This window comes from Tissierella creatinophila DSM 6911 (assembly GCF_001940565.1).
Lineage (GTDB): Bacteria > Bacillota > Clostridia > Tissierellales > Tissierellaceae > Tissierella_A > Tissierella_A creatinophila.
This window is the reverse complement of record NZ_LTDM01000009.1, coordinates 1-50,113: the sequence shown is the minus strand read 5'-3', so window position 1 is coordinate 50,113 and position 50,113 is coordinate 1. Positions and strand designations below refer to the sequence as shown.

Below are 50,113 nucleotides of genomic sequence, written 5' to 3'. Positions count from 1 at the left end.
TTTTCTATGCCCTTTTTCTGTGTATAACTAGATTCTCCAAAATTAACGAGCATATTTATTTATTGAATTAAATTTCCCTTTGTGGATAACCTTAGATAATTTCAAAACTCTATTCTGCAACTATCTAGTTACTTTAGTGAAAAAATAGTGCCTGTTACTAATAGAAAAGATTGCAAAATTGTATTATGGTCCCAAAGGAAAGAGAATAATGACTGGAATAATCCTGGGATAGAAAAAATATCTAATACTATTTTATCTCAAGCCGAAAATGGCGACATTATATTGCTCCATGATAATGTTTATCATAATGAAAGCCATACTATAGAAGCTTTAAAAACCATATTACCCGAACTTAAAAAAAGAGGGTATAAATTCGTTACTGTATCTGAACTAGCAAGGTTGTCTAAATAAAAAAACTTGCAAATGTTCGATCTACTATATTTACTATTACTAGAGCTATTAAAATAATAGTAATATAATTTTAAGTGGTTGTGATATAATATAGTTAGTTGGGGGATTTCTCCCCCGGTGTGTGACTTACTTCTTTTTTAGTTCCTTTTAACAATTTGCCGATTGTTAATATTAGGACTATTATTTGAAGTAAGTCTTTTATTATTTCAACTACTCTTTGACCTCCTTAGTTTTCAGCATAATAAAAGCACTTTTGGTGTGATTAGGTTTATTCACATGTTTAATGTGGTATAATTAAACTGAAGAGATAGGAAGAATTGATATGAACAGAAGAACTACCAGATGAAGACAAGGTTCAATTTGCTAAAGAGTTGTTGGAGCATTTGAAGTTACTTAGTTATAAATATAAGAAAGATTAATATATAAACAATTATAAAATACATAGGAGATGTTATACATGAACGATAGAGAATTATTAGAATTAATTGCAACACAAGTAGGTACTCTTACAAGTGATATGAAAGAAGTAAAGGGAGATATGAAAGAAGTAAAAGAAAGAGTAGTAGTTTTAGAAAGTAGAATGATAAAAATGGAAGATGATAATCATAAAAACTTTACAGCACTATTTGACGGTTACAAACAAAATTCAGAACAGCTAAATAGGATTGAAAAAGAAGTATCTAAACATGAAGAGATAATCCTAAGAAGAATAAAATAATTTTAAATATAAAGGAGCGACTATAAATGAATAATGAAGAAAAGATATTTAATTTACTAGAAAAGATATATGTGGAGTTACAGGATACTAAAGCAGAATTAAAAAGTACTAAGACAGAGCTAAAAGATACCAAAACTGAATTAAAAACTGAAATTCAACAAAATGGAACCTCTATTAAGAATATAGAATCTGAATTAAAGGACTTTAGAGCAGAAACTAGTACTAACTTTAATAACCTAGAAGATAAACTTAATGATTTAGAAGGTACTAATGCTGCTAATCATGTTTCTATAAATTCAAGATTAAACAAAGTATCTGATGATCTGGACTTCCTTACTCATAAAGAGTTCCAAACTGAAAAGGAAATATTTAATCTTAGAAAAAGACTTCCTAAGCAAAAGAGAAATCTTAAATAGTAAATTATTATAAAATAATACGATAAAAACAAAGATTAATAAAATAATTTAATATTTACATCTAATATATTCTCAGGTATTTTATTAAATGGCTCCGAAAGTGGCTCCGATGATAAGAAAATAAGAATAATAAAGTGAATAAAAACATAAAAATAAGGCTACAGATAAACTCTGTAGCCTTTGGTATTACTTAATGGCGGGAGTACGTGGGAATCGAACCCACCTAAGACGCTCTTAACGCCTCACGCTGGTTTTGAAGACCAGAGAGCCCACCAGAACTCATCTACCCCCTTAGGGACTAACAAAATATATTATATAATATAATAAGTATAATTGCAAGATATACTTATTATATTATATAAGAATTATTAAAGTAGTATTCTTCTAAACATGGTATCTGTTCTTGTCTTAAGTTTCACGATATTAAAAAGAGTTACTAAATAATAATGTGCCACAAGTATAGTTTTAGAAATAGTTCCCCTCATAAACAAATTTAATCAATCTTATATAGTATCCTTTTATCTTCATTTCTTAGAGTTATCTTCAGTTGATCAGCATATTCTAATAATAAAAGAGATGTTTTTCTATTGCTGTTTAATACATCCCTAAATTCAGCTATTGAAATCGAATTATTTTTCTTTATAAAATCTATTAATTTATCTATTGCCAAATTTAAATCTTCTATATATAAATAAATATCTTCGTTTAATTTAATAATTTCTTCTATATTTACTAAATAATTAAACACCTCATAAAAATCATCTTTTTTAATATCTAGCTCAACAATCATTTCTTCTCTTTTTAAAGGATTGTAGTTGTTTTTCTTCATTAGATTTATTATTTGTGTTTGTATATTTTTTTGATTTTCGTTTAATTTTATATTAAAATCTTTTAATCTAATATATTCTTTATCTTGTTTTAGATAGTCAAGTTTTATAAGCCTATCTATTATCCCTTCTCCAAGTTTTGGAGGCGCATATTTTAAAAATTTGCTTCTTATCTCTTCTTTTGACATTCCAGTTTTTAAAGGATATTTAGAATGGAATTTTTTTAATTCTTCTTCTATATTTTCTTTTAAATTTTCAAAATAATCTAGATGAAGAATGTAGATATCTTTAGTAAGAGTAAATTTCATTATCTTTTCTTTAGATATTAATTCATCTATCTTTTCTTTTAATACATCTTCAACTATAGCTGTATATGAAACTAATTCTTTTAAAGATGGAAATTCAGGGCTTTTATCTAAAATCACCTGTTCCAATACCTCTTCTTGACTACCTTGAGATTTTACCTCCAATTCACTTACAAGTGATTTATCAAACCTCTTATGCTTACTCGGATTGGTTTCAACTACTTCACCTCCACCTATAGTAAACATTGGAGAATAAAATCTTATTATAAATCGGTCTTTTCTTTTAGCTACTATCTCTTCTTCAAGTCTAAGTTGAGCAAATGTTTCATCCCCTGGATTTAGCTCATCTCTATCTAATAAAATTAATCTACAAAGAATTTCTTTTGTTCCTATATAAAGTCTCACTCTAGTTCTATTTGCTATACTTCTATCTAAAGACTTTAACAGTTTTATCTTTACATCTAACATCATAGTCTTTTTAAGTGTGCCTATAGGAGCTATAACGCTACCACGAGAGGCTTCTTCCTTTTTAACACCCGCTATATTCATAGCCACCCTTTGACCTGCATATGCATCATTCTGGTCTTTGTCATGTACCTGGAGAGTTCTTACTCTTCCTACTATTTCTTCGGGGAATATTTCTATCTCATCGCCTACACTAATTTTCCCAGAAAGGAGTGTTCCCGTAACAACTGTTCCAAATCCAGGCATCACAAATGACCTATCTATAGGAAAATAAGCAAGATCTGTATCCTTTTTCTCTTCTATTTCATTTGAATACTCCATTACTTTTTCTATTACTTCTTCTATTCCTTCTCCTTTAGTAGAAGATACCTTGATAAAAGAGGCATCTTCTAGAAATGTTCCTTCTACTTTTTCTCTTATTTCTTCTTCTACAAGTTCTAGCCAATCTTCATCTACTAAATCAGTTTTAGTTATAACTATAAACCCTTTTTTTATTCCAAGTAAATCAAGTATTGCTAAATGTTCTAGAGTCTGGGGCATAGGCCCTTCATCAGCAGCTACAACGAGCATAACTATATCTATTCCTATTACTCCTGCAAGCATGTTTTTTATAAACTTTTCATGACCAGGGACATCTATTATTCCTGCTCTTTCTCCATTTGGTAGATCAAAATAGGTAAATCCAAGTTCTATAGATATACCTCTCTTTTGTTCTTCTTTAAGCCTATCTGTGTTTCTCCCAGTAATAGCTCTTATTAAAGTTGTCTTTCCATGGTCTATATGACCTGCTGTTCCTATTATTATATGCTTCATCTATATACGCTCCTTAAGAGTTTTGCACATATTGTTTATTGTTTCCACTATAACTTTATATTCATCTTCTCTTATAGTTCTAAGATCAAAGTATAATTTATCTTTGTATACACGAGTAATGATAGGTATATTAGACTTCCTTAAAAATACTTCCATCTTTTGAGTACTAAATTTAGTGGAATTTATAGATATAGCTTTTGTTGGAAGTTCTACCAATGGAAGAGATCCCCCACCTACTTCTGACATGCTATCTTCAATCACTATGTTTAAACTACTACTTACTTCTAAGAGTTTTATCTCTCTTTCTAAATCTACCGCCTTTTTATTTAACTCGGCTAAAGAAATAGTTAACATTCTAAGTGTTGGAATCTTTTTAATAGCATCCTCTTCATCTATATAATAGCTTAGGATAGTTTCAAGCGCTGCTATAACTAATTTATCTACTCTAAACGCTCTAGTTAGTGGATTTTTCTTCATCTTTTCTATATATTCTTTTTTACCTACAATAATCCCTACCTGTGGCCCACCTAATAATTTGTCTCCACTAAATGTAACTATATCTACTCCTTTTCCTAAAGAATCTTGTACTGTAGGTTCATGTTCCATACCATATTTTTCAAGGTCTATAAGAACCCCACTACCCAAGTCTTCTATTAAGGGAAGATTATATTTTTCTTTTAATCCATTCAATTCTTTAGAATCTACACTGGATGTAAATCCCATTATACGATAATTAGATGTATGCACCTTCAATAAAGCTGCCGTATTTTCTCCTATTGCAGCTTCATAATCATCTAAATGGGTTTTATTTGTTGCACCAACATCTACAAGCTTTGCTCCACTTCGTTCCATAACATCTGGAATCCTGAAAGAACCTCCTATTTCTATAAGTTCTCCACGAGATACTATTACTTCTTTATCCTTTGCCATAGTGCTAAGTACAAGCATAACAGCTGCAGCATTATTATTTACTATTAAGGAGCCCTCTGCTCCAGTTATTTTTTTAATTATATCTTCGATATGAGCATACCTCGATCCCCTAGTACCAGAATCTATATCAAATTCTAAATTAGAATAGTTTATAGAAGTATTTTTTATATTCTCAAGCACTTCTTCATTTAAAAGAGATCTGCCAAGATTAGTATGAAGAACAACTCCAGTAGCATTTATAACTCTCTTTAAATTGTATGAATTTTTCTCCATTGAATTTTTATAAATCTTTTCTGACAATAGATTTATCACTTTTTCAAAACTCTGTTCATCTAACTCCCCCTTCTTTATACTTTCACGAATATCATCTAACTCTTCTCTTATAGTTTCTAGGACTGTATTTCTAGGGGTCTTTTCTAAAAGTTCTTTTATAATTTCCATTTCTAATAATTCATCTACTTTTGGAATAGATTTAAAAAGTTTCGTATTTATAAGATCACTTCCTATTTATATTATTTAACATTTATAAAGTTCTTTTCGTATTTTTGCACCTCTCCAATTATACCATAGGGAAGTCTTGAACTTTTGAGCCTTTCTAGCACTTGTTTTGAGTCTTCTTTTGATACAGATATCATTAGTCCTCCTGATGTTTGAGGATCATATAGAACATCTTTTATATCCTCTGGCACATTCTCTTCAAATAAAACTTTATCTCCTATATGAGTTTTATTTGCGTAAGTACCGGCAGGTACTAATCCCATTCGTGCATATTCTAATGAGTTTTTAATTAAAGGTATTGATTTATAGTTTATATTTATCGTTACATCACTTCCCTCAGCCATTTCAAGAGCATGTCCTAAAAGACCAAAGCCTGTAATGTCTGTCACACTATTTACTCCAACTATTCCTTCAATAGCTTCTTTTCCAAATTTATTCAATGTAGTCATAACTTCTACTGCGATTTTATAAGTCTCCGCATCTGCTATTTCACCTTTTATAGCAGTATTTATAATTCCAAGTCCCAATGGCTTTGTAATTATAAGCACATCTCCTACTTTAGCATTACTATTAGTAAGTACTTTTTTAGGATTTACAAAACCTGTAATAGATAGTCCATATTTTGGCTCATCATCTGATACAGAGTGACCTCCTACTAACAATGCACCTGATTCTTTTACCTTATCAAAACCACCCTTTAAGATTTCAGTTAAAATTTCAGGATTTAAACAATCAGGAAAACAAACTATATTCATACAAAGTTTAGGCTCTCCGCCCATAGCATATATATCACTTAGTGAATTCGCAGCGGCTATTTGCCCAAATGTATATGGATCATCTACTACTGGAGTAAAAAAATCCAAGGTTTGAATAATTGCTAAATCTTCATTTATTTTATATACCGCAGCATCATCTGCAGTATCAAGTCCTACTATTAAATTTTCATCTTGTATTTTAGGTAGATGTCGCAAAACTTGCGACAATATATCGGGACCGATTTTACCAGCTCAGCCCGAAGTTTTTGTTAATTCTGTAAGTCTTTTTCCCATTATATTACCTCACTTTACTATTATAAGATCTTTCAATCCTTCAAATTTTTTAGCCCCTATGCCAGATACATTCATTATATCCTCTATAGTTTTAAAAATATTTGTTTCTCTATGTTCTATAATTCTAGTGGCAAGGACATCACCGATACCAGGTAGGGTATTTAAATCTTCTTTTGTACATATATTTATATCAATTTTTTCTGTACTATTTTGAGTGTTATTTCCTGATGTTTCATTTGTAGGCATTACAGTTTCTACTAAAGTTATATCTACCTCTTCACCTATCTTTGGTATATATATTTTTTCCTCATCTTGAAGTTTTTTAGCTAAGTTTATTCTATCACCATCTGCATCTGGAGTTAAACCTCCTAATAATTCAACTGCGTCTATAAGTCTTTTCCCAAGGCTAAGTTCTACAATCCCAGGGTTTTTAACTTGACCACTTATATGAACTATTATATCTTCTTGAAGGGTTTCTTCTTTTGTTTGTCCATCTTCTTGCCCTATTTTGTCATTTTCTACATTGATTTCATTATTGGCTTTATCAGTATTTACAATTATATCATCTAGGTCTTTCTCCTTTGCTATAAACTTACTAGAGAAAAACTTAAATCCCAATATAGATACTATAAGCCCAATAACTATAAGTATAACTATTTGTTCCTTTTTTGTAAAGTATGTCTTCAATTTTATCCCTCTTCCTCTTAAATTTTATCTATATTTATATAATTCTACATTTTTCCCTTTTTTCCTTTAATATTATTAAATAAACTATTAAGTTTTAATTGTTTTTTTGATATAATGATATTACTACAAAAGGAAGGTGAAAAAATGAAAAGATTTTGCACAAACTGTTTTTTATTTTTGATGATATTTAGTATGCTATTTAATTCTATAAGTTTTGCTGGAGATAATAATTTAAATCTTAAAGGTGAAGGGGTATTACTTATGGATTATGATTCTAATAGAATTCTTTATGAAAAAAATTCTACTAAGAGATTTTATCCAGCTAGTACTACTAAGGTTATGACTGCTATACTTGCCATTGAACTTGGAAATATGGATGATATGGTTAAAATTGATGAAGAGGTAGTAAAATTAACTGATGGAAGCCATATAGCACTTGATTATAATGAAGAGATAAGATTAGAAGACCTACTAAATGCTCTTTTAATAGCTTCTGCAAATGATGCAGCTTTGGCTATAGCAAAGCATATATCTGGTTCTATAGAAGGCTTTGTAGAGCTTATGAATGCAAAGGCAAAAGAACTTGGGGCAGTGAACACTAATTTTGTAAATCCAAACGGTTTACATGATGATAATCATTATACTACAGCTTATGATTTATACTTAATCTCAAAATATGCTATGGAAAACAAATCGTTTAGAACATATGTATCTAAAAGTGAATATACCATACCTCCTACAAATAAGAAAACTGAGGCTAGACTTATACATACTACAAATAAGTTCTTATATGGCATTGAAAAGATGGATTTAGATGGTAAAATTGTTCCTATTAGATATAATGGAATAAAGGGTCTAAAAACGGGAACTACACCAGAAGCGGGAAGTTGTTTAATAAGCTATGCCCAAAGGGATGGAAAGAATATGATTTCAGTAATTCTTAAATCTGACAAAATAGGAGTTTATACTGATACTTACAAACTCCTTGACTATGGTTTTAATAACTTTAACCCTACTTTTTTAGGTCGTTCTAACGAATTTATAGAAAATTTAAATATAGAAAATGGATCCCTTCCTTATGTTTCCACTGTTTTAAATAGAGATGTTTATTATCTTTTAAAAGATGATGAAGTAAATCGAGTAGAAAAAAACTTAAAATTTAAAGATAAGATAGATCCTCCTATTGCTAAAGGCGAAGTTTTAGGAAGCGCTGAATACTATTTAGATGGAAGTCTCCTAGCTAAACAAGATATTGTCTCAACTATAGATATAAAGTCTGTTCCAAGAAATAATTTAGTGAATCTTCTATTAGATAAGTGGTATATAAGCTTAATCGTTGTCCTGATTACTATAAGGGGATTATTTCTTCTTAGAAAAAGAAAATATGTAAGAAGTAGATATTCTAAATATAGTTAAAAAACCTCTTTACCATAATGGTAAAGAGGTTTTTTAACTATATTACTGCTATAGCTTCTATTTCTATTTCTCCACCAAGTGGAAGTCTAGATACTTCTACTAATGCTCTTGCAGGTTTATGATTTGAAAAATATTCAGCATAAACTTCGTTTATAAGAGAAAACTGATTTATATCAACTACAGATACATTTACCTTTACTACATCTTCAAGAGTTGCCCCAGCTGATTTTAAAATAGCTTTTACATTTTCTAAGCTTCTTTTAGCTTGTTCTTGTATGTCTCCCTTTAAAAGTTCACCAGTTTTGGGATTGATTGGAAGTTGACCTGAAACAAATATCATATTTCCTGCTTTTACTCCTTGAGAATAAGGTCCTACAGCTCCTGGAGCTTCTTTAGTAGATAATAATTCTATTGACATTTTTTGCCATCCCCTTTTGTTTTTAATCTTCTTTAGTTTCTAAATTCTCAGTCCATAATCTTTCTAGATTATAATAATCTCTCTCTTCTTTATGAAAGATATGAACAATTATATCAGAAAGATCTAACAAAATCCACCTACCACCTTGATAACCATCTTTTTTTATTTCTTCATATCCTGCCTCTCCTAGCTTATCATCTATCTCATCGGCTATAGCCTTAGCCCCAGTAGATGCATTGGCACTTACTATTACAAAGAAATCTGCTATACTAGTTAAATCTTTTATATCTAAAACCTTAAGGTCTATACCTTTCTTCTCTTCACAAGCCTTTTTTATTATTTCCAACTTTTCTTGGACATCTATCATTTAATTTCCTCCTTTTTCATTTAGATTTTGTATCATCAAGTAATTTCTAGCTTCAATAGTATCTTTTGATATAAGTTTTTCTTTTTCCAATAAAAACTTCAAATTAGCATTTAGAGCTAACAAGAGACTTCTATCTAGATCTTTAAATGCTAAATTTCTTATCTCTTCTATACCTTTAAATTCTCTACTAGGTTCTATATAATCCCCTATAAATATTATCTTTTCAAGAAGGCTCATATCTTTTCTACCAGTTGTATGATATTTTATAGAGTTTAGTATATCTTTATCAGTTATATTGTATTTATCTATTGCTAGTTTTGCTCCAAGAGAAGCATGAATTATTTCTTTATTATAAAAATAAATTTCATCATCTAAAACTCCTAATAATTTAGCAGTTTCAAAAACTTTTTCTTTAGAAGAAAACTTAGCACTATCATGGAGGAGTGCTGCAATTTTAGTTTTTTCTAAGTCTTCTCCATAAGTTCTAGCTAGCTTTTCACATACCTCCACTACTCTTAAAGTATGATCATATCTATCTTTTGATATATTGTTTAATAAGTCTCTTTTTATAACTTTTATCAATAGATACACCTCCTATTTGTCCGACTTTGCTAGATAGGTCAAAACTTACATTAGAAAAGTTTATCTAATATAAGTTTTCTTTATATAAATTATTTTCTAATATATATTTATAGACATTTTCTTTTACCAAATATTTTATAGATTTGTTTTTTCTTACTCTATCTCTTATTTCAGTAGAAGAAATCTCTAAGAGAGGTATATCTAAATATTTTATTTCTATACTATGTTTCAAGTTCAACCTTTTTATCTCTTTTATTGTATCTTCCTTTTCTCTTGAAATTCTATCTGCTACTATAAAATCTATCTGCTTTAATAGCTCAGATGAATCTTTCCACGACTCTATACTCATCAAAGAATCTGTGCCTATTATCATAATCAAAGTGTCGTCTTTATATTGTTCTTTAAGTTCTTTAATAGTGTCTATAGTATAGCTTTTGTATTTTCTTTCTAATTCTATATTAGATAAAAAAAAGTATGGATTGTCTTTAATTGAAAGTTCTGTCATAGCCTTTCTATGAAGAGCATCTATTACTTTACTATTATCTTTATGAGGAGGTTGCCCTGTGGGAATAAATATTATCTTATCTAAATTTAGTCCCTCTCTTATATATTCACTTAATATTAGATGTCCTAAGTGAATTGGATTAAAGGTTCCTCCCATTATCCCTATTTTCATATTCTAACACTCCAAAATATTATTTAGGTAAATTTATTTCTTTGTTTTCTTCTGACTCCCTATAGATAATAACTTTATTGCCTATATTTTGTACAAATTCAGCTCCGAGTGTCTCTACCAATTCGCGAGAAACTTCTTCAGCCTCAAGCATATTATTGTTTAATATATTTATCTTCACCAATTCTCTGTTTTCAAGAGCTACATCTACTTCTTTTATAAAATTATCACTTAGTCCATTTTTCCCTAGTTGAAATAAGGGGTCTAAATTGTGAGCCAAGGATTTTAAATAACTTCTTTGTTTTCCTGTTAACATATTCCTTCTCCTTTAAAAATTCTTTATTTTAGTGAAAGAATTCAAATTCATATCCACCAATTAAAACAGTTTCTCCTTCTTGTATTCCAAGCTCTTCAAGTCTTTCTATGATACCCATTTTTCTTAGAGTTTCTTGGAAATGTCTTAAAGAATCTACATCATCAAAATATACAGATTCAAGAAGATGCTCTACACTTTCACCTTCTACAATATATTCTTCATCCTCTTTTTTAACTATTACTTCTCTTTCTTCATAAACTTCTTCATACATTTCATCATCAAAACTGTCATATTCTATTTCTGTATTAGAAAGTACATTCCATATAGCATATTTTAACTCTTCTACCCCTTGACTTGTGGCCGCAGAAAGAGAATAAATAGTTTGATCTTTAAACTCTTCTTGAAGCTTTTTAAGACCCTCTTTGGCTCCTGGAATATCCATCTTATTTCCTACAATTATCTGAGGTTTATCTTTAAGCTTTGGATTGTATTCTATAAGTTCTTCCATTATAGTATAATAATCTTTAACAGGATCTCTTCCTTCTATACCAGAAACATCTAATATATGAACTAATACCCTCGTTCTTTCAACATGCCTTAAAAACTCATGCCCAAGTCCTACTCCCGTAGATGCACCTTCTATTAATCCAGGGATATCCGCTATAACAAAACTTTTCTCTTCTGCTACCCTTACTACTCCTAAATTTGGTTTTAAGGTTGTGAAATGATAATTTGCTATTTTAGGTTTAGCAGCCGATACCATGGATAAGAATGTAGATTTCCCTACATTTGGAAATCCTATAAGTCCCACATCTGCCAAAAGCTTTAATTCAAGAACTATATCTCTTTCTTTTCCTTTTGTACCAGGTTCTGCAAATCCTGGAGCCTGTCTTGTAGCAGTTGCAAATTTAGCATTACCTCTGCCTCCTCTACCACCCCTAGCAATAACAAATTCTTGTCCCTTTTCTTTTAAATCTACTATAACTTTTCCAGTAGGCTCATCTTTAACTATTGTCCCAACTGGAACTTTAATCGTTATATTTTCTCCAGCTTTTCCAAACTGTTTTTTGGTTCTACCATCTTCACCATTTTCTCCAGAATAGTTTCTCTTATATCTAAAATCCATAAGAGTTCTTATTCCTTCATCAGCCTTTAAGATGATAGAACCTCCATTACCTCCATCGCCACCATATGGACCTCCAGAGGGTTCGAATTTTTCTCTTCTCCATGCTACTATACCGTTACCACCCTTACCACCTTTTATGTGAATCTTGGCTTTATCTATAAACATTTTATCACCCTTACATTAGATACTTATATCTTTATCTTTTACCCAGTCTATAAATAGTATCTCACTATTATCTAATCTTTATTAAATAAATTTAAAAAAATAAGCTTACCATTAGGTAAGCTTATTTTATGCTAACTCTTCTGCAGCAGGATATACACTAACCTTTTTTCTATCCTTGCCTAATCTTTCAAATTTAACTACTCCATCTGTAGTAGCAAATAAAGTATCGTCGCTTCCTTTACCTACATTAGTGCCAGGATGGATTTTAGTTCCTCTTTGTCTTACTAGGATATTTCCTGATAAAACGAATTGGCCGTCTCCTCTTTTAACACCTAATCTTTTTGATTCACTATCTCTACCGTTTCTTGAGCTACCTACTCCTTTTTTAGAAGCAAATAATTGTAAATTCAATTTAATCATCTATCGCACCTCCTGTACTCTATTTTTACGTTTCCAGGATAATTTTCCCGAATTGATTCAATTCCCAGTTTAAAAGTTTGCAAAAGTATTTGAGTCTTCTCTAAAACTCTCTCATTTTTTACATTCTTTAATTCTACATTTAAGTATCCAGTATCCTCATCTATTTTATAAAAAATTTCATTTCTTTGTAATTGTAAAACTTCTACAAGTCCCATAAGTGTTGTCTGAGATAATACAGAAATTGCAGCACATACTATATCTTCTCCAAACGGAGCAAAGTTTGCATGGCCCTTTATATCATAACTTTTGATGTTTCCCAAAGAATCGCTAAATAACTTAATTTTAATCATAATTAACCAACAATCGCTCCAACTTTTACTTTAGTAAATGGTTGACGATGTCCTTTTTTCTTTCTATAGTTTTTCTTAGCTTTATACTTGAAAACTATAATTTTCTTAGCTTTTCCTTGTTCTAAAACACTAGCTTCTACTTTAGCATTTTCTACATATGGCTTACCAGCAACTACATCACCATCTTTAGACATAAGAAGAACTTTATCAAAGTTTATAGTATCTCCTTCGTTTGCGTCTAATTTTTCTACAAAAAGAACATCTCCTTCTTGTACTCTATATTGCTTTCCACCTGTTTCTATAACAGCATACATTATGACGGCACCTCCTCTAACCAAGTCTCGCCAATGTTAGGTGAATTTCACTTAAGACCCACACTGAGCGGCTTCATACCTTAATATTCTATCAAATCTAAAAGGGGTTGTCAACAAATTATTTTTTTATTCTTCCTCGACCTTCACAAGTAGGGCATTTACTTAAAATTTCTGATTCCAATGTAGGTCTCTCCTTTTTTCTTGTAACTTCTATAAGACCAAGCTTTGTTATATCTACTATATATGGTTTGTTTTTATCTTTAGAAAAACATCCTTCCAATGTATTCATTAATCTATCTATATCCTTACTAGATTTCATATCTATAAAATCTAGTATTATAATTCCTCCTATATTTCTAAGCCTTAGTTGCTTTGCTATTTCTTCTGCTGCTTCTAAATTAGTTTTTAATATAGTATCATCTAGTGATAAAGCACCAACATATTTATGAGTATTTACATCTATAGCTGTTAAAGCTTCAGTAGAATCTATGACTATGGTTCCCCCACTTTTTAATTTAACATTTCTTGAAAGTGCTATTTTTAATCCCTTTTGTATAGTATTATCATATTTAAAATCAAAGTCTAAATCTAAGGTGACTTTTTCTTTTATAGGTACATTTAAACTCTCTTCTAATTCTAATAATTTTTCATATACTTCTTTGCTACTTACAGTTATTTTATAATCTTTTTCATTAAAATTATCTATAACTATCTTTTGAATTAAATCCGTTTCCCTATATATAAGTTTTGGAGTTGGAAGAAAATTTCTTTGTCCCTCTACTTTTTTATACGAACTTAAAAGTGTACTGTATTCTTCTAAAATCGTTTCTTCATTTATTCCATTAGAAACTGTTCTGAAAATAACTCCCACATCATCTTTTTCAAAACTCTTTCCTATTTGTTTAAGTCTTTCTATTTCTTCACTATTTTTTATCTTTTTTGAAATATTTATTCCCTTTTGAGAAGGAGTAAGCACTATATATCTACCCGTAAATGTTAAATTAGTACTTATCTTTGACCCTTTATTGCCTAAAGGCTCCTTTATAACTTGAACTATTACTTCATCACCTATTTTTAGTATATCTTCAATAGAATGCTTTTTATCCGAAAACTTTTCTTCATGATTTAAAGCATCAGTTAAATAAAGATACGCATTTTTCCCTTCTCCTATATTTACAAAAGCTGCCTGCATACCTCTTAAAACATTTTCAACTCTACCTCTATATATGTTACCTAGTGTCTTTTTTTGAGTTTTTTCTTCAACAAAATATTCTACCAATATTTCATCTTCTACTATTGCTATATAATTTTTTTCTTCATCTGAATCTATAAAAATATGGTTCATAAATCTCTCCCTTATATTATTTGTGAGATTCTTTTAAAACTTATACTATCAATGTCTATATTTAAATTATTATCTGCTATAAATGCATTTATAAAATCTCTAGGTCTTAAAGTTCCACTTTCTCCTATTTTTAACTTTCCTTTCAATACAACCTCATTATTTTTTAAACTCTTTAATTCTATATCTTTCATAAGTTCTATTATATTTTCTGTAACAAGTATTTTATTTCTTCCCTTTTTTCTATATCTTTCAATAAGTATTTCTTCTTGCTTTAACCAATCTTCAATTATATTTTCAAGTTCAATTTTTTTCTTATCTTCTAACAATAAAAAATATATTTCATATACTGACCAATTTATTAAAGCAGCTATAGGAGTATTGTCCTCTATATACTCAGTTTCTAGTATCTGTATATCACTAGGAAGTATACTATTAACATTTTTTATAAAGTCTTTCTCATCTACTTTTTCTAAAAGTTCGATATCCATCCATTCTTCTTCGCTTTCTATTCCAAGAGATAGTGGACTTGCTATAGATATTTTAGGTTTAGGGTTAAACCCTTGCGAATACTCTATAGGGGCATCTATCCTATTAAAGGTTCTTTCAAAAAGCCTCATAAGATCTAAATGTGAAATATATTTTAAATAGTTCTTTTTATTAAACTTTATTCTAAATTTCACTTTTAACACCTCTCATCTCGCAATTATCTATTCCACATACATTACAATTATCTCTACAATCATCAGTAAGCTCACCTATTATCGCTCTTTTATATTCTTTTATTAAATATTTTTTACTAACCCCACAGTCTATAAAATCCCAAGGGAGTTTTTCATCTAACTCTCTCTTTCTTAAAGCATAAAAATCTCCATCAATATCTGTTTCTGCTAGAGCTTCAAGCCAAGTCTCAAATTTGAAGTGTTCACCCCAACCATCAAATTTACATCCCTTTTCAAAAGCTCTTATCAAAGTTGCAGAAAGTCTTCTATCTCCCCGAGCAAATATAGCTTCCATGTAACTTACCTCTGGATTGTGATAGTTAAATGTAATCTTTCTATCTTTTATACTATCTTTTACAAGCATTATCTTTCTTTTAAATTCTTCAATAGAATCTTGTCCTATCCATTGAAATGGAGTAAAAGCTTTAGGCACAAAGCAAGAAGCACTTGATGTAAGTTTAAAACTTCCTCTTATTTCTTCTTTAGGTCTATTAAAGAACAATTCTTTTACCAAATATGATAGTTCTTTTATTCCAATTAAATCATTATCTGTTTCAGTTGGAAGTCCTATCATAAAGTATAGTTTTATTTTAGACCAGCCCTCTTTAAATGCATAGCTTACAGCTTTTATAAGGTCTTCTTCATCTACACCTTTATTTATAACATCTCTAAGCCTTTGACTCCCAGCTTCTGGAGCAAATGTTAAACCACTTTTTCTTACCTTTTCTAATTCTTTTAAAATATCTATACTAAATGAATCAAGTCTTAGTGAAGGAAGAGTAACTCCTACCTTTTTTTCTTCAAATTCATTTACCAAATCTTTTATTAAAAACTCAAGTTGTGAGTAATCACATGAGCTAAGAGAGGAAAGTGATATGTTCTCATATCCAGTATTCTCTACTATTTTTGCTGCTATTTCTTTTAATTTTTGAGGAGATCTTTCTCTAATTGGTCTATATATCATACCAGCCTGGCAAAATCTACATCCCCTCGTACATCCTCTAAATAGTTCAAAAACTACTCTATCATGAACTGTTTCTATATATGGAATTATCATCTTTTCATGATAGTACATATTTTCAATATCTCTTACTCTATTTTTTTTCACTATAGAGGGTGCTCCTTCTATAGCTGTCATTGATTTTATTGTTCCATCTTCATTGTAATCTGTAGTATAAAACTTTGGTACATATACTCCCTCTAGCCTAGAGATAGTCTTTAAAAACTCGTCTTTATCGTAACCTTTTTCTCTATGTTCTTTATAAATATCTATGATATCAAGAGTTCTCTCTTCCCCTTCTCCTATTAAAAACAAATCAAAAAAATCTGCTAAAGGCTCTGGATTGAATGCACAAGGACCTCCTCCTATTATAAGAGGAAAATCTTCATCTCTATCCTTAGATAAAAAAGGAATATGGGCTAAATCTAACATATTAAGTATATTGGTATAACTCATTTCATATTGAAGAGTAAATCCTAAAAAATCAAAATTTATTATCTCTTCTTTACTTTCTAAACTATATAGGGGAAGTTTTTCCTCTCTCATAGCTTTTTCCATATCTGTCCATGGACAAAAGACCCTCTCACAAAGATAGTCTTCTCTATCATTTATCAAATTATAAAGAATATGTAATCCCAAATGGCTCATTCCAACTTCATATATATCAGGATATGAAAAAACGAATTTTACTTTTGCATCTTTAAAATCTTTCTTAACAGAATTTATTTCCATCCCTATATATCTAGCTGGCCTATCAACTTTTTTTAAAACTCTATCTAATTTATCTTTATTTATCATCAAAATCACCTTTTACCCTTCCTTAATATATTATCACTTTCTATAAAAATAGTCGATAAAGAAATAAACAAAATAATGAACCTTAATTTAGAATTAAGGTTCATTATTTTACATCTATATAATCTAATGGATTTTTATATCTTCCATCTACTTTTAATTCAATTCTGAGATATTTATTTCCATCTTTATTTGTTCCAAGGCTTCCTATGGGAGTCTCAGTATCAATACTATCCCCCTTAGAAACATATGATTTTGAAAGATATCCATAAGTTATCTCCATCTTTTCTTGTTCTATAATTACAAAATACCCCTGTTTTTCTTGTAAATATATATCTTTAACTCTTCCTGTTATAATAGACTTAGGATCATTTTCATCAGTTGATTTAATATCTATTCCTTCATTTATATCCTTTTCATAACTTCTATATAATTCACCTTTTATTGGTAAAGGATACTTTACTTTAGAATCTAAATTAAACACTGTAAGTACATTTTTTGAATCTTTTACTAATCCCTGTACTTTTCTATAAACTTCTTTCCCACTACTTCTTAAATCAGTTTCATACTCTATAGTATACTTTATCTTACTTAAAACCCATTTTGTGGACTTAAAATTTAATGCTTTAAAAGTTAAGACACACAATATAACTACTAAGCTGAAAATGATTTTATAAAACACTGGCTTTAAAGTTTTTAATCTATTGATATTTAGATTATTTAAATGTTTTTTTATTTTCGTTTTCATATTATCACCTTCCTTATATATATCTATTATAATAAGGTAGGTCTTATTCTAAAAACAAAAATATTTAGGAACAATTAAGTTATTTAGATCCGTCTTTTACCTTGATGATAGGAATATTAGCAATAAGTGCTGATACTGGTGTTGTATTGTTATCTTTTTTCATTTTAGTTATTTTGATATCCAATCCTTCCTCATCAATATCGGCATATTCTGAAATCACTCTTATAATATCAGTTTTTATCATATCTAAAAACTTAGGTGATAAATCAGATCTGTCATGAACTAATACTAGTTTAAGTCTTTCTTTTGCTACGTTCTTGCTTTGTTCTTTCTTTTTCCCAAATATCTTTAGAAATTCCAAAGTATCCCTCCTATTTCCCAAATAACAATTTCATTATCTTACTAAATTTACTCTCTTCATCTATTTCTAAGTTTAATAATGCTATATCTTCCCCTATTAAACGTTTTGCAATATTCATATATGCCTTACCAGCTAAAGAATTTCCTCCTATAACTGCAGGTTCACCTTTATTTGTAGAAATTACAATTTCTTCATCATCAGGTACTACCCCTATTAAATCTATCGCAAGTATATCTGAGATATCATCTATATTCATCATATCTCCTCTTTTTACCATATCAGTTCTTATACGGTTTACAATTAGACGAGGACCTTCTACTCCTTTTGCTTCTAGTAGACCAATAACTCTATCTGCATCTCTCACAGCTGAAATCTCAGGTGTTGTAACTATAATTGCATGATCAGCAGCAGCTATAGAATACTGGAATCCTTGTTCTATTCCAGCAGGTGAATCTATAATTATATAGTCAAATTCCTTCTTTAGTTCATCTACAAGCTCTATCATCTGCTTTGGTTCTATAGCAGACTTGTCCTTTGTTTGAGCTGCGGGAAGTAAATACAAATTATTAAATCTTTTATCTCTTATAAGACCCTGTTTTAATCTACAGTTTTTTTGCACTACATCAACTATATCATATACTATCCTATTTTCAAGTCCCATAACTACATCTAAATTTCTAAGTCCAATATCAGCATCTACAACAACAACTGATTTATCTAACATAGCAAGTGCCGTACCAATGTTAGCACTTGTGGTAGTCTTTCCTACTCCTCCTTTTCCAGAGGTAATAACTATAGAAGTCCCTCCCTTTTCATTTTGCATATATTTTCCTCCCTCTTTTAAATAAATGCTTTTAGTTTCTTTATCTATTGGGCAAATATGGCTCGATTACTAGTTTTCCATCTATAAGCTTAACAACTTCTGGCACCTTATAATGAAACTCATTTTCATCAGGAGCTCTACCTATAACATCACATATTCTAAGCTGAGTTGCAAGCAATTTATATGCAGCAATAATAGAATCTCTATTTCCTCCAAGTCCTGCATAAACTACTCCTCTTAAATTACCTAGGATCACTACATTTCCATTTGCTTTTATAAGAGCACCTGGATTTACATCTCCTACAATTACAATATGGCCTTCATATTCTATTTCTTGACCGGATCTTAGCGTTCCATATATAAACTTGGTCATCTCTCCTTGAACCTCATCTATAAAGCTTTCTAAAGGTTTATAATCTTTTTTATTGTTTTTTTCTGTAGAAGGATGAAGTAAATCATTAAATATATCTTTTAAGCTTATATCAAGCTCATATTTATATTTAAGTAGTAAATTTAAATCAAGAACTTCATCTCTTGTTAAATGTTTGCTCTCTACTCCTAAAAATTTAATTCCTTGATAAAACTTAGAGGTTTCACTTATCTTTTTATCTAACTCTTCTTTTATAGTTTCTATATTAGAGTCATCTATACTAATAAGTAATCCTTCATCCACTCCTTTAAATTTAATAATTGGATTAGCCAATAGTAATAATCCTCCTCTATATACCACTTTTATTATTATACTATAAATAATCATAATTTCCTATAAACTATTGAATATTTATTTTGACATAATTAGTGGATATTTTTAAAATTATCTTTTAAGTGAATTTTCATATGGAACATCTTCTTCTTTTTCATCTTCATTCAATCCCAAATACTGCGCTATTATATCTCTAGTCATAGGAGCTGAATATCCACCACTACCACCTTGAAAAAGTACAGTAGCTATAGCAATTTGAGGATCATCATAAGGAGCAAAAGCCACAAACCAAGAAAAATCATCATAGGTTTCCTTTGTAACTGGGTTTATACTATCATTTTCAGCAGTTCCAGTTTTACCTGCTACATCAACTGGAAACTTATTAAATATTGCCCTGTAAGCCCCTTCTTTAGTCACCTTAAGCATTCCTTTTTTTACTTCTTCTAAATTCTCATAGTTATTTAATTCTACTCTCTCTGAGTTTTCTTTATATTCATATTTGGACTCAGTGTTATTGTAATTTTTAATACTATCTATAAGAGTAAGCTTATGCTTATATCCCCCATTAGCTAAAGTAGCAACATAATTAGCTACCTGCATTGGAGTATATGCGTTTTGTCCTTGCCCTATTGTAGCACGTAAAGTATCTTGTATATTCCAACCAGCAAAATTTATATAAGTAAATTTTATAGCACTAGCTAGTGGTTCTTCCCTAGTATTAGAAGTCTTTATTAGTGCTTCTGGTTCTATATTAAGACTATTTAGCCTCTTTATGACTTCTGGATAAGATAAAGTATCTTCCATTTCTAGCCAAGATATTATTTCTTCTATAGCTACTTCCTTATCTTCTTCTGTATATTTATAACCTTTTTTAAATGTTTTTTCAATCTCTCTATTTAAAAGTGATTTTAGCATCACCTTAGTATTTTCTGTTTTCCTCTTTGGATTTGGAACTGATCCAGAGGATTCGGCAGGGATCTTTATTTCTATGCCTGTTTTTTCATTTAACCCAAATTTCTTACTCATTTCGACAATCTCATCTATATCTATTTTAACTCCTATATTCTCACCTGTCTTTTGATTTCTTCCCATAGCAAGTGTATAAAAATAATAGTTACAAGAATCTCTAAGAGCATCGTATAGATTTTCATTTCCATGAGTTCTTCTACTAGTTGTCCAAAGAAGACAGTTAAATGTTTTATTGCCTATGTCTACTACCCCCATGTCCCTTATAGTTTTATTTGGACTAAAACCTTTTTCAATAGCAGTAAGCCCTGTTACCATTTTAAAGGTAGAACCTGGAGAAACTGCTGTTTGAGTTGCAATATTATAAAGGGGTCGTGGTGCCAATAGATCTTCTTCATTTTCTGGAAATAAGCTGTTCCAGTCCGTACTGTTTATACCTGTTGAAAATAGGTTTGGATCATATGATGGATAACTTGCACTTGCTAAGACTTTTCCAGTTTTAACATCTATGGCAACTACCGCCCCTGATGTGGCATTTTTATACGGTCTTCCTTTGCTTTTATTGGTTCCAAACTTAAAGTTTCCCCACTTACTCGTATAAGTTCCTCCCCTTTGAAGTTCTCTTAAAGTTTTTTCTAAAGACTCTTCAGCAGTTTTTTGAAGATCTAAATCAAGACTTAAATATATATTATCTCCGGGTTTTGACTTTTCTTCCTCAATAGTATGAGTACTGTTACCAGCAGAATCTACTTCAACTTTTTTAATTCCACCTTTTCCTTTTAGATTATCTTCAAAACTTTGTTCAATCCCCGTTTTCCCTATCAAGCTACTCGGAGAATATTTTTTCTCTTCTACATATTCTTTTATTTCAGAAGGTTGACTTATCTTTCCCATATATCCTAAAATATGGGCTGCTACTTGACCTTCTGGATAATATCTTACCGGTTCTATACTTATATTGATTCCATTAGTATTCATCATATTTTCTTCTATCTTCGCAACCGTTGATTCTTTTATTCCATAACTTATATATATAGGTTGGTATGCTAAATAGCCCTGTTTTATAAGTTGATTATACATTACAAAGATACCCCTTGCTTCATACTTGCTTAGAGACTTATCTATCTCATATTTTTTCTTTAAATGATTAAAGGCTTCTTTTACACTACTTTTATTTGGAATATTATTATCTGAATAAAATTTTTTAAGATTATTTAGACTTACATATTCATATTTCTTTGATATAGATATCTTAGGATTTATTTCATCTTTTAAAAGTTGTTTTTGTGCTAAAGGTCTTATCACATCATCTGTCATAAAGCTTTTAAAAGCTTTTGTCCCTTTAATGTTTTCTATAAGAAAATCTATAGTTGTAGTATCTTTTAAATCATCTTTTCCAGTATAGTTATAACTTACAACATTATCTTTTGATATACTTATCTCTACAGGTATATTTAATTTTTCTTGTTTTATAAAATCTAAAAGGATTTTTCCTGGGTATATAAATGTTTCTTTATTCCCCCTAGTTTCTTTTTTAAAGCTTGCTTCTAAAAAGTTTTTTATAGAAGTATCATAAAATATATTTATAAAGTCTTCCTCAGCTGAAGAATCTTTTGTTATCTCTGGAAAAATCTTCATCAATTCTCTCTTTTGACTTATATATTCTTCTTCAAATAAAATAGAATAATCATCTAATATTAAATTGCCCTCTAAACCTTTACTTTTGAGTAAATCATATACGAGCTTTCGAGAAAGTGAATGATCTATTATCTTTCTTATAACTGCTTTATCATCTTCTATTAGTCTTAAAACTGAGCTAATAGGAGTATCACCCTTACTAAGTGCATATTCTTTTTTAAAACTTTCTATATCCTTATCTTCATTAAATTTAATCTCAAGATTTCCATCTTTTATATCTGTAAGTACTGGTATTTCAATGCCTTTATCTTTTAAAGCACTTATAGCCCTATTAAATACAATATATTTATAATGCTCTTCATAAGAATCATCAACATAGTATAAGTTTAAAACATCGCTTAAAAGTCGCTTTTCTACAATTGTATCTATAACTTTATCTATAGGATTATAAAATTCTCCATCATAATCTTCTTCATCTTTATATTTAAGTATATTAAGTTCTATCGGAAAATCATCTATATATGGTGCACCATCTTCTTCTAATAGTCTGATTAAAGTTAGAAATACTTTGTTTTTTTCTTCTTTTTTTAACTTATTTACCTCATCTTTTAACATTTGGACTGTAAATGAGGGTCTGTTTCCAGCCAAGAGCTTACCATTTACATCTTTTATCTCACCTCTAATAGGTGCTTTATATACATCTTTTATTATCTTATTATCCGATATATCTCTATAATAGTCCCCTTGGGCTATGGTCATTATAGCAAGCCTTATAGAGAGTACAGATATCATAAATATAATTACTGCCATTATTATATTAAATCTATTTTTCATTTTATCCTTAAAATCCATCTTTTATCACCTTTATTACCTTCCAAATTTAAGAGAACGAGTACGAAACAATTTGAATAAGCTTCTATAAACTATAATAGCTAAAATAGAATTATATAAGATTTCAATAGAAAATATTCTTTTAACTGCTGAATCTAAAGAAATATTTTTAGATAGGAAATATATTATTAAAAAATACATTAGATTATAAAAAATAGTGCTTATTCCTGAAAAAATAATTGGAATAAATGTATTTTCATTATTAAGAGAAGTCTGTAAGACTCCTACTGCATATCCTATTAAAAAATATATAAGAGCATGCACTCCAATAGCCTCGCCAAAGAGTAAATCTTGAAAAAGACCCATAAAAAGCCCAAAAAAAGCTCCATAATATTTACCTTTCAATATGGATATTATAACAACAGAAACTAATGCTGTATTAGGAAGAAATACTAAGAAGCTAAAAAAAGGTAGTATGCTACCTTGCAATATTAAATTTACTATAATAATTATACTCATGATAATAATTTGCAATTATATCCCCCATATCACTCTATTATTGCAAAGACCTTATATATCTTTTTAAAATCAATAGCAGGTTTTACAATAATTTTTTTCATAAGTTCTTCTTCTAATTGTACTACATCTTCTACTTCTCCTATATATAAATCTTTTTCATAAGCCTTGCCTAGTCCCGAAGTATATAATTGGTCACCCACAATTACATCTGCTTTTCTATCAAACAAAAATCCTTCCATATCGCTATCAATGCTTCCCTTAACAATGCCTCCATCTTGGGTTCTTATAACTTTAAAGGATATACTGTTTTCTTCATCTATTATAGCAGAAACCTTGGATGAATTATCCCCCACCTTTGTTACTCTTCCAACAAGTCCTTCATGAATAACTCCATCTTCTAATTTTATACCTTGAATTATTATAGTGTCTTTTTTTATTCCATCTTTTTTTCCTTTATCTATTGTAAATTTATTATACCAATTTCCTGGTTCTTTACTTATTATCTCTGCACTCATAAGATTTCTATCAGTGGTTTTTAAGAGTTCAGCTTCGGCCTTAAGAAAGTCAGATTTGCTTATAATGTTTTCAAGTTTTCTGTTTTCATCCTCAAGTCTTAAAACTTCTGTTTGTAATTTTTCTTTTTCTTCCTGTAAAGTAAATAAATCCCCTACATTACCAAATGAATGAGAAACCTTGTTTCCAATACTATAAAAAAATTTATTTACGGGACTAAATATATTGCCAAGGAAATTTTCAGCACCTGTTATATCGCTATTTCTTTTATTAGTAATTCCAACTGTAATAATTAGAATGATAGTAACCAAAGTTACTATCATTTTATTTTTGTATTTCTTAAAAAAATACATCTAAATCACCTATTATCTTAATTTTTTAGTACTATAAAGAGTTTTTTTAAGAACTTCTATATTGTCTAAAGCAAGCCCTGTTCCAATCGCTACACAATCAAGTGGATCATCTGCAATTCTAACTGGCATACCTGTTTCTTCCATTATTACTCTATCTATACCATCAAGCAAAGCACCACCACCTGTAAGCATGATTCCTTGTTCAATTATATCTGATGCAAGCTCTGGAGGAGTTTTCTCTAATGTTGTTTTGATAGCTTCCACTATGCTATAAACTGGTTCTTTTAAAGCCTCATATATTTCAAGCGAACTTACTTCTATAGTTTTAGGTAGACCACTTATAAGATCTCGTCCTCTTATATCCATCATTTTCTTTTCAGTTCCTCCATCAGCAGAACCTATATTTATTTTTATTTCCTCAGCTGTCCTCTCTCCTATCATTAAACTATATTCTTTTTTAATATAGTTTACAATAGATTCATCTAGTTCATCTCCACCTACTCTTATAGATTTACTAGTTACGATTCCACCTAGAGAAATAACTGCTACTTCAGTGGTTCCTCCTCCTATATCTACAATCAAACTTCCTGTGGGCTCGTGAACTGGTAAGCCTGCGCCAATAGCTGCTGCCATAGGTTCTTCTATTAAATAGGCTTCTCTTGCTCCAGCATGAATAGCTGCTTCTTCTACCGCTCTTTTTTCTACCTCAGTTACCCCACTTGGCACACATACTACAACTCTAGGTTGAAATAAAGATCTTCTCTTATATGCAGATTTTATAAAATGCTTTAGCATGCTCTGCGTTACATCAAAATCAGCTATAACTCCATCTTTTAAAGGCCTTATAGCCACTATATTACCAGGTGTTCTACCTATCATTCGCTTTGCCTCTTCACCTACTGCAAGCACTTGATTATTTGTAGTCTGGATAGCTACTACTGATGGTTCACGAGTTACTATTTCTCTACCTTTTACATATACTAGTGTATTTGCCGTACCTAAATCAATCCCCATATCCTTATTAAAAAAACTGAAAAATCCCATTTATTTTCTCCTTCCATACTTTCAAATTAAATTTTTTTCCTTGAAACTGACATATCTATTATCCCCAATTATTATATGATCTAATACTTTTATACCAATTAAATCTCCCGCCTCTACAAGCCTAGATGTTATATTTATATCTTCATCACTTGGAGAAGGATCTCCACTTGGGTGATTATGTATCAAAATAATTGAGTTGGCACTTCTATTTATTGCAGCATGAAAAACATCTCTCGGGTGAACTATTGATGCATTTAAAGTTCCTATAGATATGTTTTCTATAGCTATTATTTGATTTTTAGTATCTAAGATAGCTATATTAAAATGTTCTTTATTTAAAAATCTCATTTCATCTGATATGAGATTTACTAATATATCAGGCGAACTAACTTTTATTTTTTCTTCAGCTGACCATCTCTTAATCCTCTTTCCAATTTCTACACTTGCAAGTATTTGCGAAGCTTTACAAACTCCTATACCTTTAATCTTAGTAAGTTGTTTTAACGAAATACTAGTTAAATGACTAAGCCCTTTTTCATCCATACTAAGTATTCGATTGGCTACATCTAGAGCTGTATCATCTTTATGACCTGTCCTTATGATAATAGCTATAAGTTCTGCATTTGAGAGTCTCTCTACTCCATAGTTCATAAGCTTTTCTCTGGGTCTTTCACTTACGGGCAGCTCTTTCAAAGTATACTTTTTCTCAAAATCAACTGCATTATCCATATAAACACCTACTTATTCATATTTATAATACTTATGTCAAAAAATTTATTGAGTAGTTTATCTAATTTTACTAAAGGCAAGCCCACTACATTTAAATAACACCCCTCTATTCCTTCAACTAAGAGTGCTCCTATATCCTGAATACCATAAGACCCAGCCTTATCAAAGGGTTCTTTAGTAGCAATATAAGTATCTATAGTGTTTTTATCTAAGTCTCTAAACTTTACTTTTGTTTTTTCAAAGTCTACTATCTTTTCATTTGACTCTATATTTAAAATACTTATCCCTGTTATAACTTCATGGGTTTTACCATTTAAAAGACTAAGCATTCTAAAAGCATCTTCACTATTTTTAGGTTTAGAAAGTATTTCATCTTTATAGACCACCACCGTATCTGCACCTATAACTATAGATTTTGGATTATCTTTAGCGGCACTATAAGCCTTTCTAAAAGCAAGTGACATTACTAGTTCTTCAGGCGAATCCTTTTTATTAATTATTTCTACTATATCACCTTTTATAATTCTAAACTGAAAATTATATCTTTTTAAAATTTCTTCTCTTCTTTTAGAAGTTGATGCAAGTATTATATCATTCATTTAAGTTTCCTTCTCTTTTATTTTTTAATAAAATATTAAAACCTTTTTTAAGTTTTTTATTATAAATGTTGAAGATAGTCCCACAAAGTATCCTGTAAAAATACTAGTTATCATTAAAAAAGGTAGATATGTATATATTCTCATATTGTTCATCATAAAACTTGCGATAGTTACTTGAGCAAAGTTATGAAAGAGAGCTCCAAATATACTAACTCCTATAAGACTAAAAACTCTAGAGAAATATTCATATACTACATACATACCAATACAACTAATAATAGCTCCAGAAAAACTATATATAAAACTTGAAATACTTCCTGTTATAAGCATTAGAACAATACTTTTTAGACTAGAAACAACTAAGCCTTCCCTAAAACCAAACATTATTAATGTAATTAGTACCACCATATTAGATAAGCCAAGTCTTGCTCCAGGAATTGTAATGGGCAAAGGAATAGATGATTCCAATATACTAAGTGCAAGTCCAATAGAAACTAATATAGATAAAAATATACTTTTATTTAATCTTTTCATATTTATCTCTTCCTAGTGATTCATAATGTCTATAGCATCGCCCTTTTTAACACCTTTTATTTCCACCACCATCCTATTGGGTAAACAGATAATAGTTTCTCCTATCTTCGAAATATATCCTTGTTTTACATCAATTTTATCTGGGCAATCTGCTTCTATGACTCTAACTTTTTCATCATCAATTTCTATTAGATTAAATCCATATTTGCTTTGAATAGGGATTTTTTTTCCTATGATTTTTTTGTCGAATATTACCTTTTTTATTTCTTTACCATTTACTTGAATACTTACAAATTTATTTTCGTTAGAAAAAGCTTGTCTTTTTATAAATCCTAAAGAAAGCAATGTTAAAATCACAACAACAACTATTAAAACTTTATCACCTTTTGTCATTTTAAACATCCTCTAGATTGAGTTTTTACATTTCTACTTATATAGTTTACCATTTATATTTTTTTTTTACAAGTTACAAATTAATAAAAAACTGATAGAATCCATATAGATTCTATCAGTTTTTTATTAAACTTCTACAACTGCTTTGTTTTCATGAATAGTTATACATTTGGTTGGGCATTTTTCTGCACAGATACCACAATTTATACACTTTTCATAATCAATTTTTGCTAAGTTGTTTTCAAAAGTAAAAGCATCAACTGGACAATTCTTAACACATATCTTACATCCTATACATCCTATAGAACAGTTTGCTCTAACTACTTTTCCAGGATCTTCACTTTTACATTTTACAACATATTTATTATCATATGGAACTAATTCTATAATTTTCTTTGGACAAATATCTATACATTTCATGCAAGCTGTACATTTGTCTTTCTTTATAACTGCTACTCCATTTACCATTTCTATAGCATCAAAGGGACAAACATTGAAACATGTTCCACAGCCTAAACATCCATATGTACATGACTTACATCCATCAGATACTTGCATTTGAATTCTACAGTCATTTATACCTTCATATTTATATTTTATATTTGCCTTTTCATTATCTCCTTGACACAAAACTGCGGCAACATTTCTCTCAACATTTGCACCTTGTAGACCCATTATATCGGCAACATTATCAGCTACCTTTTGTCCTCCTATGGGACATGCATTTACTGGAGCCCTTCCTTCTGCTATTGCAGTTGCAAGACCCTCACAACCTGGAAAACCACAAGCTCCACAGTTTGCTCCTGGAAGAGCATCAAGTACTGCTCCTATCTTTGGATCTATAACTACTGCAAATACTTTTGAAGCAATGGACAAAAGCACTCCAAATAAGAGACCAAGTCCTCCTGTTACTAATATAGGTTTAATTAAATTTTCCATTTTTCATACCTCCTACACAAGACCATTAAAACCTAAAAAGGCCATAGACATAAGTCCTGCAGCTATTACAGCAATAGGAAAACCTTCTAAAGCTTTTGGAACATCAGCTAATTCAAGTTTTTCCCTTACTCCTGATAAAAGAATTAAAGCCAAGAAAAATCCAAGAGATGCTCCAACTCCTGTAGTTATAGTTTGTAAAAGACTGTTTCCTTGTTTTACATTTAAAATTGCAACTCCTAATACTATACAGTTTGTAGTTATAAGTGGTAAGAAAACACCCATAGCACTATATAGGGTAGGACTTATTTTTCTTATAACAAGCTCTACAAATTGTACAAGGGATGCGATTACTAGGATAAATATTATGGTTTGTAAGTATTCTACACCAAGTAATGTTAAAATATATTTATCAATTGCCCAAGTAAGTATAGAAGATATAGTAATTACAAAAGTTACGGCTATACCCATGCCTGTAGCAGTTTCCATCTTAGTAGAAACCCCAAAGAAAGGACATATTCCTAAAAATCTAGCAAATACATAGTTATTAACAAATATTGTAGAAATAAGTATTGTAAACAAATTCATTTTTTCCCCTCCTCTATATTATTAGTTTATAGCCTTTTCTTCTGATTTTTTTATTATATTTTTAAATACAGCAACTAATATTCCAAGAACTATAAAAGCACCTGATGGACCTACAAACATTGCTATAGGCTGATACCCTTTTCCAAATACATTTATTACAAAATCCGTTCCAGCAAAAAGAGTTCCCGCTCCTATTGTCTCTCTTATAAATGCTAATAAAATAACTGCTACTCCGTATCCAAGCCCCATAGCTAAGCCATCCATCGCTGATATAAATACTTTGTTTTTATATGCAAATGACTCTGCCCTTGCTAGTATTACACAGTTTACTACTATCAAGGGAATAAATATACCAAGAGATTGATATATTGGTTGAGCAAAAGCCTTCATAAGCATTTCTACTATAGTTACAAAAGTTGCTATAATAACTATAAAAGCCGGTATACGTATTTTTTTAGGTATCACTTTTCTAAGTAACGACACAACGACATTTGAACACACAAGAACTGCTATTACTGCTAATGCCATAGAAGCTGCATTAAGTACTGTGTTTGTCACTGCAAGTACTGAACAAAGTCCGACAAGTTGGACTAATACTGGATTGTCTTTTAAAATACCATTTTTAAATATTTCCGTTAATTTCATATTTACACCTCCTGGTAATTAATTGCTAAAATTTTCTCTATAAACTTCTCTTGCTGCATTTACACCAGTTAATATGCCTTTACTAGATATAGTAGAACCTGTTATAAGCATTACTTCGTTTTCAGATGAAGGCGATTCTACTGGTATAAGTTCTGTCTCAGTAGTCTTTCCTTTAAAAGTATCTTTAAATTTATCCTCTTCCATTTGTTTTCCAAATCCTGGAGTTTCACTATGGCTTACTAGCTCTATTCCAGCTAGAGTTCCATCACTCTTTATAGCAGTAATAGCTACTATAGGACTATCTCCATATCCTGATGACTCAGTCTTAAACGAATAACCTATTGTTTCTCCACCCTTTAAGGCTTCATGTGCTTCTATTATCGGAGCATATTTTCCCTTAATATTTCCAAGCAGCTCTTCATCTATTTCTTTAAAATCATCAGCTTCTGGAAATAACTTAGCTAAGGAATTAAAACTTGCTTCTTTTTCTATTTCGGCAATAATAGGGGATGTAAAATCATTAGTTAAGGCTAATACCCCCCCTGCTATAGCTGTAAATATAAATAATACTAGACCTAGTTTTATTGTCTCTTTCATTTATTTCACCCTCCCAAATACTTTTGGCTTTGTAAATTTTTCAATTACAGGGCTTGCTACATTCATAAGTAATATTGCATAAGATACACCTTCTGGCATACCACCTTTAACTCTCATAAGTGCTGTTAAAATACCAGCTCCAATACCAAATAGAATTTTCCCATTTGGTGTAATAGGTGAAGATGAATAATCTGTAGCCATGAAAAAAGCTCCAAGGATAAGTCCACCACCAAATAAATGATAAATCAACAGTTCTGGTTTTACACCAAGAATAAATAGCATTACAATAGTAGTTCCTATATAAATAAATGGAATCTTCCAATCAATAACTTTTCTAATAAATAAATAGGCTGTACCTATAAGTAAAAGCAATGCAGATGTTTCTCCAAGTGATCCCCCTATATTTCCTATAAACATATTACCTATTGATGGAAGATCTACGCTTCCACTTTTTATTAATACCATTGGCGTTGCACCTGTTACTCCATCTGGACCTATATAAGTTCCCATTATAACCGGCCAAGATGATACAAGTGCCACCCTTGCAGCAAGTGCTGGGTTCATAAAGTTAGAACCAATTCCACCAAAAAACTCTTTAACTACTATAATTGCAAAAGCTGCCCCAAAAACTGCTATCCACCATGGTGCATTTGCAGGTAAGTTAAATGCTAATAAAAGACCTGTAACTACCGCACTCAAGTCCCCTATCAAAATATCTTTTTTAAAAAACTTCTGTGTAGCTGCTTCAAATAAGACCGCTGATGCTATAGATATAGCTATCAACATTGCTGCATTAAGTCCAAAAAAATATATAGCGCCTATCATTGCAGGTGTTAAAGCTATAATAACATCGAGCATTATTCTTCTTGTCGACTCACTAGATTTAACATGAGGCCCTAAAGACATTGTTAAATGATTGTCTAGTACTAATGGCTCATCTACAGAATTTAAAACTTTTTCATCCATTCTCTCTCCTCCTTAAATTAAGATTTCCTTCTTTTTTTATTGATTTCCCTTTTTGCATGAACTATGGATTCAGTTAGTGGTCTTTTAGCTGGGCATATAAAACTACAACTGCCGCATGCTATACAAGATAGTGCATTTAAAGCTTCAGCCTCTTCAAATCTATCTTTTAGAGAATTTGCAGAAATAAATAATGGTTCTAGGAAAACAGGACATATATCTACACACTTTCCACATTTTATACAAGGCATTACCTTCTCTTTGTTTACTTCTTCTTCATTCAAAACAAGAATACCACAAGTCGCCTTAATAATAGGAGCATCTAAATCAAATTGAGTAATCCCTGTCATAGGACCACCAGATATAATCTTCGCCGGGGTTCCATTAAATCCTCCACATTGCTCAATTACATCACCTATAGTTGTGCCTATTTTAACCATTAAGTTTTTAGGTGTTTTTACTCCATTTCCAGTTACAGTAATTATTCTTTCATATGAAGGTTTTCCTTCTAATACTGCATCGGAAATGGCAGCAGCAGTACCAACATTATTTATTATACAATTTACATCCTTACCTCTTCCACCTTGAGGAACTTTTCTTTTGAGGATAGAATCTACCATTCTATACGAATCCCCTTGAGGAAATTTGGACTCTAAAGTTATAATTTCTATATTGCTATGTCCCTGGGCAGCTTTTTTAAGTGCTTCTATAGCATCTTTTTTATTATCTTCAACACCTATATATCCCTTTGCTGTTTCAAAATAATCCAACATAATCTCTAAACCATTTATTACCTTTTCAGCTTCTTCAAGCATAAGTCTATGGTCGCATGTAAGGTAAGGTTCACACTCTGCACCATTTAAAATAATAGAGTCTATACTTCCCTTTGAAGTTATAAGTTTTGTTCCTGTAGGAAAGCCTGCTCCACCCATTCCTACTATACCGGCTTCTCTAACTATTTTCTCTATTTCTTCATGGCTTAGTTTGTCCCCTTTTTTATGACTTATAAGTGAATCATCATAGTTCTCTTCTCCATCTGATTCAATAACTATACATTCAGTTTGCCTTCCTCCTGCACTATACTTTTTCTCTATCCCTTTTACTACTCCTGAGATACTTGAATGAACGGGAGCAGATACTGCAGCATCTGAATCTCCTATCTTTTGACCTATTTTTACAATATCGCCTTTTTTAACTAGGGGCTTACAAGGAGCGCCTACATGTTGATGTAATGGTATGTATACAATCTTAGGATTCTTGGCAGTTTCTATTTTTTTATCTTCTGTAAATGACTTATTTTCAGGGACATGTATCCCACCTTTAAAAGTAAATTTAAGTGCCATTATATTTCCACCTCTTTTTGATTTTTTGTTATATATTAAACAATTGCGTGTTTATATGTTACACTTTTTGAAAAATAATATTATTTATTACTGAAGTATATAATTGGTGCAGAAGAAGGGAGTCGAACCCTCACGCTTTTATCAAGCAATAGCCCCTCAAGCTATCGTGTCTACCAATTCCACCACCCCTGCATTTATGTTTCTTATCTACATTATAAACTTTTTTAGAAATTTTTCAAGTTAATATTATTCTTACTATTCCAATATCATGCATTTTTCAAGGCCTCTATACAAATTAAAAAATGTTGGCTCAAGTGGTCCTTTTATATTATCCCTTGACAACAGTGATTTGTTTGTAAAATAAAGGCTTCCATATGGAAGTTCTTCCATTATATAGTTTTGTATGCCTTCATATGCTTTTTTCTTATCTTCCTGGCTATTTATATAAGCACCTTCTAGTAAATTATCCATAATGTTATCATTATACTTTATAAAGTTTGATCCAGAATATTTAAAAGAACTGTGAAACATAAAAGATAAATCTTGGATAAGGGATAATTCCCATCCTAAGAGTGCTATATCATATTTTCCATCTTTTATAGTTTTATTTAAAATTTTCCACTCTTCATCTATTTTTTCATTATCTAAACTATCTATATCAACAGGAGGATATTCTAACAAGATCTCTATACCGATATCTTTTAAATTTTCTTTTATTATCTCAGCTGCTTTCATTCTGTGTCTATTTGAAGAGTTAGTAAGAAGTCTAAAAGAAAGTCTTCTTCCCAGGTTGTCTTTTAAAATTCCATCACTATCAACAGAGTCAAAGCCACTATCTTTTAATATATCTTTAGCTTTTTCTATATTATGGCCATAGATATTTGTAACACCATTTGTTAAATATGAATCTGGATGTATTGGCGTATCTACTTGTGTAGCATGACCTAAATATACTTCTCCTATTATCTCTTGCCTATTTATTCCATAATATATAGCCTTTCTAATTTCCTCACCTTTTTCACCATTTAATATTTTATTTTTAAAATTATATCCTAAAAATTCATATTCAGATGATGTATACTCTAGTATTCTTGTATTAGAATCTTTTTTGTACTTTTCTCCATCGACTCCCGTGATATTTACAAAATCCGTTCTACCATCTTCGAAAGCTTTAACTATTAAATCTTCGTCTTGAAAAATTCTACCTAATATCCTGGGTATATTTACTTCTCCATTCCAATACCTGTCATTTTTAATTAATTCTACTCCATTTGAAGTATTATACTTTTTATATTTATATGGTCCTGTTCCAATAGGTGTATATTCATCCTCTAATTCACTATATGAATCTTTATTTACTATAGGAAAAGTAAGAGCTTCTAAGTTGTTGGAATAAATATTGTCAAAGTATAATTCTATTTTATTTTCATCAATTATATTAGTTTTTATAAAGGATTTGATATTAAAATATCTAAAGCTTCCTAAAGCAGAAAGAATACTATTTTTATAAATACTTTCTTTATTTAAATTTTTAATAGTCTTTATCGTAAAATCTATATCTTCGGTTGTAAGCTTATCTCCATTATGCCAATAGATGTCTTTTTTCAACTCTAGAGTTATCTTTTTTCCATCATCTTCTATACTATAATTATCTACTAATAGTGGCTTGACTTTTAGATTCTTATCAAATTCAAATAATCCTTCATACATAAGTTTACTAAAATTATAATAATTAAAATTATTGTTCTCTAGTGGATCTAGTGTATTTAGTTTTGTAAGTGGAATAATTATTTTATCTCGATCTGAGGAAGGCCTCTCTAGTTTTCCTTTTCCTACATTATCTTTATCTTCAACCCTTTTAAAACCGTTACAACCCGAAAATAAGATACTCATTATTAGTAAAATACTAACAAAAAATATTCTCTTTTTCATCTATATCGCCTTCCTTACTCCTCTATTTCTTTTATATATGATTTTAGTTTATATATATAATTAATAAAGAGAGAATCATAACCAGCATCTTGAAAATTTATCTCTCCATATAACTTTTTATAATTTTCATAACCTGACTTTACCTTTTCAACATAGTTTTCTGTCTCCTTAAAAGGAATCTTATCTAGTTTTTTTCCATCTTTAGAATAGTTTTTATCTTTAAGCCATTTATTAACATTTCCACTTCCTCCATTGTAAGCTGCTAATATAAGATTTAAATCTCCATCAAATTCCTTGCCCAGTCTTTCTAAATACCAAGTTCCCAATTCTATATTTAGTTTTGGATCAAAAAGATTGTCCTTTTGATAATTAGCTATTTTTAACTCTTTTGCTCCCCACTCACCTGTTTGGTCAACAATTTGCATAAGTCCTCTAGCATCTTTAGATGATTTCGCTTCTTTATGAAATCCACTTTCAACATTTATAATAGATACTATTAGATATGGGTCTATATTGTATTTATTAGCTGCTTTACCTATATCTTCTTTATAATATAGAGGGTATCTACTATAGACTATTACTCCTATCACAGAAGATATGATAAAAAGCAAGCTAAAAAAGATCAAAATTTTAGTAATAATTCTTTTAAAAAATCTCAAATTTTCCTCCTATTTGTTCATAAGTTTTCTAACAACAAGTTTATATCTTTCTTTAAGTTTTCTATTGAATGTAAATTATAGATAATCCTAGTAGCTTTTCCTTTCTTCCAATCCATATCTATTTGAGCATCTATTCTTTCTATAGCTTCTTTTTTTGTCAAATCATTTCTCTTCATAAGTCTCTTAATCTGAGTGTCTCTATCAGCAAATACAAGCCATATCTCATCAAAATGAATATCATATTTTAAAATATTATCATACTCTTCAAATAATAGTGGTATATCTAAAAATATAATATCATCTAAATAAGCCTCTTCTAATTGCCTTTTTATTTCTTCAAATATAAATGGATGGGTTAAACTATTTAAGACTTTAAGAAGTTTAGGATTAGAAAAAACCTTATCCCCTAAAACTTTTCTATCTATCTCTCCATTTTTCTTTAATATATCTTTCCCAAAATATTCTACTGTTTTTTTATAACTAGAGCTTCCTTTTACCATTAAACTTTTAGCTATTTTATCTGCATCTATCACCTTGTATCCTTTATCTTGTATATATTCTGTTACAGTAGACTTTCCTGTAGCTATTCCACCTGTTATACCTATTATTCTACCATTAGTGTGTATCATACCAACTATCTCCAACTTCTATATCAACTTTTAAAGGAACATCTAGTTTTATAGCACTCTCCATAATGTCTTTCATAATTGATTTAACATCATCTAGTTCTTCTTTAATTGTTTCTATAATTAGCTCATCATGAACTTGAAGAATTAGTTTGGATTTTAAACCTCTTGTCTTTAAAGCATCATAAACTTCTACCATTGCCATCTTTATAATATCAGCTGCACTTCCTTGTATAGGAGTGTTCATAGCAATTCGCTCTCCAAAAGACCTTACATTAAAGTTTTTAGCTTGTAATTCAGGAATATACCTTCTTCTGTGAAGAAGTGTCTCTACAAAACCATTCTCTTTTCCCTCTTCAACTATATCTACCATAAACTTTCTTATACCCTTATAGTTTTCCAGATAATTATCTATATACTCTTTAGCTTCTTTTCTAGAAATATTTAAATCTCTTGAAAGTCCATAATCAGATATACCATATACAATACCAAAGTTTACAGCCTTTGCATTGCTACGAAGCGTGGGTGTTACTTCATTTAACGGAACATGAAATACTTCAGAAGCAGTTTTACTGTGTATGTCTATCTTTTCTTTAAATGCTTCTATCATCTTTTCATCTTTAGATATATGGGCTAGTACTCTAAGTTCTATCTGAGAATAGTCAGCATCTACTAGTATATGATTTTCATCACTTGCTACAAACGCCTTTCTAATCATCTTGCCATCTTCTGTTCTTATAGGTATGTTTTGAAGGTTTGGTTCAGTACTTGAAATCCTTCCTGTAGTAGTTATAGTCTGATTAAAGCTAGAATGTATTCTACCGTTTTTAGGATTTATAAGATTTAGATAACCATCTATATATGTTGATTTGAGCTTTACAATTTGCCTATATCTTAGTATTTTATCAATAATAGGGTGTTTGCCTTGTAGCTTTTCTAGTACTTCTACATTTGTAGAGTAACCTGTTTTGGTTTTCTTTATAACTGGAAGCTCTAATTTGTCAAATAGGATTTCTCCCATCTGCTTAGGTGAATTTATATTGAACTCTACTTCTGAAAGTTCATATATTTCACTAGTTAAAGTTTCTATCTCATTACTATATTTTTCACCTAAGCTAATAAGTTCTTCTTTATCTATCTTAAAACCTATATATTCCATATTTGCTAGTACTTCTATAAGTGGATTTTCCACGTTTTTATATAGTTCTTCCATATTTTGTTTCCTTAAAATGTCCATCATTACATCTTCTAATTTAAATGTTACCTGAAGCATATAAGATAGGTACACTCTTCTTTCTTCTTCTGTTATATCATTGAAGTTTTTCTTTTTCTTACCCTTTCCAAGTAGCGCTTCTTCATCTATTCCATAATAATTTATATACTCCTGACTCAAATTGTTTATAGAATATTCACTTTGACTAGGATTTATAAGATACTGTGCTATCTTAGGGTCAAATATATAGTTTTCTATTTGGATATGGAGTCTAAATAAGACTATTATATCATCTTTTAAACTATATCCTAACTTTTCTATTTTTTCAGATTGAAATACATCTTTAAAACTTTCTATAAAACTACCTAAAGAGTCCTTTAAATCTATATAAAATGTAGGCTCCCCTTCTACCTTTATAGCTACTGCTAATATGCTATCTTCAATATAGTTCCAATTATCTATTAAAAACTTAAATGCAAACTTGTTTTTTTTCTCTATTAAATCTACTACTCTACTAAAGTCTTCACTAGTTATATCATTATGTTCTATATCAAAATCAAGTACTTCTTCTATTTGTGAGTACTCTGAAGGAATCTTACTTATAAGACTTTTAAACTCAAAACTTTCATATATCTTTAAAAGCTCTTCAAAATCCGGTTCCCTAGTCTTTAAACCTTCTATATCTGAATCTAAAGGAACATTGGTTATAATTTCTCCAAGTCTCCTACTAAGATATGCTATTGTCTCATTTTCTATTAGATTTTCTTTTAATTTTTTACCGCTTATATTATCTATATTCTCATATACACCTTCTATATTCTTGAATTCTTTTATAAGTTTTAAACCTGTCTTTTCACCAATTCCAGGGACTCCAGGAATATTGTCTGATTTATCACCCATAAGTCCTTTAAGATCTATTAATTGGGCTGGAGTTATGCCATAAACTTCTTCTATCTTAGCTCTATCAAATATCTCAAGTTCTGTTATACCTTTTCTAGTTATCAGTACCTTAGTATTATCTGTTGCAAGCTGTAAATAGTCCTTATCTCCTGTAACAAGAATTGTCTCTAAACCTTGACTCTCACCCATCTTTGCAAGAGTACCTGCTATATCATCTGCTTCATATTCGTCCATTTCTAAAACTACTATATTCATAGCATTGAGAGTCTCTCTAATAATTGGAAACTGCTGAGCCAGTTCAGTAGGGCTTTTATCTCTTGTTCCTTTATATTCTTTATACTCTTTATGTCTAAATGTAGGTCCTTTTTTATCAAAAGCAACACAAATATATCCTGGATCGTATTCTTCTTTTATCCTATAAAGCATAGTTAAGAATCCATAAACTCCATTTGTATATACACCTTCTTTTGTAGTTAAAAGAGGCAGTGCGTAAAAAGCCCTATGAAGTAGCGAACTCCCATCTATTATCATCAATTTTTTGTTATCCATCTTTCCACTCCCAATCTTTATTCATAACTCTTAGTATATCGTAAAATACTCTCAAGGTAAACTCTTCAGAGAAATATAGACTTAAAAATATAAGACTTTTAAAACTTATAGAGTTTTATAAAGATAAAGTTTTATAAAGAAACTTAACTGTCTAAAACAAAAATCCTATTTGTTCCATATCTTCTACCTTTATCTGTGATGATACCATGTCTTCAAATTCTTCTCCCTTAGTATGTTCGCTTGTAAGGTACTGTGTGCCTTTTCTTAGATTAGAAGAGATTAAATTAAGTATATATATATTATCAAAACAATTATATATAGACTCCCCTCCTATCCCCGTTAAACATATAAGCTGAGTATTACTCTTTCTAGCAATATCCATTAATGGAGTCAATAGGTGGGATGAATGTGTTTGGGCAAATGGATTATCCATTACCAAAACTTTTCCCTCCTCTAGTTCTGCAAATATATCTGTTTCATCTCTTCTCATAAAAGAAAGAAGACTTGATAATATTACAAAGGCTGATAAAAATCCTTCCCCACCTGAATTTTTGGCTACATCTGACCAGCTAATTGAATGCTGCCTTTCAGCCTCTATTTTATAAAGTTTAATCTCTATATTGTTTATTCCCACTACAGTATTATACAAATTTTTTGTAGTTATAAAAGGACTAATTAAGTCTTCGATATTTTCATTGTTTTCAAGACGATCTATTCCGCTTTGAATCAAATGTTCAACCATATCCCCCAATTTTATAGTATATGAATATTCTTCCTCATCCCATTCTGGTAAGTTAATACGAAGCATCTTTATATATTTATCTTTAATCTTTATAGTAGAGTTTTTATCAATTTCCCCCATATTTTTATGAATATCTCTTATATATTCTAATAGAATTTCAATTACCCCATCTTTCTCCTTCTCAATAAAAGCAATATCTACTTCAAGTTTAGCCATTAAATCGTCATAAGCTCTTATAGTAGTCAAAAGTTGTTCTATAAACTCATTTGGATCATTAATCAATGAAAAAAGTGTATTTAGAGGTTTGTAAAAGAAGTCATCTTTAAAAGCTTTGTTTCTAATTATATTATCTAAAGCACTTGATAGTTCAAGGCTAAAATCAACTTCTTTTTTATTTATTTGTCGATAATCTCGTAATAGCTCACCCCTAAATCTATCTAGACCTTCTTTATCTAAATTTTCCATATCATGTTCAAACTCTACAGGTCTTATTACTAAAAAGTCATCATATTCTGCTAAAACATATATATTGGTTTCATAGTCTGCTAATCTAATACTAATTTTTTCTTGGTTTTCTTTAATCCTTCTAAGATCATCTTTTTTCTCTATTATCCGTTTTTTAAACTCTCTTAATACTATTTGTTCTCTTCCTATAAGTTCCTTTTCTCCCAAATCATCATAAAGCTTATTAAAACCTTGCTCTATTTTATTTTCTACTACAGCTATATTTGTCTCTAACTCCTCTCTGCTATTATTTAAATCTTTTAATTCGGCTTCATTTATCACAATATCTTTTATAATCGTATCTAAAATAAAACTATCATATGCTTTCCTTATATATTCATCTTCCTTGATATTTAATCTTTTAGAAGTATCTATTACATCTTTTTCTTGTGCTTTAAATCTATTCCTAGCCTTATTTAAATCTTCTTCTATATCTTTTAGCTCGCTAGTTATTTCATTGGTAAGAGCTTTATATCTTGCTTCCATATCTTCAATATCTTTTTGTATTAATTCCGTCTCACTATACATTAAGTATTTTTGAAGTTTTTCTTCTATAGTTTTTAAATTACTTTTTTGTTCAAGTCTTGACTCTCTTGTTTTATCATATTTTTCATATAAACTCTTAATTTCATCGTTTATAGAATTTTTTTCATTTTTAATCTTAGAAAGTCGCTTATCCGTCCTGGATTTCTCTTTTGTTTGATCTAAATACGCTTTATATCTTTCATTTAACTTTTTTAAATCTATTTGTTTTCGTTTTAAACCTTCAATAACCACTTCGCTTTTTCTTATAAAGTCCACATTTTTTTCTTGAATGTTTGTAAGATGAAGTTCAGCATCATAGATAGCTTTCAACTGGATTTCAAATTCTTCTTTTAACTTCTCTTTAATCTTCAGTTGATTAAGAATATTATTATAAGATTTCTCTGTGATTTTTTGGAATTTTATATTATTGTATTTTTCATTATATAGACTGTACTCTTCTTCTCTAGTTTCTAAAGTATCTCTTACAGCCTTAATTTCTTCTTCCTTGAAAAGGAGTATTCTTTTTAATTCTTCTTCATTCAATAGATTTTGATTGAATAAAACATAGAAATTTACTTTACTGCTCATATATACAGAAGACTTCTTTTCTTCAAAATCCCGCTCAATATCTTCTCTTTTTATAATTGGAATAGGAAAAGAAGTATATATAGATAAGTTTTGCAACTTTAACTTTTCTAGTTCTTTGCTAGTCATAATTAAGCTATAAGGTATAAATGGATTGTTTTCTACTAAATTCTTATTATCTTCAATACTTTTATCATTCTTTTTTAGCCAGTCCATGCCATACACATAATGTATGCTTTCTGAATCTAACCTATCTTTAAAGTCTTTTGGAAGTTCTAAAACTTTACCTGATTTTAAACTATCCTTTTCCTTTTCCAATTTTTCTATTTCTCTTTCAACTTCTTTAATAGTAAACTGGATTTCATTCATTTTCTTCTGAAATAAATCTAGTATTTCTTCTTTAAAAAACAGTTTATCTTCAGAAAGTCCTATATATCTGATAATAGTCTTTCTTTCTTCAATTTCAGATTTATATTCGGCTATTTTCTCTTCAATGTTTTTTATTTCCTGAGATGTAGTTGCTTTTTCATCTGTTTTTTCTTGGATTTGTCTATTATATATTTGAAGTTTTTGTTTGTTTTCTTGAACTTGTTTCTTTAAACGAATTAATTCAAATCCTTTTACTTCTACTAATTCATCTGTGTTCTTTATCTTTAATTCCAAACTTCCATCCTCATACTCATCAAGAATATTTCTATTTAGATTTTCTTTATACAATGTATTAAAACTCTTTTCAAACTCACCATATGCTTTTATTTCAGTCTTTAGTTGTGATAGATATCCTATACTTTCCTTTTCTTCAGCTTCTTTTTTCTTAAGTTCTAATTCTAAATCATTTTGTGTTGTCCTATTAAGATTAATTTCATCTTCTATTTCTTTAATAAGATTTTCCAAACACATCTTTTCATTTTCATAATGAATTTTTAAAGTATATCCTAATCTTTCCCTTTCTGGAGCTCTGTCCTTGTTTTTTTCTTTCTTAAGTTCTAATTTATTTTCCAACTCTTGTACATCCATAGATGCATCTTTATATAAGCTATATATCTTGGAGCACTCTTGAATTGACTTTGCCTTTATAAGTTTAACTCGTTTGTCTTCAAATTCACTTAAGTTTTTCTTTAATTGTGATAATCTTTCAAATAAACTTAGCTTTTCATCTTCCAATAAATATATATCAAAAGATAATTTTTCATATTGAATAGATCTAATCTCTTCTTTTAATAGATTTTCTTTTTCTATAAGGTTATCTTTTTCAGTTTCAAGATGATTTCTAAGGTTTTTAAGTTTCACTATTAAATTTGCTATTGTATTTTCTATGTTTTGCTTTTCATCTATTGTGCTTTTAAGGTTTTCTGCTACTGCTAGAATTCTCTTAGTTTCTTCTTTAAACAACAAAATAATATGTTTTTGATCGATTTTAGACTTATTGTCCTTATATTGTTCTATAAATCTATTTAAGATATTTCTAAATTCATCAATACGGTTCTTTCCCTTATTGAGTTTATCTTCAATTGCAGGTAAAAACCAATCTTCCATTAGTCCCATCTCATCTTTATCATTGATAAAAAGTTCTGACAGTCCAGACTCCTTAAGGTTTATCTTTTTAACAATAGATTCCCATTCTTTACTATATATTTTGTACTCTTCAAGTTTATTAAAATAATTTCTTGAAGAATTTCTATTATTCATATCATATAAAGAAAATTTATGGTTCATACTTGAAGTTATTTTTTCAAGTAAATCTTTACATTTACTATAATTCATTAATTTTTTATTTTCTTTTTCTATTTTAATGAAAGGTATATTGTGTATATCATAATCATTTGGCTCCTTGTACTCATGTATAAATTGCATTATATCTAAATCAATTTGACTTTGGTCTTCCCTTATCTCTTGATTTTTTCTTACCATCATGCCAGTAAGTACATATCCTGCATCCCCATCTAATTTCCATTCAATCAAAATAAAGCTTGGTTTATTTGTAGTAAAATAGCCGGCAAATGGTCTATCCTTACTATCTCTATAACGTTTATGTACTAATGGAGCAATTATCATTTGCACAAGTACTGACTTACCTCCCCCATTACGAAGGGATAAAAGACTACTCGCTCCTCCCAAATGAAATATTTCATCATCTACACGTATACCATTGTAATTATAGTTTAAATTTATAAATCTAATAGCATTAATCTTGCTCATTATCGATCACCCCTAAGACTTTCAAAACTCTATTGTAATTATTTTTGTTTAGTAAATTATAGTCCATAAATTGATCTAATTTCTTTGTAGTCTTTATCATTTCATCTTCCTCAATATAGTCAATTAAAGTTTGTTTCTCTAAAAACTTCAATATATTGTATATAAAGCCTTCCTTAGTAGTCTTTGCCCTAGAACCTTTTTCTTCACTTCTTAAAGCTTCAAAGGCTTCTAACATATTACTAAAAGCAAGTCCATCTCTATCTTCTACTTCTATATCATTTCTCAAAACTCCTTCATTCAATCGCTCTGATATACTATTTACTAAATCTCCAACTCTAAAATAATCCCTGGCTTTACTACTACTTCCTTGTCCATCATAGAACTCCACAAGTAATGTTAAGATCACAAATTGGGACAGATAATAATCTTTATCTGTAGCACCTGATTTACATAGTTTACTCTTCAAATCTTGTTTTGAATATCCGAGATAATTGTTGTCCTCATTTGGGATTAAATAGATTACATTTCCATATCGTTCTACTATGCTATTTGAAGCTTTTCCATTCATTTTTACTAAGTTCATTATATTTTCATTTTCAGTATAAGCTTTATAAAGGCCTATATCTCGATCTTCTCTTAATTCTCGATGCTGAATTAAATAAGAAAAGATATTTTGACTCTGATTTATGTCCTCTATTTCATAGACCATGTTTTCACTCCTAGTTAAAAGTTTTTATTCCACATTAAATAATATGTTTGAACAATATATTTTCTTTGCTTGACCATTATCACTATTTAGGTTTTCAAAGATTACTGGTTCTTTGTCTTCAGCTCTATAAATAGTTAATTTATTGATTTTATCCAATAATGGTATCATATGGATTAATTCTAAAATACTCTCATTTAGTTGAAATTCTAAGACACTGCTTTCAAATAAATGCTCAGACTTTTCTTTTCTTAACTCTTCGATATCAATAACCATATTCTTCAACAATTCTACAATAATCTCTTTAAATATTTCTATAGTAGGTATAAGCTCAGTATAATCTTCACTTAACACTTCTTTTAAATCTCTTAAAGATATACTTCCATATTCTAGAGCCTTTATGAGTATAACTTTTAGAGAGTTATTATATAAAGTTAGCTTAGCCTTTTGTCTTGCAATTCTCTCCTCTTGCCATTCATCTTCGTCAAAAGAAAGTATTTCTCCTTCATCATTAATTATTTTTGTAGTTATTGGTTTTTGTATCTCAATAGATTTATTAATATTATAAGTTTTATCTAGTTCCTGGTTTAATAATGGTCTAATAAAGTACTCAATATTCTCCATATAGTCCGAATTATCCAAAACCTTATCGTATAGCTCATTTCTAATATTGAATCTTTTTATAAGCGTCATCTGTGATAAATCCTCTAGTTCTTTAGAATATAGTGATTTAAGTTCAAAATGAGACTTAAGAATTTGTTGATGTTCATCTATTGCACGACTCAAATAGCCTTCAATAATCTTTAAATTCTTTAAATTTTCAAGATCTTCTTTCCCTAGCTTTTCTATATTAATATCTTGAAGTTCCAATTGTTTTACTTTTTCTCTAATATTTTCCCTATATCCAGAAAACTTTTTACTAGTATCTTCTATAGTACTTAAATTTTCTTCTAATAACACCTTATAATCTAAAACTGAATAGCTTAAAGCGTTTTGTTTTACCTTTCGCATTGCTTCCTGAATTCTTTGAAACTGTATACGAAGCTGGTTAAAAATATTTTTGACATCATCTACCGCCTTATCATAAGAAGCTTTTTCAATATGAAGTTTAAATATCATTTCATGAACAGTTAATCTCATATTGCTTTCCATTTCTAAAGTAGACAACATCAAATTGTATCCATCATCAGTTAGATAATAGGATGTTCTCCTGACATCTTCTTCTATGTAAACTGGCTTATTGGCTATAAAACTAACGTGAATACTCTTATACTGCTCCTCGTGAAAATCATATCCTCTAAAATACATAACCTTACCTTCATTTCCAAGGATTATGTTTATAATAAAGTCCCCAAGTTCTTTACATTCCTCATAAGTGATATGTTTTTTAAGACTTTGCATATTAACTGTGTCTATAAAACTAGCAATATCATCCATAGTGCAAGATTCATCCTTTAGTGACTGTTCCATAATAAATAATAGAACCATAAATATTACATTTGTCTGTTCATAAAAGTCTTCAAAACCATATTGTTTCCACGTAGTCTTCGCTATACTATTCTTAAACAAAAATGCATATAATGCTATATGTTTCATGCGCTTTGAAAAATTATCTAAAAATGATAACATAAGCCCTCCTAAAAATCCCTAGAATTCAATATTTCCTGGGGAATGTATTTATTCATAGTCAATATCTTGTTTATTTGATTTCTATCTTCTTCATCAAAGGCTTCTAAAAACTCATTAGTAATGTTTTTATTTTGTCCCTTTTTCATTAGGGGTAAAGTCCTTATATCTGACTTGTTTAGCATAGCTTTATAGGCGTTAATATATGGAGCAATGGAAACCTCATCTTCAAACGCTTCACAAAGCAATTCATAAATCAATATTCCTTCAAAATCTAAATCTCCAAAATAAAATATCTTGTTTGACTTATTTGCTAGATACGGTTCTACACAATAAGTAAAATCTTTAAAAGATTTATATATCCCTTTACCCTTTCCATATATAATAGTTCCAATTGACATCCCCAATATATCACTATTTCCCTTAAGTAGATGCCTTCTCATACTATAGAATGTATCCTTATTTTCTAAAATCAATACATTCTGTGGAACCTCTTTAGTATGTGAGTAGTAAGATAAAGGCTCCGTAGTCTCATATATATTTAGCATGTCCAGGTTTAATCCCAGGTTTTTTAATATCCTTATCCCACCTTCCTTTTGAAGAAACTTTTCTCTTCCCCAAATCTCAAAGCTTCTTTCATTAAGAGATACCATCCCGGATGACAAATCATTATAATTATCTAAGTAATTGTTTAAAGCCATTATATGCTTTCTATCTTCTTTATATTTTGCTAAATTTTTTAAGTAATAATCTATCTTTAAATGAGAATTTAGCCTATACTGTAGTTCTTCCTTATATTCAATATAATCAACAACGGGAGATATTAACATATAAGAATTATAAAGCGCAGGGCTCTTTCCATTAGTTTTAGAACTTTTTATAGGTTTAATGTTTTCTTCTTCTATATTTTTCATAATAAACTCTACTAAATCACTATAATCATAGATCTTATAATGTTTAGATATCTCGTCCAAACTCCATTTTCTTTTATGATTATCTCTAATTGATCTCATGGTTTCATCCTTTTATAGTTTTATTTATTGATGATTTAAGCTCTAAAGAAATTTTGATAAGAATTATCTAAATTATAAATAGAATTAGTTAGTGAGAATTTATCTGCTTTTTTGAGCCATATTAAACCTCTTTCTATTTTAAGTTAACAATAGCTAATTCTACTCATATAAATATATTCTATCATATTTAACATCCAATTTCTTAATAATATTAAGAGTTTTATGTAACAGGAAAGTAGCAACTTGTAACTTATAATGGGTTACTGAATATTATTTAATAATAGACTTTATATTTTAAATAAATTAAAAATGCTATAAATAATAAAAATGGGTATTAATAATAATAGTTAATAATATCTAAAAATATTAGGGGAGGAATTTATATGGAAAAGAAAAAATTTTCAATGCCTACCGCTTATACCATTTTAATTGGACTCATTGTAGTAGTTGCTCTATTAACTTGGATAGTACCTGCAGGTCAATATGAGACTACAGAAATCGATGGGGATCAAGTTCCTATTTCTGGAACATATGAGCAAATAGAAAGAACACCCCAGAATTTATTTGATGTAATTAAAGCTCCAGCAACAGGATTTCAAGATGCTGTAGACGTAGCTTTATTTATTCTTATAGTAGGAGGATTTCTTGGTGTTGTAATGAAGACAGGTGCAATAGATGCAGGAATATCAAGAGTAACTCACATTCTAAAGGGTAGGGAAAAGATAATGATTCCTATTCTTATGGTACTATTTGGTATAGGAGGTACTACCTATGGAATGGCTGAAGAAACGATAGCCTTTTACCCCTTGTTAATACCAATATTTGTTGCTGCAGGATATGATACTGTAACAGCTGTAGCAGTTATAATGCTGGGAGCTGGAGCCGGAGTACTTGCCTCTACTGTAAATCCATTTGCTACTGGTATAGCTTCTGGTTTTGCAGATGTATCTCTTGGTCAAGGAATATTGTTAAGGATTGTAATGCTAGTTATAATAGAAACGGCAGCTATACTCTATGTTATCAGATATGCTGAAAGAGTTAGAAAAGATCCTACAAAATCATTAACTTATTCAACAAGAGAAGAAGATAGAAAATTCTTTTTATCTAGTAAGGGTACTGATGGAAATGATTTTCCAGAGCTTACAGGTCGTGGAAAGATTATATTAGTATTATTTGCAATTACATTTCTTGTAATGATATATGGTGTAATACCATTTGCAGATATGGGGATAACTTTCTTACCTACTCTTAATTGGTGGTTTACAGAGCTTGGTTCACTCTTCCTTATAATGGCAATAATTATAGGAATTGTAGGAGGACTTGGTGAAAAAGATTTAGTTGGAAGCTTTGTAGATGGTGCAATGGACCTTCTTGGTGTAGCTTTTATAGTTGGAATATCAAGAGGTATTACAGTAGTTATGAACGCAGGAAATATAACTGCTACAATTCTTAATCTAGGTGAGAAAACACTTGCAAGTACAGGAAATATAGCATTTACTTTATTAACTTATCTATTTTATATACCTATGTCATTTCTTATACCATCGACATCAGGACTTGCAACACTATCAATGCCTATAATGGCACCTCTTGGGGACTTTGCAGGAGTAACAAGAGATGTAGTAATCACAGCTTATCAGTCAGCATCAGGACTAGTAAATCTTATTACACCTACAAGTGCAGTAGTAATGGGAGGAATTGCAATAGGAAGGATATCTTATGATAAATGGGTTAAATTCGTTTTAAAGTTCCTTGCTATTATATTTGTAATCTCAATTATATCTCTAATTGTAGGTGCACTTGGAATCCTATAGACAAAGAGAAAAGTGCTAAAATCTTTAAAGATTTTAGCACTTTTAGCTTTAACTATTACAAATATAAATATCTTGATTAAATTTAAATTTTGTGTTATTATTATTTATGTTATTGTTATATATATTAATATAAGCCGGTGTGTCGGAATTGGCAGACGAGACAGACTCAAAATCTGTTATCCGTACGGGTGTGTGGGTTCGAGTCCCACCACCGGCACCAATTCTACTCGCACAAACAATTAAAATACAAAGATAAAGATAGGATTAAAACCCTATCTTTATTTGTTTAGCTCAATATTATTGTTAAAGTGTGTATTCATAAATCTTGAATATTTTTACAAGCCTATATTAATAATTTATTCCTGGTCATCATTCAGCTTTCCATACTCCCTTTCCATAGCTTCAAGAGTAATTATCCACTGCTTACCAAATTTCTTTATATCTATACCTTCCTCAAACTTTCCATAAGATACTGCTTTTCTTAAAGTACTTTCATTAAGTCCCCATAGATCCGTAGCTTCTTTGAAGCTCATAAGTCCTTCAAATGGATTATCTTTCATCATATTATTTTCTCCTATCTGATAATAAACTTAAAGCTAATGCAATTCCTAGTAAAATAAATTTGATATAGTCTAGAGTAGATGGGTTATTAAAGCTACCATCAAAAATATTTAATATTACTAGACCTATTAGAATGATAGATATATAATTTTTCTTCATAAATTTAAGTGGTTGTGATATACTATATTTGGTAGGGGGATTTCTCCCCCTAGTGTTGGACTTACTTCTTTTTTAGTTCTTTTAACAATTTGCCGATTGTTAGTACTAGGACTATTATCTGAAGTAAGTCTTTTGTAATTTCAACCACTCTTTCACCTCCTTTGTATAATATAATTATATCACTATACCGTGATAATGTCAATAGGTATTTATAAATTATTTATTTAAAAGAGCCTTAATTAAGGCTCTTTTAATATTTTATTTCCGATGTTTTTCTTTGACTCTACTTATTTCTTCTTTAGTATAAATATTATTAGGAGTCTTTTCTATCTTTATACCATTCATTTCATCTTTTGCAAAGAAAATAGTAATCATATAGCTCATACTACGCATTGTTAAAAATATAAATAATATTATAGAAAACATCCATATATAATATATAAAGTTTTTTATATTTAATTTTAAAATACTATCTCTAAGATACATTGATAAAGTAAATCCAGCATTAAGCAACCCTACCTTTACCGTAGTTTTTAGATACTTTTTAAATAACTCATCAGTATCTTTCTCAAATATGTACCTTACAAATTTAGATTCATTTTTCATACTTAATATTATTGGCATTATAGCACCCATAAAACCTATTATTATTGAAACTAAACTAATGGTCCCATCTAACACACTATTAAAATTTTCATTACTTAAAAAATCTATACCTGATTTGGTCCTCTGTCAAGAAAAAGGACAAATTAAACATAATAAATCTATATTCTGTTAAATAATATTTTCTTCCTCATAGTCATAAGGCGACTTCATGTCACAGTGACTATGTATTCTCTTTGTATTGTA

50 protein-coding genes and 3 tRNA genes are annotated in these 50,113 nt (G+C 29.7%); 6 read left to right on the top strand and 47 right to left on the bottom strand.

Annotated features, from left to right (window positions below; translation table 11 throughout):
* Positions 1 to 147 precede the first annotated feature (147 nt).
* From TICRE_RS03440 to TICRE_RS03430, 3 genes are all read left to right on the top strand, one after another.
* Positions 148 to 411: a polysaccharide deacetylase family protein gene (locus TICRE_RS03440; protein WP_075725160.1), complete on the top strand. Its 264-nt coding sequence runs from the start codon at positions 148 to 150 to the stop codon at positions 409 to 411.
* Between the two features lie 457 nt (positions 412 to 868).
* Entirely contained in the window at positions 869 to 1,129 is a 261-nt protein-coding gene (locus TICRE_RS03435; protein WP_143583042.1) for a hypothetical protein, read from the top strand.
* Positions 1,130 to 1,155: 26 nt separating this feature from the next.
* Complete coding sequence (locus TICRE_RS03430) at positions 1,156 to 1,545, top strand: hypothetical protein (protein WP_075725158.1); 390 nt, start codon at positions 1,156 to 1,158, stop codon at positions 1,543 to 1,545.
* A 194-nt stretch (positions 1,546 to 1,739) separates the two neighbouring features.
* On the opposite strand, the gene TICRE_RS03425 is transcribed toward TICRE_RS03430, so the two are convergent.
* From TICRE_RS03425 to TICRE_RS03405, 5 genes are all read right to left on the bottom strand, one after another.
* Positions 1,740 to 1,836: transfer RNA gene (locus tag TICRE_RS03425), tRNA-Sec, on the bottom strand.
* Between the two features lie 202 nt (positions 1,837 to 2,038).
* Positions 2,039 to 3,955, bottom strand: coding sequence for a selenocysteine-specific translation elongation factor (gene selB, locus TICRE_RS03420; protein WP_075725156.1), 1,917 nt, complete (start codon positions 3,953 to 3,955; stop codon positions 2,039 to 2,041).
* A complete protein-coding gene (selA, locus tag TICRE_RS03415; RefSeq protein ID WP_332881337.1) occupies positions 3,956 to 5,353 on the bottom strand; it encodes an L-seryl-tRNA(Sec) selenium transferase in 1,398 nt (465 codons plus the stop codon). It lies immediately after the preceding gene.
* A gap of 44 nt (positions 5,354 to 5,397) precedes the next feature.
* Entirely contained in the window at positions 5,398 to 6,432 is a 1,035-nt protein-coding gene (selD, locus tag TICRE_RS03410) for a selenide, water dikinase SelD (protein WP_084191793.1), read from the bottom strand.
* 9 nt (positions 6,433 to 6,441) lie between these two features.
* Positions 6,442 to 7,119 (bottom strand): helix-hairpin-helix domain-containing protein, encoded by a 678-nt coding sequence (locus TICRE_RS03405; RefSeq protein ID WP_075725150.1) that lies wholly within the window; start codon positions 7,117 to 7,119, stop codon positions 6,442 to 6,444.
* Between the two features lie 144 nt (positions 7,120 to 7,263).
* Here TICRE_RS03405 and TICRE_RS03400 point away from each other — a divergent pair, with 144 nt between their 5' ends.
* Positions 7,264 to 8,535 carry a D-alanyl-D-alanine carboxypeptidase family protein gene (locus tag TICRE_RS03400; protein WP_075725148.1) on the top strand — a complete coding sequence of 424 codons (1,272 nt, stop codon included), beginning with the start codon at positions 7,264 to 7,266 and terminating at the stop codon, positions 8,533 to 8,535.
* A gap of 37 nt (positions 8,536 to 8,572) precedes the next feature.
* On the opposite strand, the gene TICRE_RS03395 is transcribed toward TICRE_RS03400, so the two are convergent.
* The 39 genes from TICRE_RS03395 to TICRE_RS03205 all read right to left on the bottom strand — a co-directional run bounded on the left by TICRE_RS03395 (position 8,573) and on the right by TICRE_RS03205 (position 46,730).
* Positions 8,573 to 8,953 carry a RidA family protein gene (locus tag TICRE_RS03395; RefSeq protein ID WP_143583040.1) on the bottom strand — a complete coding sequence of 127 codons (381 nt, stop codon included), beginning with the start codon at positions 8,951 to 8,953 and terminating at the stop codon, positions 8,573 to 8,575.
* A 22-nt stretch (positions 8,954 to 8,975) separates the two neighbouring features.
* On the bottom strand, positions 8,976 to 9,317 hold the full coding sequence (gene rsfS / locus TICRE_RS03390; RefSeq protein WP_075725162.1) for a ribosome silencing factor: 342 nt from the start codon (positions 9,315 to 9,317) through the stop codon (positions 8,976 to 8,978).
* Between the two features lie 3 nt (positions 9,318 to 9,320).
* Positions 9,321 to 9,902, bottom strand: a complete 582-nt coding sequence (gene yqeK / locus TICRE_RS03385) for a bis(5'-nucleosyl)-tetraphosphatase (symmetrical) YqeK (protein WP_233120135.1) — start codon at positions 9,900 to 9,902, stop codon at positions 9,321 to 9,323.
* Positions 9,903 to 9,966: 64 nt separating this feature from the next.
* Entirely contained in the window at positions 9,967 to 10,578 is a 612-nt protein-coding gene (nadD, locus tag TICRE_RS03380; protein WP_075725144.1) for a nicotinate-nucleotide adenylyltransferase, read from the bottom strand.
* Positions 10,579 to 10,597: 19 nt separating this feature from the next.
* Positions 10,598 to 10,891 (bottom strand): ribosome assembly RNA-binding protein YhbY, encoded by a 294-nt coding sequence (gene yhbY / locus TICRE_RS03375; protein ID WP_075725142.1) that lies wholly within the window; start codon positions 10,889 to 10,891, stop codon positions 10,598 to 10,600.
* 28 nt (positions 10,892 to 10,919) lie between these two features.
* Positions 10,920 to 12,182: a GTPase ObgE gene (gene obgE / locus TICRE_RS03370; RefSeq protein ID WP_075725140.1), complete on the bottom strand. Its 1,263-nt coding sequence runs from the start codon at positions 12,180 to 12,182 to the stop codon at positions 10,920 to 10,922.
* Positions 12,183 to 12,308: 126 nt separating this feature from the next.
* Positions 12,309 to 12,602 carry a 50S ribosomal protein L27 gene (gene rpmA / locus TICRE_RS03365; protein WP_075725138.1) on the bottom strand — a complete coding sequence of 98 codons (294 nt, stop codon included), beginning with the start codon at positions 12,600 to 12,602 and terminating at the stop codon, positions 12,309 to 12,311.
* Positions 12,599 to 12,952 (bottom strand): ribosomal-processing cysteine protease Prp, encoded by a 354-nt coding sequence (locus tag TICRE_RS03360; RefSeq protein ID WP_075725136.1) that lies wholly within the window; start codon positions 12,950 to 12,952, stop codon positions 12,599 to 12,601. Before TICRE_RS03360 ends, rpmA begins: the two co-directional genes overlap by 4 nt.
* 2 nt (positions 12,953 to 12,954) lie before the next feature.
* Complete coding sequence (gene rplU, locus TICRE_RS03355) at positions 12,955 to 13,266, bottom strand: 50S ribosomal protein L21 (RefSeq protein ID WP_075725134.1); 312 nt, start codon at positions 13,264 to 13,266, stop codon at positions 12,955 to 12,957.
* Positions 13,267 to 13,384: 118 nt separating this feature from the next.
* Entirely contained in the window at positions 13,385 to 14,611 is a 1,227-nt protein-coding gene (locus TICRE_RS03350; protein WP_075725132.1) for an Rne/Rng family ribonuclease, read from the bottom strand.
* Between the two features lie 11 nt (positions 14,612 to 14,622).
* The gene (locus tag TICRE_RS03345) at positions 14,623 to 15,291 is read right to left on the bottom strand and encodes a TIGR03936 family radical SAM-associated protein (RefSeq protein ID WP_075725130.1); all 669 of its coding nucleotides are present in this window, start codon (positions 15,289 to 15,291) and stop codon (positions 14,623 to 14,625) included.
* Positions 15,281 to 17,128 carry a TIGR03960 family B12-binding radical SAM protein gene (locus TICRE_RS03340; protein WP_075725128.1) on the bottom strand — a complete coding sequence of 616 codons (1,848 nt, stop codon included), beginning with the start codon at positions 17,126 to 17,128 and terminating at the stop codon, positions 15,281 to 15,283. The genes TICRE_RS03345 and TICRE_RS03340 overlap by 11 nt, the downstream gene beginning before the upstream one ends.
* 103 nt (positions 17,129 to 17,231) lie before the next feature.
* Complete coding sequence (locus TICRE_RS03335) at positions 17,232 to 17,873, bottom strand: M23 family metallopeptidase (RefSeq protein WP_075725126.1); 642 nt, start codon at positions 17,871 to 17,873, stop codon at positions 17,232 to 17,234.
* Between the two features lie 79 nt (positions 17,874 to 17,952).
* Positions 17,953 to 18,234, bottom strand: a complete 282-nt coding sequence (gene minE, locus TICRE_RS03330; protein WP_075725124.1) for a cell division topological specificity factor MinE — start codon at positions 18,232 to 18,234, stop codon at positions 17,953 to 17,955.
* A 10-nt stretch (positions 18,235 to 18,244) separates the two neighbouring features.
* Positions 18,245 to 19,057 (bottom strand): septum site-determining protein MinD, encoded by an 813-nt coding sequence (minD, locus tag TICRE_RS03325; protein ID WP_075725122.1) that lies wholly within the window; start codon positions 19,055 to 19,057, stop codon positions 18,245 to 18,247.
* Positions 19,058 to 19,097: 40 nt separating this feature from the next.
* Complete coding sequence (minC, locus tag TICRE_RS03320) at positions 19,098 to 19,760, bottom strand: septum site-determining protein MinC (RefSeq protein ID WP_158016401.1); 663 nt, start codon at positions 19,758 to 19,760, stop codon at positions 19,098 to 19,100.
* Between the two features lie 111 nt (positions 19,761 to 19,871).
* Complete coding sequence (locus TICRE_RS03315; protein WP_075725118.1) at positions 19,872 to 23,216, bottom strand: penicillin-binding transpeptidase domain-containing protein; 3,345 nt, start codon at positions 23,214 to 23,216, stop codon at positions 19,872 to 19,874.
* A 15-nt stretch (positions 23,217 to 23,231) separates the two neighbouring features.
* Complete coding sequence (gene mreD, locus TICRE_RS03310; protein ID WP_075725116.1) at positions 23,232 to 23,729, bottom strand: rod shape-determining protein MreD; 498 nt, start codon at positions 23,727 to 23,729, stop codon at positions 23,232 to 23,234.
* A gap of 14 nt (positions 23,730 to 23,743) precedes the next feature.
* A complete protein-coding gene (mreC, locus tag TICRE_RS03305) occupies positions 23,744 to 24,580 on the bottom strand; it encodes a rod shape-determining protein MreC (RefSeq protein WP_075725114.1) in 837 nt (278 codons plus the stop codon).
* 12 nt (positions 24,581 to 24,592) lie between these two features.
* Positions 24,593 to 25,624, bottom strand: coding sequence for a rod shape-determining protein (locus TICRE_RS03300; protein ID WP_075725112.1), 1,032 nt, complete (start codon positions 25,622 to 25,624; stop codon positions 24,593 to 24,595).
* Between the two features lie 21 nt (positions 25,625 to 25,645).
* Positions 25,646 to 26,353, bottom strand: coding sequence for a RadC family protein (radC, locus tag TICRE_RS03295; RefSeq protein ID WP_075725109.1), 708 nt, complete (start codon positions 26,351 to 26,353; stop codon positions 25,646 to 25,648).
* A gap of 8 nt (positions 26,354 to 26,361) precedes the next feature.
* Complete coding sequence (locus TICRE_RS03290; RefSeq protein WP_075725106.1) at positions 26,362 to 26,952, bottom strand: Maf family protein; 591 nt, start codon at positions 26,950 to 26,952, stop codon at positions 26,362 to 26,364.
* Positions 26,953 to 26,976: 24 nt separating this feature from the next.
* Positions 26,977 to 27,486, bottom strand: coding sequence for a Gx transporter family protein (locus tag TICRE_RS03285; RefSeq protein WP_075725104.1), 510 nt, complete (start codon positions 27,484 to 27,486; stop codon positions 26,977 to 26,979).
* Between the two features lie 12 nt (positions 27,487 to 27,498).
* Complete coding sequence (locus tag TICRE_RS03280; protein WP_075725102.1) at positions 27,499 to 27,879, bottom strand: NusG domain II-containing protein; 381 nt, start codon at positions 27,877 to 27,879, stop codon at positions 27,499 to 27,501.
* Positions 27,880 to 28,005: 126 nt separating this feature from the next.
* Positions 28,006 to 28,818 carry an RnfABCDGE type electron transport complex subunit B gene (locus TICRE_RS03275; protein WP_075725100.1) on the bottom strand — a complete coding sequence of 271 codons (813 nt, stop codon included), beginning with the start codon at positions 28,816 to 28,818 and terminating at the stop codon, positions 28,006 to 28,008.
* Between the two features lie 12 nt (positions 28,819 to 28,830).
* Positions 28,831 to 29,403 carry an electron transport complex subunit RsxA gene (gene rsxA, locus TICRE_RS03270; RefSeq protein ID WP_075725098.1) on the bottom strand — a complete coding sequence of 191 codons (573 nt, stop codon included), beginning with the start codon at positions 29,401 to 29,403 and terminating at the stop codon, positions 28,831 to 28,833.
* Between the two features lie 21 nt (positions 29,404 to 29,424).
* The gene (gene rsxE / locus TICRE_RS03265) at positions 29,425 to 30,048 is read right to left on the bottom strand and encodes an electron transport complex subunit RsxE (protein ID WP_075725096.1); all 624 of its coding nucleotides are present in this window, start codon (positions 30,046 to 30,048) and stop codon (positions 29,425 to 29,427) included.
* An 18-nt stretch (positions 30,049 to 30,066) separates the two neighbouring features.
* Positions 30,067 to 30,645: an FMN-binding protein gene (locus tag TICRE_RS03260; protein WP_075725094.1), complete on the bottom strand. Its 579-nt coding sequence runs from the start codon at positions 30,643 to 30,645 to the stop codon at positions 30,067 to 30,069.
* On the bottom strand, positions 30,646 to 31,611 hold the full coding sequence (locus TICRE_RS03255) for an RnfABCDGE type electron transport complex subunit D (RefSeq protein WP_075725091.1): 966 nt from the start codon (positions 31,609 to 31,611) through the stop codon (positions 30,646 to 30,648).
* Positions 31,612 to 31,628: 17 nt separating this feature from the next.
* Positions 31,629 to 32,951 (bottom strand): electron transport complex subunit RsxC, encoded by a 1,323-nt coding sequence (gene rsxC / locus TICRE_RS03250; protein ID WP_075725089.1) that lies wholly within the window; start codon positions 32,949 to 32,951, stop codon positions 31,629 to 31,631.
* A 104-nt stretch (positions 32,952 to 33,055) separates the two neighbouring features.
* Positions 33,056 to 33,143 (bottom strand) — tRNA-Leu (locus TICRE_RS03245).
* A 63-nt stretch (positions 33,144 to 33,206) separates the two neighbouring features.
* Positions 33,207 to 34,883, bottom strand: a complete 1,677-nt coding sequence (locus TICRE_RS03240) for an ABC transporter substrate-binding protein (RefSeq protein ID WP_075725087.1) — start codon at positions 34,881 to 34,883, stop codon at positions 33,207 to 33,209.
* 14 nt (positions 34,884 to 34,897) lie between these two features.
* On the bottom strand, positions 34,898 to 35,542 hold the full coding sequence (locus tag TICRE_RS03235; RefSeq protein WP_075725085.1) for a lytic transglycosylase domain-containing protein: 645 nt from the start codon (positions 35,540 to 35,542) through the stop codon (positions 34,898 to 34,900).
* A 17-nt stretch (positions 35,543 to 35,559) separates the two neighbouring features.
* Positions 35,560 to 36,171: a dephospho-CoA kinase gene (gene coaE, locus TICRE_RS03230; protein WP_075725083.1), complete on the bottom strand. Its 612-nt coding sequence runs from the start codon at positions 36,169 to 36,171 to the stop codon at positions 35,560 to 35,562.
* A complete protein-coding gene (gene polA / locus TICRE_RS03225; RefSeq protein WP_075725081.1) occupies positions 36,158 to 38,830 on the bottom strand; it encodes a DNA polymerase I in 2,673 nt (890 codons plus the stop codon). The genes coaE and polA overlap by 14 nt, the downstream gene beginning before the upstream one ends.
* A 151-nt stretch (positions 38,831 to 38,981) precedes the next feature.
* Complete coding sequence (locus TICRE_RS03220) at positions 38,982 to 43,385, bottom strand: coiled-coil domain-containing protein (protein ID WP_075725079.1); 4,404 nt, start codon at positions 43,383 to 43,385, stop codon at positions 38,982 to 38,984.
* Positions 43,372 to 44,094 (bottom strand): DUF6063 family protein, encoded by a 723-nt coding sequence (locus tag TICRE_RS03215; protein WP_075725077.1) that lies wholly within the window; start codon positions 44,092 to 44,094, stop codon positions 43,372 to 43,374. The genes TICRE_RS03220 and TICRE_RS03215 overlap by 14 nt, the downstream gene beginning before the upstream one ends.
* A 24-nt stretch (positions 44,095 to 44,118) precedes the next feature.
* Complete coding sequence (locus TICRE_RS03210) at positions 44,119 to 45,720, bottom strand: hypothetical protein (RefSeq protein ID WP_075725075.1); 1,602 nt, start codon at positions 45,718 to 45,720, stop codon at positions 44,119 to 44,121.
* Between the two features lie 8 nt (positions 45,721 to 45,728).
* Entirely contained in the window at positions 45,729 to 46,730 is a 1,002-nt protein-coding gene (locus TICRE_RS03205; protein WP_075725073.1) for a Wadjet anti-phage system protein JetD domain-containing protein, read from the bottom strand.
* 383 nt (positions 46,731 to 47,113) lie between these two features.
* On the opposite strand from TICRE_RS03205, the gene TICRE_RS03200 reads away from it, so the two are divergent.
* Together TICRE_RS03200 and TICRE_RS03195 are read left to right on the top strand one after the other, a co-directional pair.
* The gene (locus TICRE_RS03200) at positions 47,114 to 48,544 is read left to right on the top strand and encodes a YfcC family protein (RefSeq protein WP_075725070.1); all 1,431 of its coding nucleotides are present in this window, start codon (positions 47,114 to 47,116) and stop codon (positions 48,542 to 48,544) included.
* Between the two features lie 133 nt (positions 48,545 to 48,677).
* Positions 48,678 to 48,764: transfer RNA gene (locus TICRE_RS03195), tRNA-Leu, on the top strand.
* Positions 48,765 to 48,900: 136 nt separating this feature from the next.
* On the opposite strand, the gene TICRE_RS03190 is transcribed toward TICRE_RS03195, so the two are convergent.
* The 3 genes from TICRE_RS03190 to TICRE_RS03185 all read right to left on the bottom strand — a co-directional run bounded on the left by TICRE_RS03190 (position 48,901) and on the right by TICRE_RS03185 (position 49,945).
* Positions 48,901 to 49,107 (bottom strand): helix-turn-helix domain-containing protein, encoded by a 207-nt coding sequence (locus TICRE_RS03190; protein WP_198927470.1) that lies wholly within the window; start codon positions 49,105 to 49,107, stop codon positions 48,901 to 48,903.
* A gap of 1 nt (position 49,108) precedes the next feature.
* On the bottom strand, positions 49,109 to 49,264 hold the full coding sequence (locus TICRE_RS13150) for a hypothetical protein (protein WP_158016397.1): 156 nt from the start codon (positions 49,262 to 49,264) through the stop codon (positions 49,109 to 49,111).
* Positions 49,265 to 49,522: 258 nt separating this feature from the next.
* Positions 49,523 to 49,945, bottom strand: a complete 423-nt coding sequence (locus TICRE_RS03185; protein ID WP_158016395.1) for a hypothetical protein — start codon at positions 49,943 to 49,945, stop codon at positions 49,523 to 49,525.
* Positions 49,946 to 50,113: the final 168 nt, after the last annotated feature.

Excerpts from the sequence above, each read along its gene's own strand:
- obgE (WP_075725140.1), bottom strand. The coding sequence starts at position 12,182 with ATGTTTATAGATAAAGCCAAGATTCACATAAAAGGTGGTAAGGGTGGT.
- rplU (WP_075725134.1), bottom strand. The coding sequence starts at position 13,266 with ATGTATGCTGTTATAGAAACAGGTGGAAAGCAATATAGAGTACAAGAA.
- rpmA (WP_075725138.1), bottom strand. The coding sequence starts at position 12,602 with ATGATTAAATTGAATTTACAATTATTTGCTTCTAAAAAAGGAGTAGGT.
- TICRE_RS03205 (WP_075725073.1), bottom strand. The coding sequence starts at position 46,730 with ATGAGATCAATTAGAGATAATCATAAAAGAAAATGGAGTTTGGACGAG.
- TICRE_RS03430 (WP_075725158.1), top strand. The coding sequence starts at position 1,156 with ATGAATAATGAAGAAAAGATATTTAATTTACTAGAAAAGATATATGTG.
- yhbY (WP_075725142.1), bottom strand. The coding sequence starts at position 10,891 with ATGTTAACAGGAAAACAAAGAAGTTATTTAAAATCCTTGGCTCACAAT.
- TICRE_RS03260 (WP_075725094.1), bottom strand. The coding sequence starts at position 30,645 with ATGAAAGAGACAATAAAACTAGGTCTAGTATTATTTATATTTACAGCT.
- TICRE_RS03315 (WP_075725118.1), bottom strand. The coding sequence starts at position 23,216 with ATGGATTTTAAGGATAAAATGAAAAATAGATTTAATATAATAATGGCA.
- TICRE_RS03350 (WP_075725132.1), bottom strand. The coding sequence starts at position 14,611 with ATGAACCATATTTTTATAGATTCAGATGAAGAAAAAAATTATATAGCA.
- rsxA (WP_075725098.1), bottom strand. The coding sequence starts at position 29,403 with ATGAATTTGTTTACAATACTTATTTCTACAATATTTGTTAATAACTAT.
- TICRE_RS03300 (WP_075725112.1), bottom strand. The coding sequence starts at position 25,624 with ATGGGATTTTTCAGTTTTTTTAATAAGGATATGGGGATTGATTTAGGT.
- TICRE_RS03290 (WP_075725106.1), bottom strand. The coding sequence starts at position 26,952 with ATGAATGATATAATACTTGCATCAACTTCTAAAAGAAGAGAAGAAATT.
- TICRE_RS03240 (WP_075725087.1), bottom strand. The coding sequence starts at position 34,883 with ATGAAAAAGAGAATATTTTTTGTTAGTATTTTACTAATAATGAGTATC.
- TICRE_RS13150 (WP_158016397.1), bottom strand. The coding sequence starts at position 49,264 with ATGAAGAAAAATTATATATCTATCATTCTAATAGGTCTAGTAATATTA.
- TICRE_RS03190 (WP_198927470.1), bottom strand. The coding sequence starts at position 49,107 with ATGATGAAAGATAATCCATTTGAAGGACTTATGAGCTTCAAAGAAGCT.
- mreC (WP_075725114.1), bottom strand. The coding sequence starts at position 24,580 with ATGTATTTTTTTAAGAAATACAAAAATAAAATGATAGTAACTTTGGTT.
- TICRE_RS03200 (WP_075725070.1), top strand. The coding sequence starts at position 47,114 with ATGGAAAAGAAAAAATTTTCAATGCCTACCGCTTATACCATTTTAATT.
- TICRE_RS03210 (WP_075725075.1), bottom strand. The coding sequence starts at position 45,720 with ATGTTATCATTTTTAGATAATTTTTCAAAGCGCATGAAACATATAGCA.
- TICRE_RS03215 (WP_075725077.1), bottom strand. The coding sequence starts at position 44,094 with ATGGTCTATGAAATAGAGGACATAAATCAGAGTCAAAATATCTTTTCT.
- coaE (WP_075725083.1), bottom strand. The coding sequence starts at position 36,171 with ATGATACACACTAATGGTAGAATAATAGGTATAACAGGTGGAATAGCT.
- TICRE_RS03220 (WP_075725079.1), bottom strand. The coding sequence starts at position 43,385 with ATGAGCAAGATTAATGCTATTAGATTTATAAATTTAAACTATAATTAC.
- minD (WP_075725122.1), bottom strand. The coding sequence starts at position 19,057 with ATGCAAAATGAAAAGGGAGGGACTTCTATAGTTATTACCTCTGGAAAA.
- selB (WP_075725156.1), bottom strand. The coding sequence starts at position 3,955 with ATGAAGCATATAATAATAGGAACAGCAGGTCATATAGACCATGGAAAG.
- TICRE_RS03435 (WP_143583042.1), top strand. The coding sequence starts at position 869 with ATGAACGATAGAGAATTATTAGAATTAATTGCAACACAAGTAGGTACT.
- TICRE_RS03285 (WP_075725104.1), bottom strand. The coding sequence starts at position 27,486 with ATGAAAAGATTAAATAAAAGTATATTTTTATCTATATTAGTTTCTATT.
- TICRE_RS03360 (WP_075725136.1), bottom strand. The coding sequence starts at position 12,952 with ATGATTAAAATTAAGTTATTTAGCGATTCTTTGGGAAACATCAAAAGT.
- TICRE_RS03255 (WP_075725091.1), bottom strand. The coding sequence starts at position 31,611 with ATGGATGAAAAAGTTTTAAATTCTGTAGATGAGCCATTAGTACTAGAC.
- TICRE_RS03335 (WP_075725126.1), bottom strand. The coding sequence starts at position 17,873 with ATGAAAACGAAAATAAAAAAACATTTAAATAATCTAAATATCAATAGA.
- rsxE (WP_075725096.1), bottom strand. The coding sequence starts at position 30,048 with ATGAAATTAACGGAAATATTTAAAAATGGTATTTTAAAAGACAATCCA.
- TICRE_RS03340 (WP_075725128.1), bottom strand. The coding sequence starts at position 17,128 with ATGATAAATAAAGATAAATTAGATAGAGTTTTAAAAAAAGTTGATAGG.
- polA (WP_075725081.1), bottom strand. The coding sequence starts at position 38,830 with ATGGATAACAAAAAATTGATGATAATAGATGGGAGTTCGCTACTTCAT.
- TICRE_RS03280 (WP_075725102.1), bottom strand. The coding sequence starts at position 27,879 with ATGACAAAAGGTGATAAAGTTTTAATAGTTGTTGTTGTGATTTTAACA.
- rsxC (WP_075725089.1), bottom strand. The coding sequence starts at position 32,951 with ATGGCACTTAAATTTACTTTTAAAGGTGGGATACATGTCCCTGAAAAT.
- TICRE_RS03400 (WP_075725148.1), top strand. The coding sequence starts at position 7,264 with ATGAAAAGATTTTGCACAAACTGTTTTTTATTTTTGATGATATTTAGT.
- radC (WP_075725109.1), bottom strand. The coding sequence starts at position 26,353 with ATGGATAATGCAGTTGATTTTGAGAAAAAGTATACTTTGAAAGAGCTG.
- TICRE_RS03275 (WP_075725100.1), bottom strand. The coding sequence starts at position 28,818 with ATGGAAAATTTAATTAAACCTATATTAGTAACAGGAGGACTTGGTCTC.
- nadD (WP_075725144.1), bottom strand. The coding sequence starts at position 10,578 with ATGAAAATAGGGATAATGGGAGGAACCTTTAATCCAATTCACTTAGGA.
- TICRE_RS03395 (WP_143583040.1), bottom strand. The coding sequence starts at position 8,953 with ATGTCAATAGAATTATTATCTACTAAAGAAGCTCCAGGAGCTGTAGGA.